The organism is Halomonas sp. 5021 (assembly GCF_036663435.1).
GTDB classification, from domain to species: Bacteria; Pseudomonadota; Gammaproteobacteria; order Pseudomonadales; family Halomonadaceae; genus Vreelandella; species Vreelandella janggokensis.
Genome location: NZ_JAXOVU010000009.1, coordinates 1 through 57,671, shown reverse-complemented (window position 1 = coordinate 57,671; position 57,671 = coordinate 1). Strand labels below are relative to the sequence as shown.

Annotated in this window: 52 protein-coding genes and 2 riboswitches (1 of these 54 running past the window's edge); of the genes, 14 read left to right on the top strand and 38 right to left on the bottom strand. The window is 56.5% G+C overall.

All coding sequences use genetic code 11. The features are described 5' to 3' along the window. Both R3F64_RS14175 and R3F64_RS14170 read right to left on the bottom strand, forming a co-directional pair. Window positions 1-1,104: the 5' portion of an ABC transporter substrate-binding protein gene (locus tag R3F64_RS14175; protein WP_332612121.1), read on the bottom strand. The gene continues 51 nt to the left of window position 1, outside the view; the window shows 1,104 of its 1,155 coding nt (coding positions 1-1,104); the start codon lies at window positions 1,102-1,104; its stop codon lies beyond the left edge, outside the window. Window positions 1,105-1,415: 311 nt separating this feature from the next. Next, window positions 1,416-2,027, bottom strand: coding sequence for a flavin reductase family protein (locus R3F64_RS14170; RefSeq protein WP_309782014.1), 612 nt, complete (start codon window positions 2,025-2,027; stop codon window positions 1,416-1,418). A 128-nt stretch (window positions 2,028-2,155) separates the two neighbouring features. Between R3F64_RS14170 and R3F64_RS14165 the strand changes: the two genes are divergently transcribed. Continuing rightward, on the top strand, window positions 2,156-2,368 hold the full coding sequence (locus tag R3F64_RS14165) for a DUF1289 domain-containing protein (RefSeq protein WP_332612118.1): 213 nt from the start codon (window positions 2,156-2,158) through the stop codon (window positions 2,366-2,368). Here the strand turns inward: R3F64_RS14165 and R3F64_RS14160 are convergent. From R3F64_RS14160 to R3F64_RS14140, 5 genes are all read right to left on the bottom strand, one after another. Beyond that, window positions 2,329-3,402 (bottom strand): proline racemase family protein, encoded by a 1,074-nt coding sequence (locus R3F64_RS14160; RefSeq protein WP_332612116.1) that lies wholly within the window; start codon window positions 3,400-3,402, stop codon window positions 2,329-2,331. The two genes, R3F64_RS14165 and R3F64_RS14160, sit on opposite strands and share 40 nt — an antisense overlap. A gap of 18 nt (window positions 3,403-3,420) precedes the next feature. After that, complete coding sequence (locus tag R3F64_RS14155) at window positions 3,421-4,593, bottom strand: alcohol dehydrogenase catalytic domain-containing protein (RefSeq protein ID WP_332612115.1); 1,173 nt, start codon at window positions 4,591-4,593, stop codon at window positions 3,421-3,423. Between the two features lie 94 nt (window positions 4,594-4,687). After that, window positions 4,688-5,656, bottom strand: coding sequence for a magnesium transporter CorA family protein (locus R3F64_RS14150; RefSeq protein ID WP_085917843.1), 969 nt, complete (start codon window positions 5,654-5,656; stop codon window positions 4,688-4,690). A 43-nt stretch (window positions 5,657-5,699) separates the two neighbouring features. Then, complete coding sequence (locus tag R3F64_RS14145) at window positions 5,700-7,115, bottom strand: diguanylate cyclase domain-containing protein (protein WP_332612112.1); 1,416 nt, start codon at window positions 7,113-7,115, stop codon at window positions 5,700-5,702. A gap of 47 nt (window positions 7,116-7,162) precedes the next feature. After that, complete coding sequence (locus tag R3F64_RS14140) at window positions 7,163-8,557, bottom strand: sodium:solute symporter family transporter (protein WP_332612110.1); 1,395 nt, start codon at window positions 8,555-8,557, stop codon at window positions 7,163-7,165. Beyond that, window positions 8,547-8,649: riboswitch (TPP riboswitch) on the bottom strand. (Overlaps the previous gene by 11 nt.) Before the next feature lie 213 nt (window positions 8,650-8,862). Here R3F64_RS14140 and R3F64_RS14135 point away from each other — a divergent pair. Beyond that, window positions 8,863-9,555, top strand: coding sequence for a hypothetical protein (locus R3F64_RS14135; protein WP_085917846.1), 693 nt, complete (start codon window positions 8,863-8,865; stop codon window positions 9,553-9,555). 62 nt (window positions 9,556-9,617) lie between these two features. Here the strand turns inward: R3F64_RS14135 and R3F64_RS14130 are convergent, their stop codons facing one another. The 5 genes from R3F64_RS14130 to R3F64_RS14110 form a co-directional block, all read right to left on the bottom strand. Next, complete coding sequence (locus tag R3F64_RS14130) at window positions 9,618-11,117, bottom strand: CoA-acylating methylmalonate-semialdehyde dehydrogenase (protein ID WP_332612108.1); 1,500 nt, start codon at window positions 11,115-11,117, stop codon at window positions 9,618-9,620. Between the two features lie 183 nt (window positions 11,118-11,300). Continuing rightward, window positions 11,301-12,566, bottom strand: coding sequence for a TRAP transporter large permease (locus tag R3F64_RS14125; RefSeq protein ID WP_332612106.1), 1,266 nt, complete (start codon window positions 12,564-12,566; stop codon window positions 11,301-11,303). Window positions 12,567-12,582: 16 nt separating this feature from the next. Then, a complete protein-coding gene (locus R3F64_RS14120) occupies window positions 12,583-13,146 on the bottom strand; it encodes a TRAP transporter small permease (RefSeq protein WP_332612104.1) in 564 nt (187 codons plus the stop codon). A 49-nt stretch (window positions 13,147-13,195) separates the two neighbouring features. After that, window positions 13,196-14,179, bottom strand: coding sequence for a TRAP transporter substrate-binding protein (locus R3F64_RS14115; RefSeq protein ID WP_332612102.1), 984 nt, complete (start codon window positions 14,177-14,179; stop codon window positions 13,196-13,198). Window positions 14,180-14,346: 167 nt separating this feature from the next. After that, complete coding sequence (locus R3F64_RS14110) at window positions 14,347-15,060, bottom strand: DUF3581 family protein (RefSeq protein ID WP_085917904.1); 714 nt, start codon at window positions 15,058-15,060, stop codon at window positions 14,347-14,349. Window positions 15,061-15,167: 107 nt separating this feature from the next. On the opposite strand from R3F64_RS14110, the gene R3F64_RS14105 reads away from it, so the two are divergent. After that, window positions 15,168-18,134: a hypothetical protein gene (locus R3F64_RS14105; protein WP_332612100.1), complete on the top strand. Its 2,967-nt coding sequence runs from the start codon at window positions 15,168-15,170 to the stop codon at window positions 18,132-18,134. Here the strand turns inward: R3F64_RS14105 and R3F64_RS14100 are convergent. Next, on the bottom strand, window positions 18,131-18,847 hold the full coding sequence (locus R3F64_RS14100) for a trimeric intracellular cation channel family protein (protein WP_085917852.1): 717 nt from the start codon (window positions 18,845-18,847) through the stop codon (window positions 18,131-18,133). The genes R3F64_RS14105 and R3F64_RS14100 overlap by 4 nt on opposite strands. Window positions 18,848-19,187: 340 nt before the next feature. On the opposite strand from R3F64_RS14100, the gene R3F64_RS14095 reads away from it, so the two are divergent. Continuing rightward, window positions 19,188-20,987: a GGDEF domain-containing protein gene (locus R3F64_RS14095; protein ID WP_332612097.1), complete on the top strand. Its 1,800-nt coding sequence runs from the start codon at window positions 19,188-19,190 to the stop codon at window positions 20,985-20,987. 33 nt (window positions 20,988-21,020) lie between these two features. On the opposite strand, the gene R3F64_RS14090 is transcribed toward R3F64_RS14095, so the two are convergent. Further along, a complete protein-coding gene (locus R3F64_RS14090) occupies window positions 21,021-22,343 on the bottom strand; it encodes a DUF2252 domain-containing protein (protein WP_332612095.1) in 1,323 nt (440 codons plus the stop codon). A gap of 128 nt (window positions 22,344-22,471) precedes the next feature. Continuing rightward, window positions 22,472-22,948, bottom strand: a complete 477-nt coding sequence (locus tag R3F64_RS14085) for a GNAT family N-acetyltransferase (RefSeq protein ID WP_199284813.1) — start codon at window positions 22,946-22,948, stop codon at window positions 22,472-22,474. 282 nt (window positions 22,949-23,230) lie between these two features. Between R3F64_RS14085 and R3F64_RS14080 the strand changes: the two genes are divergently transcribed. Further along, window positions 23,231-24,751: a sensor domain-containing diguanylate cyclase gene (locus R3F64_RS14080; RefSeq protein WP_332612092.1), complete on the top strand. Its 1,521-nt coding sequence runs from the start codon at window positions 23,231-23,233 to the stop codon at window positions 24,749-24,751. An 11-nt stretch (window positions 24,752-24,762) separates the two neighbouring features. Here R3F64_RS14080 and bluB read toward each other — a convergent pair whose 3' ends face one another. After that, entirely contained in the window at window positions 24,763-25,437 is a 675-nt protein-coding gene (gene bluB / locus R3F64_RS14075; protein ID WP_085917857.1) for a 5,6-dimethylbenzimidazole synthase, read from the bottom strand. Window positions 25,438-25,543: 106 nt separating this feature from the next. After that, on the bottom strand, window positions 25,544-26,029 hold the full coding sequence (locus R3F64_RS14070) for a MarR family winged helix-turn-helix transcriptional regulator (RefSeq protein WP_085917858.1): 486 nt from the start codon (window positions 26,027-26,029) through the stop codon (window positions 25,544-25,546). 98 nt (window positions 26,030-26,127) lie between these two features. On the opposite strand from R3F64_RS14070, the gene R3F64_RS14065 reads away from it, so the two are divergent. Continuing rightward, a complete protein-coding gene (locus tag R3F64_RS14065) occupies window positions 26,128-27,057 on the top strand; it encodes a DMT family transporter (RefSeq protein WP_085917859.1) in 930 nt (309 codons plus the stop codon). Between the two features lie 99 nt (window positions 27,058-27,156). Here R3F64_RS14065 and R3F64_RS14060 read toward each other — a convergent pair whose 3' ends face one another. From R3F64_RS14060 to R3F64_RS14035, 6 genes are all read right to left on the bottom strand, one after another. Continuing rightward, window positions 27,157-27,582 (bottom strand): GNAT family N-acetyltransferase, encoded by a 426-nt coding sequence (locus R3F64_RS14060; RefSeq protein ID WP_085917860.1) that lies wholly within the window; start codon window positions 27,580-27,582, stop codon window positions 27,157-27,159. Window positions 27,583-27,686: 104 nt separating this feature from the next. Then, window positions 27,687-29,054, bottom strand: a complete 1,368-nt coding sequence (gene astB / locus R3F64_RS14055) for an N-succinylarginine dihydrolase (protein ID WP_332612089.1) — start codon at window positions 29,052-29,054, stop codon at window positions 27,687-27,689. Beyond that, the gene (gene astD / locus R3F64_RS14050; protein ID WP_085917862.1) at window positions 29,051-30,523 is read right to left on the bottom strand and encodes a succinylglutamate-semialdehyde dehydrogenase; all 1,473 of its coding nucleotides are present in this window, start codon (window positions 30,521-30,523) and stop codon (window positions 29,051-29,053) included. Before astD ends, astB begins: the two co-directional genes overlap by 4 nt. Before the next feature lie 24 nt (window positions 30,524-30,547). After that, a complete protein-coding gene (astA, locus tag R3F64_RS14045) occupies window positions 30,548-31,579 on the bottom strand; it encodes an arginine N-succinyltransferase (RefSeq protein WP_085917863.1) in 1,032 nt (343 codons plus the stop codon). Beyond that, on the bottom strand, window positions 31,579-32,643 hold the full coding sequence (locus R3F64_RS14040; protein WP_085917864.1) for an arginine N-succinyltransferase: 1,065 nt from the start codon (window positions 32,641-32,643) through the stop codon (window positions 31,579-31,581). The genes astA and R3F64_RS14040 overlap by 1 nt, the downstream gene beginning before the upstream one ends. Before the next feature lie 47 nt (window positions 32,644-32,690). Next, on the bottom strand, window positions 32,691-33,905 hold the full coding sequence (locus R3F64_RS14035; RefSeq protein ID WP_332612085.1) for an aspartate aminotransferase family protein: 1,215 nt from the start codon (window positions 33,903-33,905) through the stop codon (window positions 32,691-32,693). Between the two features lie 291 nt (window positions 33,906-34,196). Here R3F64_RS14035 and R3F64_RS14030 point away from each other — a divergent pair, with 291 nt between their 5' ends. From R3F64_RS14030 to R3F64_RS14020, 3 genes are all read left to right on the top strand, one after another. Then, window positions 34,197-35,321: a C45 family peptidase gene (locus tag R3F64_RS14030; protein WP_332612083.1), complete on the top strand. Its 1,125-nt coding sequence runs from the start codon at window positions 34,197-34,199 to the stop codon at window positions 35,319-35,321. Window positions 35,322-35,412: 91 nt separating this feature from the next. Further along, entirely contained in the window at window positions 35,413-35,733 is a 321-nt protein-coding gene (locus R3F64_RS14025; RefSeq protein WP_199284807.1) for an antibiotic biosynthesis monooxygenase family protein, read from the top strand. 176 nt (window positions 35,734-35,909) lie between these two features. Further along, window positions 35,910-36,704: an SDR family NAD(P)-dependent oxidoreductase gene (locus tag R3F64_RS14020; RefSeq protein ID WP_332612082.1), complete on the top strand. Its 795-nt coding sequence runs from the start codon at window positions 35,910-35,912 to the stop codon at window positions 36,702-36,704. 19 nt (window positions 36,705-36,723) lie between these two features. On the opposite strand, the gene R3F64_RS14015 is transcribed toward R3F64_RS14020, so the two are convergent. Together R3F64_RS14015 and fabV are read right to left on the bottom strand one after the other, a co-directional pair. Continuing rightward, window positions 36,724-37,701, bottom strand: a complete 978-nt coding sequence (locus R3F64_RS14015; protein ID WP_332612081.1) for a GlxA family transcriptional regulator — start codon at window positions 37,699-37,701, stop codon at window positions 36,724-36,726. A 171-nt stretch (window positions 37,702-37,872) separates the two neighbouring features. Beyond that, entirely contained in the window at window positions 37,873-39,078 is a 1,206-nt protein-coding gene (gene fabV, locus R3F64_RS14010; protein WP_085917869.1) for an enoyl-ACP reductase FabV, read from the bottom strand. A 144-nt stretch (window positions 39,079-39,222) separates the two neighbouring features. On the opposite strand from fabV, the gene R3F64_RS14005 reads away from it, so the two are divergent. Continuing rightward, the gene (locus R3F64_RS14005) at window positions 39,223-39,606 is read left to right on the top strand and encodes a DUF7079 family protein (protein ID WP_085917906.1); all 384 of its coding nucleotides are present in this window, start codon (window positions 39,223-39,225) and stop codon (window positions 39,604-39,606) included. On the opposite strand, the gene R3F64_RS14000 is transcribed toward R3F64_RS14005, so the two are convergent. Both R3F64_RS14000 and R3F64_RS13995 read right to left on the bottom strand, forming a co-directional pair. Continuing rightward, window positions 39,603-40,088, bottom strand: coding sequence for a glutathione peroxidase (locus R3F64_RS14000; RefSeq protein ID WP_332612080.1), 486 nt, complete (start codon window positions 40,086-40,088; stop codon window positions 39,603-39,605). The genes R3F64_RS14005 and R3F64_RS14000 overlap by 4 nt on opposite strands. A gap of 87 nt (window positions 40,089-40,175) precedes the next feature. Further along, on the bottom strand, window positions 40,176-40,793 hold the full coding sequence (locus R3F64_RS13995; RefSeq protein WP_264827186.1) for a LysE family translocator: 618 nt from the start codon (window positions 40,791-40,793) through the stop codon (window positions 40,176-40,178). A gap of 195 nt (window positions 40,794-40,988) precedes the next feature. Here R3F64_RS13995 and R3F64_RS13990 point away from each other — a divergent pair, with 195 nt between their 5' ends. Further along, window positions 40,989-41,720 (top strand): YebC/PmpR family DNA-binding transcriptional regulator, encoded by a 732-nt coding sequence (locus R3F64_RS13990; protein ID WP_085917872.1) that lies wholly within the window; start codon window positions 40,989-40,991, stop codon window positions 41,718-41,720. Between the two features lie 98 nt (window positions 41,721-41,818). Here R3F64_RS13990 and R3F64_RS13985 read toward each other — a convergent pair whose 3' ends face one another. Together R3F64_RS13985 and R3F64_RS13980 are read right to left on the bottom strand one after the other, a co-directional pair. After that, window positions 41,819-42,826: a zinc-dependent alcohol dehydrogenase family protein gene (locus tag R3F64_RS13985; RefSeq protein WP_085917873.1), complete on the bottom strand. Its 1,008-nt coding sequence runs from the start codon at window positions 42,824-42,826 to the stop codon at window positions 41,819-41,821. Between the two features lie 31 nt (window positions 42,827-42,857). Beyond that, window positions 42,858-44,747, bottom strand: coding sequence for an ABC transporter ATP-binding protein (locus R3F64_RS13980; protein WP_332612078.1), 1,890 nt, complete (start codon window positions 44,745-44,747; stop codon window positions 42,858-42,860). A gap of 399 nt (window positions 44,748-45,146) precedes the next feature. Next, window positions 45,147-45,317, top strand: a riboswitch (FMN riboswitch). Window positions 45,318-45,414: 97 nt separating this feature from the next. Between R3F64_RS13980 and R3F64_RS13975 the strand changes: the two genes are divergently transcribed. Beyond that, entirely contained in the window at window positions 45,415-45,891 is a 477-nt protein-coding gene (locus tag R3F64_RS13975; protein WP_268901038.1) for a 6,7-dimethyl-8-ribityllumazine synthase, read from the top strand. A gap of 95 nt (window positions 45,892-45,986) precedes the next feature. On the opposite strand, the gene R3F64_RS13970 is transcribed toward R3F64_RS13975, so the two are convergent. From R3F64_RS13970 to R3F64_RS13930, 9 genes are all read right to left on the bottom strand, one after another. Beyond that, complete coding sequence (locus tag R3F64_RS13970) at window positions 45,987-46,886, bottom strand: ribokinase (protein WP_332612075.1); 900 nt, start codon at window positions 46,884-46,886, stop codon at window positions 45,987-45,989. A 73-nt stretch (window positions 46,887-46,959) separates the two neighbouring features. Beyond that, window positions 46,960-47,916: a D-ribose ABC transporter substrate-binding protein gene (locus R3F64_RS13965; protein ID WP_085917882.1), complete on the bottom strand. Its 957-nt coding sequence runs from the start codon at window positions 47,914-47,916 to the stop codon at window positions 46,960-46,962. 78 nt (window positions 47,917-47,994) lie between these two features. After that, the gene (locus tag R3F64_RS13960; protein ID WP_332612072.1) at window positions 47,995-49,095 is read right to left on the bottom strand and encodes an ABC transporter permease; all 1,101 of its coding nucleotides are present in this window, start codon (window positions 49,093-49,095) and stop codon (window positions 47,995-47,997) included. 23 nt (window positions 49,096-49,118) lie between these two features. Beyond that, window positions 49,119-50,660 carry a sugar ABC transporter ATP-binding protein gene (locus R3F64_RS13955; RefSeq protein ID WP_332612071.1) on the bottom strand — a complete coding sequence of 514 codons (1,542 nt, stop codon included), beginning with the start codon at window positions 50,658-50,660 and terminating at the stop codon, window positions 49,119-49,121. A gap of 9 nt (window positions 50,661-50,669) precedes the next feature. Continuing rightward, the gene (locus R3F64_RS13950; RefSeq protein ID WP_233337363.1) at window positions 50,670-51,314 is read right to left on the bottom strand and encodes a DUF2291 family protein; all 645 of its coding nucleotides are present in this window, start codon (window positions 51,312-51,314) and stop codon (window positions 50,670-50,672) included. A gap of 47 nt (window positions 51,315-51,361) precedes the next feature. Beyond that, on the bottom strand, window positions 51,362-52,468 hold the full coding sequence (locus R3F64_RS13945) for an MDR/zinc-dependent alcohol dehydrogenase-like family protein (RefSeq protein ID WP_085917886.1): 1,107 nt from the start codon (window positions 52,466-52,468) through the stop codon (window positions 51,362-51,364). A gap of 428 nt (window positions 52,469-52,896) precedes the next feature. Next, window positions 52,897-53,877 (bottom strand): sugar-binding transcriptional regulator, encoded by a 981-nt coding sequence (locus R3F64_RS13940; RefSeq protein WP_332612070.1) that lies wholly within the window; start codon window positions 53,875-53,877, stop codon window positions 52,897-52,899. 38 nt (window positions 53,878-53,915) lie between these two features. Beyond that, window positions 53,916-55,646, bottom strand: a complete 1,731-nt coding sequence (locus R3F64_RS13935; protein WP_332612069.1) for a dihydroxyacetone kinase family protein — start codon at window positions 55,644-55,646, stop codon at window positions 53,916-53,918. Between the two features lie 106 nt (window positions 55,647-55,752). Further along, window positions 55,753-56,226, bottom strand: a complete 474-nt coding sequence (locus R3F64_RS13930; protein ID WP_085917889.1) for an RpiB/LacA/LacB family sugar-phosphate isomerase — start codon at window positions 56,224-56,226, stop codon at window positions 55,753-55,755. A gap of 356 nt (window positions 56,227-56,582) precedes the next feature. On the opposite strand from R3F64_RS13930, the gene tal reads away from it, so the two are divergent. Both tal and R3F64_RS19415 read left to right on the top strand, forming a co-directional pair. Next, window positions 56,583-57,530 carry a transaldolase gene (tal, locus tag R3F64_RS13925; RefSeq protein WP_332612068.1) on the top strand — a complete coding sequence of 316 codons (948 nt, stop codon included), beginning with the start codon at window positions 56,583-56,585 and terminating at the stop codon, window positions 57,528-57,530. Between the two features lie 56 nt (window positions 57,531-57,586). Then, window positions 57,587-57,671 (top strand): hypothetical protein (locus R3F64_RS19415; RefSeq protein WP_422823330.1); only part of this gene is annotated, 85 nt, incomplete at its 3' end.

Here is a 57,671-nt window from a genome sequence, read left to right as displayed (position 1 = left end):
AATTGTCGGCCAGACACTGTCACTGGCCTGGTGATCGTCAGGCCCCAGATGCAGCGGCTCCTCAAGGCCGATATCGATCTCGCCAAGACCAAGCAGGCCGTCAACAATGGCTTCTCGATCCGGCGAATCACCTGCCGCCTTAACCCCTTCCACAAACAGTTTTGCCGCCAGATAACCTTCCAGGGAAACAAAGTCGGGTTCACTGCCATCGGCATACGCATCAAGCGCCTGGCGATATTCGTCGACCGCCGGCAGATCAGAATCCAGTGGCGGTACAACCTGAGTCACGATCACGCCGTCTGCCTGGTCACCCAGCTCGTTCAACAGCGCCTGGCTGCCGACGAAGGACACATTGAGGAATACGGCGTCGGGCATATCCTGGCGGGCTTCGCGAATAAAGTCGGCGGCAGGGCCATAGGTACCCACGATAATCACCGCCTTGGGCGTTTCAGCAGCTTGCAGAATGGTGGCCAGCCCCTGATGGACATTGCGGGTACCGCGAGAAAAGCGGCCATGGGCCAGGTTATCGGTGCCGGTAAAGCCCTGCGCCTCAAGCGCTTGCTTGGCTCCGTTATAGCCCGCGTCGCCAAAGCTGTCGTTTTGGGTAAAAAAGGCAATCTCTTGCGGCTCGATGCCTGCCTCTATCAGGCCATCCACCATGGCGGCGGTTTCCTGCACATAGCTTGCGCGGTAGTTGATGACATAACGGTCGGGAGGCGATTTGCGTAGCACTCCCGCGCCGGTGAAAGCGCCGAACAGCAGCGTTTCGGCTTCGTTGTAAATCGGTATGGTGACGGTCGCGGTGGGGGTACCCACATTGCCGATCGCTGCCAGGACATCCTCGTCCTGGACCACGTCGCGGGTATGGCGAGCAGCGGTGAGCGGGTCATACCTGTCGTCAAAGGCGGAAAGTGTCAGCGTTTCGCCATTGACGCCTCCGGACGCGTTGACTTCAGCGAAGTAGGTGTCGATACCTTTTTTCATGCCCTGCCCAAGCGATGCGGCCGGCCCGCTGTCGGGTGCTACAATGGCAAACTTGAGTTCCGCGTGGGCTGTCGAAATCGACACCACACTCGCCAGTAACGCTATCCAAAATCGTCGCATTGCCCCCCTCCTTTATCTGCTTGCCCGCTTTATTGCCGAGTACAGCTTGATTGCCAGGCACGGCTGTCTCAGCACTTTTTTTAAGAACACTTTTAAGAACACTTTTAAAAACATTTCTAAAAACATTTTTAAAACAGTGTTATAGCGCTGTAGAGGTCACCACGCATAACCACTGCGTGATCCCCCCAACAGTTCTATCGGCCGCAGAATATAGGACTAAAGGACAATTATCCTTAATTTCTAAGTAAACATTGTAGCGAAGTATGTAAACAAACGTTTGTTAAGCAGGGTCTGATTCATTCGTTGCCAGCTTAGCGGGGGCGTTGCAGCGCGAAACGGTCGGTGGTGCGAACATAGTCACTACCTGCCAGTCGACCCACAGGGTTGAGTATTTCCAGGCTGACGTGTCGACCGTCCCAGACATCGTCGTCAAGATGCAGGGAGATCACGTTGGCAAGCACCAGATTGCCTGACATGGGCTGGTCACCAAAGCGAATGATGTCGCGCAGTCGGCAACCGAACGCAACCGGCGCGTTGGCAATGCGGGGGACCGACACACCGGGCATGGCGGCTTTTTCAAGTCCTGCCAGGGTGAATTCATCCTCGCCGGGTGGCAGGCTTGCGCTGGTGGTATTGAGCGCGTCGACCAATGCTTCGCTACCGACATGCACCACACACTCGGGATTCTCTTCCAGGTTACGCACGGTATCCTTGCTGCGGCCCTGGCCGTTCTGTAACGGCGAGAACCCCAGTACGGGCGGATCGACGCTGACGACATTGAAGAACGAAAAAGGGGCAAGATTGGCATTGCCCTGGCGGTCCTGGGTCGCTACCCAGGCAATCGGGCGAGGGCAAACCGAGCCGGATAGCAGCCGATACAGAGTGCCCACTTCAAGCGGCGTTTCGTCGAGCAAATAATGCATGGCGTTTCCTCATTGCAGACAAAAGGAGTTATCACGCTACCACACCCAGCCAATACGCAAAGACATGGTACCCTTGGCATTCCAGTTTTAGCCGCCGTTTTGCTACATCCAAGAGGTTAACGATACCTGTGACTTCATCCCTCCCTGACCGTCCGCTCTCCCCCTGTCGTCAGATCTGCCGCATAGAACCGACCCAATCACTTTGTGAAGGTTGCGGGCGACGTCTGGATGAAATCGCTTGCTGGGGGCAGATGACCGAGGCCGACAAGGCCCCGGTATGGGAACGTATTGAGGCCGAAGGCTATGTCGTCTCTGAAGGTAATTCAGCGCGTGGCGGGTGATGGCGGTCGCTCAGGATGTGGTGAAGCTCACCACAGTTAACCAATGGATCATCGCAGTTGATCACGATATCCGAGTGCGCCAGCACGTAACTGCGCCCAGTGATGGTGTTCTCCACCACGTGATAAGCGCCTTCCTGGTGGGTATCGATGAAGGTGCCGATAAAACCTGTATCGCGCAGTGACACGGTTTCCAGCTTGTCGCCTTGCCTGAGTCGTCCTTCGTAATGCATCAACGCCAGCCGCGCGGACGTCCCCGTACCGGTGGTACTGCGGCAAATAACGCCGGGATGTACGTAGGTCGTTGAGCGAGAACGCACATAACCTTCAGCGACCTTTTCTTCAGGCCCCATGAAGTGCAGGAACGGCAGCGGCCCGACATCCCCCAGGGTGTAGTGGGAAAAACCGCGCTCAGCCTTGATGGCTTCGACGATTTTATGCGCACACAGCGCCAGCGCCGACTCTTCTTCCAGGGTCAGCTTGAAGCCTAATTCAGCCGCATCCACCAGCGCATAAAAGCCGCCACTGTAAGCGACCGAATAGGTCACCGGGCCGATGCCGGGCACGTCGATCGTCTCACGGTAGGTGTCGATATAGCTCGGTAGACCGCCACAGGTGACCGACTCTACGACCCCGTCATGTACCTTGGCCTCTACCTGCACCAGGCCGGCGGGGGCTTCGAGCTTGAAGCGCTGGATGCCTTCCTGCTTGGGTACGATACCGCTTTCCAGCACTGCCGTGGCGGTGCACAAGGTGTTGGACCCCGAATAGATCGGATAGCCCATGACTTCCATGATGATATAACCGGCGACGGCTTCCGGGTCGCTGGGTGGCACTAGCAGGTCTACGGACATCTCGGGAATGCCGTAGGGCTCTTCAAGCAACAGCCGACGCAGGCCGTCGGCATCATCGCGCAGATACTCCATCTGCTCGCGGACGCTATTGCCCGGAAGGTGATCAATACCCCCCGTTACAATACGGCTGACATCGCCTCCCGCGTGGGTGTCCATTAACTGGATGGTATGTTGAGTATTCATTCGCCGGACTCTTTGCAGTTAGGAAGCGTTAAGGGCAAACGGAGCGCCATGGGACTCCCATTGGCTATCCGGGACAATCACGATCTTGCCGAGATAGTTACTGCCACGATTGACGAAATAGCGCTCGGCGTCATGGAGTTCGGACAGTTTGAAGGCCGCATGCAACACCGGCTTCAACTCGCCGCTACGAATCCAGGCAATGAGCTGTTCGGCCTCTTCCCGCGTGCCGTGAGAGACCCCAAAGATCTGCACCTGGTAGAGGTAGATGCGCGTCCACATGACCTCGCTGAGATTGCCGCCGCTGGCCCCGGCGATGGAAAGCCGCGGGTAACGTTTACGGTGCTGCATGTCGACAATCATGGTATCGATGAACAGGTTGGTCATCTCACCGCCAACCAGGTCCATCACCGCGTCGATGGGCTGGCCGCCGGTGGTAGCCAGCACGCGATCGACAAAGGTGGGTAAATCGCCGCGGTCGATCACCGCCTCGGCCCCCAGGGCGAGAAGTGCATCGGCTTTATCGGGTTGACTGACGGCGTAGGGAATCGCGCCGACTACCCGGCAAAGCTGAATCAGCGCCGTGCCTACCCCGCCGCTGGCACCGGTGACCAGCACACGCTCTCCGGCGCCGATCCCGGCGGATGTCATCATGTGGTAGGCCGTCTGGTAGGAACACATCCCCATGGCGGCAAGCTCGGCATCGTGCAGCGCCGGGTTGGGCACGTGGTGAAACTGGTCAGACGGTACGGCGATGTACTCGGCATAGCCACCATCGGCCCCGTGGCCATAGTAATCCGGGGTCAGGTTGATATCACGGCGATCATCGGCATACAGATTGAAATCCAGAAGCCCCCGCTCACCGATCCGCGAAGCATCAACGCCCTCGCCCACCGCCACGACACGGCCCGCCACATCGGCGCCCTGAATGCGTGGGAACGTCAGCGTGGGCTCACCGCCCATGGCAAACGAGGTCACGTCGCCCTTGTCCTTGGTAGGGTACAGTCCCTCGCGGGCCTTACGATCGGTATTGTTCTTAGCCGTCGCCGTGACCTGCACCAGGACCTGGCCTGCCTGGGGTTTGGGGGTCGCCACATCCTGACGGTACTCAAGCTTCTCGATACCGCCATGCCCGGTTAGCAGCATGGCCGCCATGGTTGTCGGCGGCGTTGAACTAGCATTTGCGTCTGCCATTCGCTGGGCTCCTCTCGACTAAGAGATAAAGATGTTGTGCCTGATAATGACCATAACAAACTTTTGTGTCGTCTCCATCAGGTCACCCTGGGTGTCAAAACCAGTGCTTGCGCTTGAATAGCCAGATCAGCATCCCACCGATACCCAGCATTACCCCCCAGACAAAGAAATAGCCGTAGCGATAGCCAAGCTCGGGCATATACTCGAAATTCATGCCGTAGATACCGGCAATAAAGGTGAGTGGTACAAAGATAGCGGTAATCACCGTCAGCACGCGCATGGTGATGTTGAGCTGGTGCGATGAAATCGAAATGTAGCCATCGACCAGATCGCCGCAGATGTCGTAATACATTTGCGTGAGCGTATAGAGCCGCTCAAAGCGCTCTTCCACGTCAGTAATCGCGTGGAGGGTGTCGCTTTTATCACGCGGCAGGTGGGCATAGTCGTAGGCGGTCAGTTCCTGGGTAATCCCCTTGTGGTAGCTGAAGATTCGACGCATTTTCACCAGCCGCGAGCGGTAGGCGGTTATACGCCGCATCAATACGTCATTGCCGTTATCCAGCAGTTCATCTTCCAGATCGCTGAGCGCCACTTCGAATTCCAGCAGGCTATCGATGTAATACCCGGCCGACAGGTACATCACCCGCAGTGCCACATGCTCTGGGGAGTGAGCCAGTAGTGCACTGCCCTGCTCATTGAACAGACGCTTGATGCTTAACGCTTCGCCCGGGTGAAGGGTGACCAGGAAGCGCTCACCGACAAAAAAGCTCACTTGCTGGGGCACGAAGTTCAACTGGGCATCAAACGAGGAGATACCGCGGTAAATGATCAGTGTGTGGTGATCGAACTCTTCGATTTTGGGTGGATGGCGCTCTTTATGCGCATCCTGAATGGCCATCGGGTGGCATTCAAAGTCTTCCAAAAAGCGCTGCTCGACGGCTTGGCTTTCGCCTTGCATATCCACCCAGATATGACTGCCCGGGGTTTGTCGCCACAGGTCGATGAGCTTTGCGTCGCCTTCGTGTACTTCACCTTCGGGGGTCGTTAACAGCGTCCGAATCATGATCGTCCCTGATGGTTAACTGATGACGTTTTGGCAGACACCTTCATGCGGGCGCGTCAGCCATACAGGCCTGTGCTTTACCGGCATGTTTGGCGTTATACATGGCAACGTCGGCGCGTTTGAGCAGTTCCAGTGCCGTTTCACTTACGTCTGGCTTATAGAGCGCCACGCCAATGCTGGCGCTGACATGCACCTCCGCCTCCTGCAGCTGTACGGGCTGCTCGAGGGTATCAATCAACTGCCGGGCAAGCCGCTCGGCGGCATCGAGGGCGATGTTTTCCAGCAGCACGACAAACTCATCTCCGGCCCAGCGGGCTACGTAGTCGGTTTCACGCACGGCGGCGCTTAGACGTTTGGCGATTTCACGCAGCAGTTCGTCACCGGCTGCATGGCCATGCAGATCATTGACGGCCTTGAACCCATCGAGATCCATGAACAGCACCGCAAGAGCCGTTTGCTGGCGCCGGGTGCGCGCCATCGCCTCTGGCAACCGCTCATCCAGGGCCCGCCTGTTGGGCAGTTGGGTAAGTGCGTCTTCACGGGCTTCAAGATCGCGCAGGCGCTCGAGCTGTATGCGCTCGGTAACATCGTGGAGAAACAGGCTGCGCTGCCTGCGTCCCTCTATATCGAGCGACTTGATGCGCATTTCCACCGGCAATGAGCTGCCGTCACGACGTGCCGCGTAGTAGGTGACGGGCGTCTGCTGGTCGCCTTCCGGCATGCCATCAGGAAAGATCAAATGCTCAATGGAGCGCGCCAGTGCTTCCCTGCGCGTCCAGCCAAACATCGTCGTCGCGGCTCGATTCCAGTCCAGCACAACGGCGTTATCGTCAATGCTGATATAGGCATCATAGGCCGACTCGATCACCAGGTTCAGCTCTCGGGTGCGCCGCTCAATCTGGTTTTCAAGATCCAGGTGCAGCGCTTCGAGAGATGACTGGGATGCTTCCCGGCGCTGCTTTTCAAACAGGAACCGCTCACGCAGGTGAATTTCATCAGTAACAATCGATCCAAGGTCTTTAAGCGCGTTGATCTCGGCGTCGCTAAGCCGACGTGGCCTAGTGTCCACGGCACACAGCGACCCCAACGCCAACCCCTTTGATGTGCGCAGCGGAATACCCGCGTAAAAACGCACTCCGCCTGGCACGGTCACCAGCGGATTATCGGCAAAACGCGGATCTTCTCGGGTATCTTCAACAATCAGCGGCGCAGATTCCGCAATGGTATGGGCGCAGAAAGCCACGCTACGTGATGTTTCACGAAGCTCAGTTCCCACACGAGATTTTATCCATTGCCGCTTGGCGTCAATCAGCGTGACGGTCGAGGTCGGTACATTCAGTAATTGGGTGACCAGACGCGTCACCCGGTCGAATGCGGGTTCTTCCGGCGTGTCCAGCAGCGCCAATTCGTAAAGCGCCGCCAGCCGAGCCTCTTCGTCGGGAAGAATAGGGTAGTTCATTGACTGTGGCCCATGACGGTAGACGATAACCAACCATCATAACGTGATCAGCCATGCTTTGCCCAAGATGCCCGATGACCAACCACTTTCGCCCAGCTAACACTTACCAGTGTAGAAGCACATAACGCACCGAGGAAAGGACCCAGCGTGGGAATACCAGCAGGGAAAGTCGCCGCCATGAGACCCGCTACAAGGCTACCACTGGCCAGCCAGCCGGGTAACACGGCGCCTAAAAGCCCTGCAATACCGCCGCCAATCGCAGCCGCGGTGGACATCCGCTTCCATAGCCCCAGCAATACCGGTACGACAATCGCGGCACACAGCAAGTCGGCGATCAGGAATAGCCGCAATACGGAAAGCCCCTGAAGGGCGATGATCACCACCGGCACCATCAGCACAACGGTCCACCAGCGCGCCGTGGTCAGCGACCTGCCCTGCTGCTCATGCTGGGAGACTATCAGCGAGGCAATCGCGTTCTGTAGCGTATCGACACTGGACGCCACCAGTGTCACCGCCAGCACCAGGGCCAGCATGGCGAGCCACGACGGCGCATTTCCCAGCAGAGCAAAAAACGGGATGGGCGGCTCACCCAGCGCAACGCCACTCATCGCGGCAAGCATCCCCAGGCCGCCGATGACCATCACCACAGCGACGGTCATGCCACCCCCCAGCCAGGCCCCCTGGCCCAGACTGCGTGAATCCTGCGCGGCCCACACTCGCTGCCAGTAACCCTGGTGGAAAAGGTTAGCCGCGGTGACAGCAATGACCAGTGTCACCGCTACACTCAGCGCGTCGCCCAATGGGGCACTCGGCATCGACGATACGTCTGGCATGGCGGGTAAATAGGTGAAGGCAACACTGCTGACGATAAGCAGCAGAGCGATCAACAGCCAGGCCTGCCAACGGTCGGTGGCAAGGCTCGCCCTCAGCCCGCCAAGCACGGTATAGGCAAGCGTGCTCAAAGCGACACCGAGGACAACCAAAGCGGGCGGCACATCGGAAAGTAATGCGGTAATCGCACCAATCGCCGTCAGCTCTGCAGCGAGAAAGCAGGCCATATAGGCCACTGACACCAGTGACACCCAGCGCCGCACGCTGGTGCCATAGCATGCCTGGGCAAACTCGGCGATGCTTCTGCCTTCGGGCAGTGCGCGGCGGATGGCCGGCCCATAAAGGCCCAATACGATAAATGGCAATGCCGAACCGATGGCATAACCCGCAAGCGCCACGGGGCCAACAAAGGCGCCGATTTCCGGCGGGGCAAACAGAATCCATGCCCCCATCCCGGAGGCAAGAAACGATAGTCCGAGGGTCGCTCCGGACTGGGAATTGCGGGCCGTAATGTAATCATCGACCGTGCCACCGGCCCAGCGAGCCCGCAGGCCAAGGATGATGAAAACGCCAAGTGCCGCGGCAAGCGCAGCTGATGTCAGGTAGGGCATGTCGCACTTCCTCCGCCGGTATCATCCGGATCAGGTTCCAGGGTCAGCGCAAGCGCACTCTCAGCCTCTTCGAGGCCCCCCTGGCGACAGTGTGTGAAAGATCGTTATGAACAGGTATTATTCTCAACGAGAATCGCACCAACGTAAAGTGGCGCGCGCATGCCATAACGCGCAAGCACTCGGTGCTTCACACGACCGAGGGCTTTCAATCCGCGTCATCGCTCGCCATACTCCGTAGGTGCTCTAATAACGTTATAGAAACCGTGCGCCCAGAGCGACACGGTTCGCTCAACGGGAAATCTCTAATGCGCTATACAGAAGCCAAGGAACATACGCCGGGCAGGCTCCACGCCTTGTTTGCTGACCCTTACAATGCGTTTGAAAACGATACGGATGAGCGACAGTTACATCTGCATATTGCGCTTTACTTGCTGTTGGCACGCCCCATGGAGCGTGGCTTGATGACGTTGAGAGTCATCCATGGCTGGGAGAACGGCGGTTTCGAGCCGGATGACTTGCAGCATGCCGACTACGCCATTCACAACGTGGCTGATTTTAAACGCGCAGTCAGCACCTTTACTCAGGCTTCAAAAGACAACGTCGCCCTTCCGGCCGCACGTGATGACCTGCTGGCCAGCCCGCTAGACGATGCGATCGCCAATGCCGAGGCAGACGGGCAAACGCTGGATGAAGAAACGCGCACTATTCCGGCCCGCTGGCCTGCTTTTGAAGGCGGTTTGGCACTCTATACGCTGTTCAAGATGTACCACCGCCTGGTATACGGCGAGGACGAAGCGTACCGCTGCACCCAGTGCTATACCGCCCAAGGGCTGCGCGAGATTCACGAATTTCATCTTGAAGAAGGCGAGTTTGCACTGCTGGTGCCAACCGGCAAGCATTTTGCCAGCGAGCCTTCAATGCTGGTACTGCACGAGAGTCAGCTTGATCCGATTGAACGGCTGCTGGAGGAGAGTTTACCGCTGTTCCAGGATTTTTAGTCCTCGCATTGACGTTCCCTCGGCCCATTCAGGCCGAGGGAAATATCGTTTGGCGAGTGACATCAGCCAAGTGAGATGGTGCTATTGATACCGCTGGAGACGTTTTCCGGCTCAAACCAGCGTGCTGTCACGGTCTTGGTCTGGGTCCAGAAAGCAATCGCCTGCTTGCCGTTGGGACCCAGGTCACCAAGCTTCGAGCCTCGCGAACCGGTAAAGCTGAAATAGGCCACCGGCACCGGGATCGGTACGTTGATGCCGATCTGCCCCACATCGATATCGTTTTCAAAGCGCCGCGCCACCCAGCCGGAGTTGGTAAAGATCGAGGTGCCATTGCCGTTGGGGTTGGCATTGATGAACGCGATGGCATCATCCAGGGTTGCCACGCTGACCACGCAGAGTACCGGGCCAAAGATCTCTTCCCGGTAGATGGACATGTCTGCCGTCACGTCGGCAAATAACGTCGGCCCGACAAAATTACCTTCCGGATAGCCATCAACCGAGCAGCCTCGCCCGTCGACCATTAATCTGGCGCCCTCTTTTTCACCTGCGCCAATCAAACGCTCGACGCGCTCCTTGGCCTGAGGGGATACCAGCGGGCCCAGGTCAGCGTCACGCTGGGTGCCAGGCCCGACTTTCATGCCACGAGCGCCTTCCACAATATCGTCGAGCCATTCACGGGCTTCCCCCACCAGGACCACCACCGAGTTGGCCATGCAACGCTGCCCGGCCGCCCCAAAGGCAGAGCCCAGCAGGCTGTCGATCGCCTGACTGCGATTGGCATCGGGCATGACCACGCAATGGTTCTTGGCGCCCATCATCGCCTGCATGCGTTTACCCGCCGCGGCGGCGCGGTTATACAGCAGCGAGCCTACGTGGGATGAGCCAATGAACGACAGCGCCTTGATCGCCTGATGATCGGCAATCTGGTTCGCCACCTCGGGGCCACCGTGAACCACATTCAATACGCCCGCCGGAATGCCCGCTTCGTGGGCAAGCTCCACCAGGCGCATGGTCGAGCTGGGATCCTGCTCCGAGGGTTTCAGCACGAAGGTATTACCGGTCGCAATGGCCAGCGGGAACATGAAACAGGGCAGCATGATCGGGAAGTTGAAAGCAGTAATGCCCGCCCCGACACCCAGCGGATGGTGCATGGTGTAGACATCGACCTCGTTGGCGGCATTATTGGCCAGTTCCCCCAACTGGAGTGAGGTAATGGAGCAGGCATGCTCGACCACCTCCAGTCCGCGCCCAACCTCGCCTTCAGCATCCGGCAGGGTTTTGCCGTGCTCTTCTGTAATCAACGCCGCCAACTCTGGGGTGTGCTCGCGAATCAGCGCCTGTAGCTTGAGCATGATGCGCATCCGTTTACCCAGCGGTACCTTGCGCCACTCCTTGAAGGCCATTTCAGCGCTGGCAATGGCGCGCTCGACTTCGTCGGCGGTGCAGAAAGGCACGCGAGCGACGACTTCCTGGGTAGCGGGATTCACCACATCACGCCATTCCTGGCTCTGGGACATGACGGGCTGACCATCGATAAACATGGGGATATCGCGAGTGGGCATGGCGTTGCTCCTGTTGTCATTGTGTTAGAAAGTTGACGTAAACGTAAACGCACTATTGCACGAGTAAACAGAATCTCGCGCGCGGCGTCAATTAGCCTTTCCATCACGACGTGCTGCTGGCAATGCGCCAGCAGAACACGTACCAGCGAAACAGCACCAGGAACATCGTTTTGCAGCGGTTTGTTATCGCTGGATCAGCCCGTTGGTCAGCCACGGCAGCCATGCGAGCAGCACCAGCGTGACCAGGGTTGCCAGCAAAAACGGCAGCAGTGCACGGAAGATTTTCAGCGGTGGTGCGCCGGTCATCGAAGAAGCGATAAACAGCCCGGCACCAACAGGGGGCGTTAACAGCCCCAATACCAAGGTCAGACATACCACGACGCCAAATTGATAAGGGCTGATGGCAAATTGCGTCTCGGCAATCGGCATCAGGATCGGCACCACAAGAATCAGCGCGGCGATACCGTCGATGACCATGCCCACCAGCAACAGTGCGCCAATCACCATGAGCAGGAAAATGAAGGGATTGGCAGTAAGGGCTGCGATCCACTCGGCCGCCATCTGTGGCAACTGCTCGTAGATCACCACCCAGCCAAATACGCCAGCGGCGGCAATCAGCATGATGACCAAACCGGCATTGACCGCCGTGCGTTTGAGCACTTGGGGCATTTGAACCAGACGTAGTTCGCCATACACAAAACGCCCCATGATCAAGGCCGCAAGCGAGGCCAACGCCGCCGACTCGGTGGGTGTGGCAATGCCCCACAGAATGCCGCCGATAATAATCACCGGAATCAGCATTGCTGGCAGCCCCCAAAGCGCATCGTGCACCGCCTGACGGCGACTGGGCCACTGGCCTTTGGGGTATTGCTGCACCAAGCCGACCAGCGCGATCACGATAAAGAAACTTGCCCCCAGCAGTAACCCCGGCAACAACCCGGCAATAAACATCTCGGCGATAGGTACCTGGGCCATCACCCCGAACAGCACAAACAGCATCGAGGGCGGGATGATCGGCGACAGCAGGCCACCTGCCGCGGTAATCGCCGCGCTGTACGGCGTATCGTAGCCTTCCTCTTCCATGGCGGGCACCATGGCGCGGGACATGATAGCGATTTGCGACGCCGCCGAGCCGATAATGGCCGCCATCATCATGTTGGCGACCAGGTTGATATATGCCAGGCCTCCACGGAAACCGCCCACCAGAATTCGTGCCAGGGCGATCAAACGTCGGGTGAGACCGCCTTCGTTCATCAGCTCTCCAGCCAGCATGAATAGCGGGATCGCCAGCAGCCCATAGCTCTCGATGGCGCTGAATAATTGCTGCGGGTAAGACTCGAACAGCACGCTATTGCCCGACACATAGATATACACCATCGCCGTCAGTGCGAGCACCAGGGCAATCGGCACGGCACTGATCAGTAGCAGTACAAACACGGCAATCGTCATAAGCGCTCCACCCGCATCATCGTAAGGTCTCGACCGTCGGTTCGTCGTCAGGGCGGCGCCACTGGGTGACGGACTGCCAGACGTTGGCCAGCCCATGCAGGGAGAGCGATAGCGCAAACCACGGCACGATCAACCAAACCCAGAACTTCTTCACGCCCAGCGTTGAGGTGTTCTCGGCGTATATGAAGTTGAAGGTCTGCCCCTGAAACGCGCCGGTGTCGAAGCCTAGTTGGGCGAGCATGAAGGGCTGATACCAGCGCCAGCAAAGCCAAACGAGCAGCAGGGCAAACACCAGCACCATGGCATCCACCCAGAGGACGATCAGTTTTCGCCCGGCGCGGGGCAGCACATCGCTCAGCAGAGTCACCGCCACTCCCTGGCGACGCTTGAATACTGCGCCAGCAATCAGGAACGTCATCCAGATCATCGCGTAAATGGATAACTCACTTATCCAATAAAGCGGGTTACCCAGTACACGAAAGGCAATATTGATCAGGATCAAACACGTCACCGCCGCGGCCAGAGCGGCAGCGGCGGTTTCTTCAAAGCGGGCAAGCCCCGAGGAAAGGCGTTGCAACATGATCGTGGATGGTCCTCGTCAGTGGTCGAGTGGTTGGCTTGTCGGCGGTTTACTCGCGCAGGCGATCGGCTTCCTCGCGCAGGGTTTCCAGCATCGGCGCCTTGGGTGCCCAGATATCTTCCCACTCGGCAATCGCATCGGCGAAAAACTCAGCATCCGCTTCGACGATATTGATATCCAGCGCACGGATCTCTTCTTCCTGAGCGGCGTCTTTTTCCTCAAAGCCTACCAGTACATTCTCCAGATGCTCGGCCATGGTCGTGTCGATCAGTTCACGGTCTTCTTCGGATAGCTCCCGCCATACACGCCCGGACACCACCCCCACCATGGGGAACATCATGTGATTGGAGATCAGCAGGTTATCGGCCTGCTCGTAGAATTTTAGAATCAGAATAGAGTCGAAATCCATATCGATGGCATCTACCTGACCGTTGGCCAGGGCATCGTACACTTCCAACAGCGGCATGGGCGCTGGGGCCGCACCGGTTGCCGTATAGAAATCACGGATTGGCTCAAATGGGGTAATCCGCAGGCGCAGGCCTTCCAGGTCATCAGCACTCTCGATAGGGTCACGGCTGAGCACCTGACGCATGCCCACCATACCGTAACCAACGCCAACCAGACCGACACCTTCCGGCATCAGGTCCAGCAGCTCGCCAGCAGCGTCTGAACGCAGCAAGCGAGCAGCGTGGTTGACGTCATCAACCAGATAAGGCGCATAAAGCGCGCCAAAGTCGGGAATCCGATTGGAGATTTCGGCAATGGTCAGGAAAGCCATGTCCAGCGCACCGCTTTGCAACTGCTGCACCATCTGCGCTTCGTTACCCAGTTGCTGGGCAGGGAAAACCGATACGCTATGCTCGCCATCAGAGCGCTCATGCAAGGTGTCGGCAAAGGCTTCCGCTTCGGTCGACCAGAGATGCTGGGCGGGGGTAATCAGTCCTAAACGAAAGTCGCGTGCCTGAGTGCTGAGTGACGCTGCCGCCAGCGTAGTCGCGGTAATGGCAAGGGTCAGCAGTTTACGATGGTTCATGTAGCGCCTCTTGTAATTTGCGTCGTGCCTGTTGCCCAGTACTTGTTGCGCAGTACTTGTTGCATGGAACCTGCGCGTGGCACGGCATTATGATGAGAAGCCAAGAATACCCTACCCCAAGCGTTGAGGGCAGCCATCGCCACTAACGTCGTACCCGGCTTGCCTGCTTACTCGACTGATGCGAGATAGGCAGCCTTGAGCCGATAGAACTCTTCCACAATCGCCGCCATTTCATCGGCGTCATAGGGGCATAGCCCGCTGACGACCAACTTCTTGGAGCCTACCCCAACCGGCTCGCCCGCTGATTGAATGGCAAATTCGAGTAACGCATCGGCACGCTTGCCCTGCACATCCAGCGACGAGTCGCTGAGCGTCAATCCCGGCGATACCGCGTTCAGACGCTCCAGCGAAAACCCCATGCTGTCGTAGATCACCAATGGACGCTTGGGGTTGAACATGACCCCGTGCTGTTCCATGAGCGGCTTGAGGTAGTGGGGAAAATTCTTGCCCGAAAACGCTACGTAGCAGCGGGCAAACGCTTCTACTACCGAGGCATCGTTGGTCCACTCCCCCCGTCGGGTAACCTGTAAATAATGTTTACCGTCTTCACCGCATACGTGAAGCTCGCCATTTTCAGCTTCGCTGAACAACAGTGGTGTATCCGCGCCCACCATGCTGGTAAAACGAAACGTCATGTGCCGTGACAAACCAAATTTTGCCAACACCAGCGCAAAAAGAAGGTCCCCTGGCACACAGAAACGCCGCGCATCCGGATTATGGATCGGGTTGTAGTCCCCCGCGACGCCCTTGGCGAAGTGGCTGGCCTGCTCAGCGGAGATCACCACATACTCTCCGCGCTGCGTGTAAAATTCCTTGAACATGGCGTTGGCTGTCTGCTTAGCGTTGAAATCAAAAGTCGATGGCGGGCTTACGACGCGCATAATGCCATAAAACGTCGATCAGCAGGAGTCATCTGCAAGGAAGCCGTATGCCAAACCCGCGTCACCGCTCAAAACGTCTATCCCGCATCTTGGTTGTCACACTCTTGAGTGCTTTGACGGTAGTGCTTGTCTGGCTCATCGGCAGTACCTGGTTGCTCAACAGCCAGTGGCTGCCGCAGCAGATTTCCAGAATCGAAGGCGTCGAGGTGCGCTGGTCAACTGCCCAGAGCCTGCACCCTGGGCGCTGGGAGGTCGAGAATCTCTACCTCGCGCTTGAAGATGATCGAATGCCCGTCACCGTTGACGCCCGGCAAGCCACCCTTTCGTTGTCCTTGCTCGGTTTGCTGCGCGGCGAACTGCATATCAAAGCGCTGGAGGCAAGCGGGCTTCGCCGCCTGACCGTTGGCGATATGGCGCTGGAAGCCGAGGGCCAGCTCAAGATCAAGGACACTCAGTTCAGTCGTGACGCCTTGGCCGTGCCCCATCTGTCGTTGGATATCCACCATGGGCGCTTGATGCGACCAAGCGACCAGGCCATCCTGGCCCGAGATATCCAGTTAGACGCCAATGCCACTCTGGAAAGCGTATCCACCGCAAACATCCCACCCCATGAGCTTATTGCCAGTTTGCTTGGCGCCCTTTCAGCGCAGTTGACAATCGATGCTCAAGCCGATGCCTGGGACGTTTTCATGCCTTACCTGCAAGCGCTGCCCTGGCTGACGCTTGACGGTAACGGTGCGTTGAAAGGCGAGCTTGCGCTTGACGCTGGCACGTTACAGCCCGGCAGCCTGCTCACATTGACAGCCTCTGTCCTGCGTCTGTCAATGGATGAGCAACGCCTGACGCCCCATTCAAGCGACTCACCGCGCTGGATAACCCCTGATTCATCACCGTCGCTGCATACCGCTGTCGGCGAAGGGCACGTGCGCCTGGCAGCAGAAGGCGATGCGCTCACCTTTTCCACTCAGTTAAACGATGTGGTCCTGGCTGACAGCCAGCCCTATGCCGACGATACCCAGCTCCGCCTTGCTGCCCGCATTCCCAACCAGCGCCTGGACCGGCTGGATCTGCCGACGGGCGCCACGCTTGAACTACAAGGCCAGGTCAACCGGCTGGACATGCTTGACCGATACCTGGCAGGCACCTTTGACGGCCAGGGTATTCGCCTTGACGGAAACGGGCAAATCGAAGCCAGTGTAACGCTTCGTGACGCCCGACCTCACCGTGCCTCGTTGTCGATTCAGGCGCCAGAACTATCGGCTCAACTGCTGGATATCAATGCTCAGGGAAGCGGCTCGCTGACGGCCCAGCTAACCCCCGAAGAGGCTATCGAGGCGACGCTTACGTTCATCGGCGCAACCCTGCGCCACCATGAGCGAACGCTGCTGACGGACGCCACCATCACCCTGAACACGCGCAGCCCGATTGATCCTGTGCAAGCGCGAGAAGACGCTACCGCCCGGCTTACCTGGCAATCCGCACGCCTGCCAGACATCAGCGTTCTGCAACCCTACCTGAGCGCGGTCTTGCCCGATCCTGCCCCGCTACAGCTGCTCAATGGCCAGGCCACCAGCCTCGGCCAGCTTGATATCACCACCCAGCAGATGCATGGCGATATCCATTTAGCCGGTGAGCAACTCACCACCCGATGGCAGCACGGCGAACAGAAAGGCACGCTGGAAAGCAATGCCCAGCTCACCCTGGTGATTCGTCAGGCAGCGCTCGACGGCACCGCACTGGATATCAGCGGATCACGTTTGCGTTGGCAAGTCGCGGATACGGACGCTTCCACAGAGCAGCTACAGAGCACCCTGTTACTCAGAGAAGGCCGCTTCCAGCGCGCCGAAACTAATGACGCAAATCGGGTCAGCGGGGAATTTGCTCTGGAGGGCAGTGTGCAGCGGCTAGGTTTTTTGAATGCCTTCCTGCCCAGTGCTCACGGGTTAAGGCTTGCGGGCAACGGCCAGCTATTCGCTGAGGGCGCTTTCCGTGATGACCGCCTGCTGGCCCCAACTCGCCTCAGGGTCAACGCCAACCAGCTTGAGGTGGGCTTTTTAGACTACCTCGCCACCGGGCGCGGCGAGTTGACGGCTCAGTTGGATAGCGCCGAGCACGCCCAGCTTTCGCTGGGCATACCGCACTTTACACTCACGCGCCAGGATGACGACCAACCTCACCTTGAAGGGCGCCACTTCGCTCTCACGACGCAGACCGACCGTTTTAGTGAGGTGCTGGCATCGCCAGAGCCTGCCTACTTCACCACGCGTATCGCGCTGCCCATTACTCAGGTACCCGACTTCACCCGCTATAACCGCTATCTACCCGAAGAGGCGGGTATCCGTCTATTAGGCGGTCAGGCGAGCCTGACCAGCGAATGGCTGCTGGAAGGACTGACCGCCGAGGGCGAGATCAACCTGCGCGCCTTTGGCGCCGACCTGGCGCTGCTTGACCAGCGTCTCAAGGGCGATGTTGAGCTGCATCTGCAACTTGACGAAGGTGACCTGGACGCACGGCGTTTTAACGCCGATGACTCGTTTCTGCGTCTGGAAAACGTGTTTCGTCACAGCGCAGATGGAACTCAGGATGCCGGGTGGTGGGTGCAACTGAGCCTGGATAACGCACTGCTCGAGTGGCGCGACCCAATCAATCTCACCAGTGACCTCCGCCTTGGCATGCGTGATACCGGCTTACTCGCCCGACTCTTCTTGGCGCGCGCCCGTGAAAGCGGTTGGCTGGGCCGACTCTTGAACGTGCGTGATATCAACGGTGATGCGAAGCTACACATCGACGGCGAGCGTATTCGCCTTTACGACCTGACGCTTACCGGCGGGCCTCTTCTACTGCTGGCCGACGTCACCCTGGCTGAGAAACAGGCCAATGGCGCGCTATATGCCCGCATTGGTGCCCTGGGAACAGGCGTCGAGCTGATCGACAGCGAGCCTGACCTGAAAGTATTTCAACCCAGGCGCTGGTTTGAGCGCTGGCGGGAGGCAACGCGTTTTCCCAAACCTTAACGACGGTTGCGCTCACGGCGAATCATCCTGACCCGCTCTTTGGCTTTTTGCGACGTGGAAAGTGGTGCCGTCGCGTCATCGTCGGTTTTGGGCGCTACGCTTACCCAGGCAAATACCGGCAGCGCCAGATGCCAGTGAATCGCCGCGATTCGCAACCCAAGGGTCACGCTTAGCGAGGCGGCGATGGTCAGGATAAGCGGCGCTTGAAGGGCGTCCAGTAGTACGTAAACCGTGCCTCCCGCCATCGCCGCCGTGGCGTAGATTTCTTCGCGTAGCACCATCGGCACCCGCTGGGCCAGCACATCGCGGATCATGCCGCCGGCCACCCCCGTCATCATTCCCATCAACACGGCGACAACACCGGATGTCCCCAGCAACAGCGCTTTGTGGGCGCCAATCACCGTAAACAAGGCCAGACCAAAGGCGTCCGCAATCGGTAAAAAGCCGCGTGAAAGGCGGTGGATATAGTGAAACCCCACCAGCGAGATGCCCACGGTGGCAAAAATGACCCACAGGTACGTTGGATCGGCCACCCAAAAAACCGGCCTGACGCCCAGCACCAGGTCGCGCAGCGTGCCGCCGCCAATCCCCGTGACGGCGGCCAGCACCAGCATGCCAAACGGGTCCATGCGCGAACGACATGCCAGGACGACGCCAGACAAGGCAAAAACGATCACCCCCACCATATCCAGCCAGACAACAATACCCGACACGTGGCTCTCCTTTATTTCCGCCACTTTAAAGCAGGCAGAATAGCACTTACCTTGCTGACTCGAACACGGGCATAAAATCCCGGCGGGGCAACATCCTGTAAATTAAAGAGTTTTCGCAACCACTTTAAGAAAGATCCTTGACTGGCATCTGCGTTTGTATTTTTTGACATCACCCCACCGGGGGATCGTTGAAGAAACAGCATCGCCTTGGCGTCCTTTTTGGTTAAAATGGGCTAAAGCGCTTAAGCTCTCGTATCACGCTGCATCAACCATAGGTCGTGAGTATTGTTGTTGCCTTGAATCAGCAGAATGACCGCTATAAAAAACGAGGACGTTCGCCATGCTGCCCCGTGGGTTCGCCATACGCCATTTTATTCTGCTGATCGTCTCACTCATTGTGCTGGCGACACTCTCTAATGGCGTCAAAGCGGCAGCTCCACCTCAGCCGCTAATGGACTGGGAATACCGCTGGGGCGACTCGCCCCGGGATGCTAATGGCGAGCCCGAGTGGCTAGATGATGAATCCGCCGACTGGCTATCAACGATGTCTCCCTCTAACCCACCGGGTCGCGAGGGCCATCAGCACCTTTGGTTACGCACGACATTGCCTGAGGGCGATTGGAACGACCCCGTCCTTTATATCACCAGTATCAATCTCATTGGCCAGGCCTACCTCGGTGATGAGCTGATTTATCAGTACGGGGAATTTGACGACCAGGGGCGAGGGGATTTTGCCGGCTGGCCTTGGCACATGATCGACCTGCCTGAAGACACTGAAGGCGAGCCACTGGCCTTCCGCCTATATTCCTACTACACCAGTATTGGCCTTTGGGGCGAAGTACAGGTAATGGAGCGTATTGATGTACTCAAACACGTCATCCATGAGTCGGCCCAGGACCTTGGTGTCAGTGCGCTGGTATTGGTACTTGCCATTCTGGCCACTATTTTCGCCCTTATTGGGCCTGAAAGACGTGGTTTCCTGGCCACCGCACTGTTCGCCTACGCCTCTGGGCTGATGCTGCTTGCCGAGGCACCCGCCCGCCAGTTGATCGCCGACGGTCCCCTGGCTTGGGATATGCTTAGAGCAGGCAGCTACTACACCCTCCCGATCGCACTGGGGATGCTACTCAGCCATTGGCTTGAGGGAACGGCCAAACGCTGGATCAAACGACTCTGGGCCTTACACCTGGCTTACTTGGTGATGGCCATGGGCCTGGTGCAGTTAGGCATTATCAGCCTCTCGATCACCTTCCCGGTGTTTGATGTTCTGCTGGCCATCACCTTGCCTATTATGCTGTTGCTCGCCCTCTTTCGCTTTCGCCGACTCAATCTTGAACAGCGCTTGCTGGTACTGAGCTTCACCTTTTTTGCTCCGTTGCTACTTGCTGATATGGCCGTCGCTCATGGCTTTGTGGCCTGGCGAACGGTGCCGTTGAGCTATGGCAGTCTGGTTTTTTCCTTGGCTATTGCGGCCATCTTTTTGTGGCACTACCGACGCACCCAGCAACAACTGGCAATGGCCAACGAAACCCTTGAGCAGCAGGTGGCTGCACGGACAGAAGAACTTGGGCAGTTGGTTCGCGAGTTAGAGGGACTCTCGTTTGAAGACCCCCTGACCGGCCTTCACAACCGGCGCCATTTCAATACGGTATTCGATCACGAATGCCGGCGTGCTCAACAACATGGCACAAAAGTCTCGCTGTTAATGCTGGATATTGATCATTTCAAGGACATCAACGATTACTTTGGCCACGATGCAGGCGATGCGGTTCTGGTCAAAATGGCCTCTCTACTCACTCAACACTTCGTGGATCTGGGCATAGTCTGCCGAATTGGGGGCGAAGAATTTGTCGCGCTCCTCCCGGATACCTCTGCCAAAACAGCCGAGTCCAGCGCCAATACGCTGTTAGCCTCAATTGCCCAATGCGCTTGCGACCACCAGGGAACCACACTCAGACGGATCACACTGTCTTGCGGCATCGCCACCTACCCCGACCACACTCATGACCCGCATAAGCTACTTCGACTCGCTGATGAAGCGCTTTATCATGCCAAACGCAGCGGCCGTAACCGCTGCGTGGTATGGTCCGAGTCATTCGAGGAACATGGCTTTATAATCGGCAGACGGCAAACACAGTAATCATCGTCACCGCCATCCAGGCGGCTGCCCAATCTAAGGGGAATCGGTCGCCAGGAAGTGATCAATAAACACGCTGTAGTCCTGCTCGACGCAGTCAGCGTAAGCCATCGCCAGGGTCGACACGACATCCACAAACTTTTCTTCACGCCCTTTAAGCCGCTGACAAACCGCCATGGCAAACGGCCGGTGATCCCCGTTATTCAGCGCTTGCGCACCGCGCAGGTGTTCCCGGGCGAGGATCTGCCCCCACTGCTGCGCGAGCTTGCGATATGGCTTGCCACCGGACAGCTTGTGGGTGGGGAAGTCCTTCTTGAAGGGAGAGCGCTCACGGACCGAAAATACCTTTTCATTCATGGTGAGCCAACCCAGATAGGCATCCGGGTGTTCCGCAATGGCATGAAATGCTGCCGCATGGCGAATACCTTCATTGGGGAATAGCCTCCGCCATACTTGCTTTTGGGGCTTGTCCATAAAGCGATACGCTTCCGGGGTCACCTGCTCTTTAACATCCAGAATGATGTCGTCGTGTTCATGATCAGCGCCCCCTTCAATCAACACATAGTAGCGCTCCACCCCGAGCGAACCGGTGCCCGCATCTAACCGGCGAGCCGTGTCTTTTACGCGGAAATGACGGGGATCGCTCTCTTTTACCGGATCCTGAAGCGTTTGCTGGTATTCCTGCTCGATCAGCCGACGCAACTGGCTGGCCATGTCTGCTGGCAAGTTGGCTAGTTTTCCGGGACGTTCCGCAAACCGACGGCCATGCTGGTCGTCGAGGGTGGTCCACTTTTCCAGCATCCGCGCACGGCTTTGCTTATCCGCCACCTTGCTCATGAAAGGTTTCAACTGCCCTTTTGCGCTATCCAGCGTCACCGCCTCTATGCACACATCATCGGTGTGATCTGCCAAGGTGTGATAGTAACTTTCCAATAGCTTGTTTAGCGCTTTATCAATGGCCTTGGGGCTAAGTTCAACATTTTCACGGCCATCCAATACCACGCTGATGGCCAGCCGCCACAAGTCATACTGGTAGTCGCCGATCAGCGCATCGTCAAAATCGTCCATACCGTAGCGCACTTGGTCATCATGATGACCGTAGGCACCAAAGTTGTAGACATGGGCGTCACCTTGCAGCCAGGTCTGGGTATTGGGCCAACCTCCAAATAACGCAAAGCGCCAGTCGTGCCATACGTCTTGCCAATACAAATGATTGGTACCCCGAAAGAAACGATACGGCGACGCCGCCATCTTGGCGTATTTGGCTTGGCGGGTCGCCGCGGCCAGCGGCGCGTTGACCTGCTGGATGGCTTCAATCACTTGCTGAGGGCGATTGTGTCCCGTTAGTGCATGACTCATCGCGATGCCTTTGTCGGTGCGTAAATGCTATTCACCCTAAGCATAGGCGACAAACGTTAAGAGATTAAGTCACCGTCCTTAATACCTTGCCTATTCAGGTGGGGGCAGCCACGGGCGGCAATACGCCCCTAACGCCTCAACTGCCGTGACATCACCGTGACGGTTTCGCCCCGGTACTCAAGGCTTTCTACATCTTGCCACCCCAAATGCCGATAGAGCGACTGCTGATCAGGGGTGTAGAGATAGAAGTGCTCGATGCCGTTCTCAACGGCCTCTGCTTCTACCCGGCGCACCAATGCAGACGCAATACCCCGCCCCCGCCACTCGGGCACGACAAATACTGAGGCCAGCCAGGGGGCAAGTTCACGGCGGATGCTCATGTCATCGGCAATCAGGCTGGCGGTTCCCACCGGGGTTTCGCCTTGCATGGCGACAAAGATGGAAGGCACCCCAGCCTGACCACATTCGGCTTTTAAACGTTCAATAGCCTGTTCTGGGGTGAGGCCAGGGTGTAAATGCCCCCAGGTTGCAAATGTCCAGCCCGCGACGATTTCAGCATTTGGATCGTCAGCACTCAGTCGCTGAAGGGCGATATCGCTTTGCATAAATGGCGCTCTACCTTGTTTAGCACAAACGAATACATTAGCGATTTATGGGAAGGCTGACCAGCGCCGACACTTCTCAACCCGCCGCTGGTCAGAGATTTTGACGGCAAGATCATCAGATGAAGTCAGGCTTCATCACATCCAATCGATACGCTCTGACACGGCCTAAAACCCATGATCAAAAGGTAGGCTCACCACGCTATTGGCCTAACGCTAGATTAGGGCTGATCAATCTCTTAGGTGCTAGTCTGTTAATCAAATGACGTTGGATACAGCTCACGAATGCAACCTTTATTAAGACGTACGCATCGTCTTGCATTGGCAACAATTGCCCCACGAGTTTTTGCCTTTTGCCATACCTTCGGGCTAACCGTATGGATCGCTGTCGTAGAAGGCAGCGGCTGGACGCTTATTCTGCCAGGGATGTTGCTGCTGCTGTGGCCCGGCGTCGCCTACGCGCTTGCGGCAAACGCTCAGAATTCGAAGCGTGCCGAGTTCAGGAATCTCCTCTTCGACAGCCTGCTGTTTGGTTTTTGGTGCAGCGTGCTGGATTTTTATGCGTTAGCCACCATTACCATCGGGCTTGCCTGCCTGATGAACAATTTAGTGGTCGGCGGACTTAGGAAGATGATGGTTTCAGCCCTACTTTTTATCGTCGCGGCCCTGATTGGAAGTGCCTTGACAGGGTTTACTTTTCGACCTTATGTGAGTAACAACTTAGACATCTACCAGTGGGCGGGAGCAGTGGTCTATTTTCTAACCATTGGTCGCGTCACGTACAGTCAGAATCGTCAGATTGGCCGTAGCATTGGCGAGATTAAGTTTCAGAACCGGGTTTTTCACGCCCTGTTGGATCTCGGAGCGGTCGCCAATCGCGCGATCAATATCCACTCCCTGCTGAATGACTCTTTAAACCACCTACATACTCACTTTCCCGGCTACGGCTTTGCCGTTTTTCTCCAGGAACCGCAACGCTCTGAAATAACACGCTACGCGGCTGTTGCGGGGCTAAGCCCAAAAGATGAACAACGCCTGAAGCGCTTATTGGCCAGCGTTCATGAGCAAAGAGAACATCCGGTCAAACTGCCACAAACAGAAGAAGGTGAGAATCTCTATATAATGCCCATGGGAGCCCGTTTAAGCATGTACGAAGGTTGGCTGTTCGTGAAAGCTCCCAACCGGGACGATGGTTTGGAGCAAATACTCTCCCTCTTTGCCGACCAGTTGGCGGCCGCTACCGAAAATAAATTGCTGCATTTGGAACTGAAGAAAACCGCTGAGCGTGACGGGCTCACCGGCCTTTATAACCGAGGATTTCTGGAATCGGCGCTGCAGATGAGCATCCAGAGCAAGGCCCAGACGCCAAACCTGGATTTTGCTGTGCTGATGTTGGATGTCGATAGACTCAAGGAAGTGAACGACCATCATGGCCATGTCGCAGGCGACCAACTGATTGCCAGCGTTGCCAGGTATCTGCAACGTCACTGCCGGGACAGTGACGTACTGGCACGCTACGGTGGCGATGAGTTCGTCATTCTGTTTCCCTCTGCCGACCTGGCAGCAGCCAAGCGTATGGCCAGTCTGATCCGGGAACACCTTCCCGACCAGCGCTGTACCATCGACACTGCCAACGGCGAACGCGAAGAACTGGCGCTTCATGTAAGCTTGGGATGCGCAAGCTCCAGCGAAGCGCCTGCCCAGCAGGTATTTGCTCTGGCAGATGAGCGCATGTACGAAGACAAAAGCCTGCGCCGCAAACCCAATACAGGTGGGCCTGGAACAACGAGGAGGCCCTCCTTATAGAGGTTTTCTCATTAACCACTGTTCAGCGGCTGCCCCCACTTATCTCCATGCACAAGTTCACTTAATGGTAGGCGAGAGCGCCAGCCTTTGGCTTCAAGCTCAGGCTGGTCTAAAAACTCGCTCACGTAGCCAAGACAGAGATACGCCAACGGGTAAACATGCTCAGGCAGGCTTAACGCAGTGCTCAGCTGTTCCTGGTCAAGAATACTCACCCAACCAACGCCAATCCCTTCCGCCCGCGCTGCCAGCCAGAGGTTTTGCACCGCCAAACAAGTGCTAAACAGGTCGGTTTCCACAATGCTATTGCGCCCTAGTACATGGGGGCCGCCCCGGCTTCGGTCACAGGTGATACAGAGATTAATTGGACTTTCCATAATCCCTTGCAGCTTAAGGCTTCGATAATGCGCTTTACGCTCGCCTTCAAAGCGCTCGGCGGCCTTCTGGTTCTCCTGTTCGAACATTGCCAGCACCGTTTCCCTGACGTCGCGACTTTCAATCACGATGAAATCCCATGGCTGCATAAAGCCCACGGAAGGCGCATGGTGCGCGGCCTCCAACAGGCGGGTCAGCACGTCAGGGGGGATCCGGTCAGGCAGAAACTGAGAGCGCACATCGCGCCGTTCAAAGATGGCGCGGTAGAGCCCGCGCCGCTCAGCATCGGAAAAAGCGTTATTCGAGGTGGTCATTAAGCTGCTCGGGTCTTTGGCTGGTCGGTTTTAAAGACAGTTAAGAGTCTACACGAGGTCAAGCCAGCCGCCATCGCAGTGGGTTTGTTTGACGTAAAACGCCTCTCTATGACTCAAACACCGCCAGGAACTGCCTGAGCAGGTCATCAAGTTGCTCTCGTTGCTCTTTACTCAGGCCACTCACCAGCTGCGCCTGGGTTTCCACATGGGCGGCCACGGCTTCGTCGATCAAATCAAACCCACGCTGGGAAAGAGAAATGAGAAAACCACGGCCATCGTCGGGGTTTTTAACCCGCTCAATCAAACCCGCCTTTTCCAGCTGGTTGATACGGTGGGTCATGGTGCCCGACGTCACCATCGTGGATGCCATCAAATCACCCGGCGATAGCGCGTAGGGTTCCCCCTCTCTGCGAAGGGTCGCCAGAACGTCAAAACTGGCATCCGTCAGGCCGTATTCCGCCCAGGTCTTCTCCATTGCACGCATGAAAGTGTGGTTCAGCCGCTTGACCCGCCCGATGGTACCCATCGGCACAACGTCGAGGTCGGGCCTCTCCTGCCGCCACTGTTTGAGAATGTTGTCTACATGATCCATAAGAGTATTTTGCGCCTGACTAGCTTGACGTCAAGATTAATCGCACATATCTTGATATCAAGATACTTTCAAAAACGGTACGAATGAGAACTTCGCCAATGACGCTATCAAGCACTGCCCGCACAACTCCCCCATGCAAAAGCGCTTGGCTTGCCCCACTGGTATACCTTTTAGCCGGTGGCGCTTTGCTGGGTCTGTCGACCAATTTGGCGAAACTAGCCGGTGATATTCAGCTATCAGCGCTCGCGTTTCTGTTCTGGTCGATTTCAGGGGCGGCACTCATTTTGTTGGTTCTTGCCGCCTTCCGCCGTAATCTACCGCCCGTTAACCGTCGCACCGTCAAGTATTACGCCATGTCAGGACTGCTCGGCGTAGCGGGTGCCAACCTACTCTTCTTCACTGCCATCCCCCATGTGGGTGCCGGTTTCGTGGCATTGATCATCACCCTGCCACCGCTACTCACCTACCTCGGCGCACTAGCGTTAAACATGGAACGGTTCCAGGTGTTGCGTGCGGCCGGGGTCGTATCAGCCCTGGCAGGGGCCATCACCCTGGCCTTTCATAAGCTTTCTGCGCCTGATGCCGATTACCTCTGGATTCTCCTCGCTTTAATCGGCCCGGTGCTGCTGGCCATCGGTAATCTTTACAGAACCTTGCGCTGGCCAGAAGGTGTATCCAGCGATGCGCTGGCGCCGGGGATGCTCATCGCCGCCGCCATCATTCTACTCAGCGTGGGTTTTCTGCCGGACTTCTCGCTGCAAGTTCCGACAGGCCGCTCCCTGCCGATCATACTGATTGCCGTTCAAGCGGTCGTCTTCGCAGGCCAGTTCTTGCTGCTTTTCCTGCTACAGAAAAGTGGCGGGCCAGTGTTTCTAAGCCTACTGGGTTCCGTCGGCGCCGTGGTGGGTGTACCCGTCGCCATTCTGCTGCAGGGAGAAACCACCCCCGAGGGCCTGCTACCAGGCGCCCTGCTGATTGGTGGAGGGATTGCCCTGCTCAACATTGGCAAAGCCAAGCAACTTAACTAAGTTATCCAAGAGAGACATATCATGAAGGTTGCAATATTGAGCGCTGCTGGCGATGCCGGCACGCGCCTTTAATCGTCAAACCCGAGCTACTTGATTGGGTTAGAAAATGCTCCGCTCCATATAGTGAGTTCCGCCTTCGGTTTTGAGAATGCGAAACCCCATACGCTCGTATAAAGCAGTTGCCGGGTTGATAGAAAATACGCGTAGTCTAAGTAAGTCAACGTTCGCTTGTTGGGCGATTGCCATTGCGTATCGGATTGCTGCGGTACCCAGGCCCTGTCGCTGCCATTTCTGATCAATTTGCAGTTCTCGAATATAGTAAGCACCTGCCTCACGATTTAAGCATAACAAACCAACTGGGCAAGCATTTACGACTAACGCATAGCTATCAAACTCGTCCCAGTTTTTATCGAACAAGTCAGGATCCCAGTGCATATCCAGGTGCTTATAGTAGGCAGACATGTTCTGACGAATGATGTTTTCCGCGAACGCTTTGTCGTCGGTTCGACGAATAATGGCTTCCATATGCGAATCTCTAGGCGTCAGTTACCTGAGATATCTTGGACTTATCGTATGCAAAACGCCAAGGCATGGCCTTGGCGTTTTGGTTGCTAGCTTAGCTTAAGCCCTTACCCCAACTGAAACGGGTAAACAGGCCCGATCTTGAGCAATTGGGTAAGCTCATCCAGCGCGACCAGAGATTCTTCCGCGAGCTGCGGGTCGGCCAAATCATCCGGGGCGAGGCGGTCGCGGTAGTGGCGATTTACCCAAGCGGTCAGATCATCGTAAAGCGCATCGGTGAGCAGTACGCGGCCGGTAAGCGCAGCTCGTTCTGCCTCGGAAAGAGCCACACGCAGGCGCAGGCAGGCAGGGCCGCCGCCGTTGCGCATGCTCTGCTTGACGTCCTTGACCATCACCTCACTGATCGGATTATTCCCCGCCAACAGGTAGTCCTGGATGGTACGCCATACCGCCTCGCGCTCCTGGCATTCGCCGGGCACCACCAGGGTCATGGTGCCATCCGGATTGGAGAGGAGTTGTGAGTTGAACAGATAAGACGCGACCGCATCTTCCATACTCACCGCCTCTACGGGTACCCGCACGGGAATTAATGGCGTGGCCATTTTGTAGCGAAGTTCATCGAGTGTGCCCTCTTCATCCAGGAAGGCCATTTCGTGATAGAGCAGCACGGGGCCGTTGCCCACGGCGATGACATCGTTATGGAACACACCTGCGTCGATGGCGTTCGGATGCTGTTGGGCAAATACGGTTTGCGACGCCGTCAATCCGTGCTGACGGGCCACCGCCTGGCTGGCTTCCAGGGTTTGCCGGGCAGGATAACGCTTGGGTTCGCGCTCGCCGCTTCGCACGTCACCAAACGCCTGGCGGCCATACACAAACAGGTGCACGCCGGGTTCGCCGTACTCACCGCATAGGCGGGTGTGATTGGCCGCGCCCTCATCGGAAAAGGCCGGGGTGGCGGGCAGCACCGGGTGGTGCGCGAAATGCCGTTCGTCGCGGAAGATCGCTTGCAGCACACGCCCCGTCGTTTGCGGCTCCAGGTAGCGGTGGAAGCTAGACTGCAGGTTGGCCGGCGTAAAATGTACCCGAGTGTCCGGTGAATCCATGCTGGGCGTGATGGTACCCGCGTTGGCGGTCCACATACTGGACGCGGAGCAGACCGCGCGGAGCAGCTGCGGCGCCTCTTTGGCAGCACAGGCCAATACCTCACGGTTGCTGCCGCTAAAGCCCAGATCGCGCAGCGCACCGATATCCGGCCGCTGCTGGGGTGGCAGAACGCCCTGGGCATAGCCCGCGTCCATCAGCGACTTCATCTTCAAGAGCCCCTGCAGCGCGCCCTCTTGGGGGCTGGACACCAGGCCGCCGTGGCTCATCGAGGCCACGTTACCCACGGCCAGGCCCGAATAGTTATGGGTCGGGCCGACCAGGCCATCGAAATTGACTTCCTGGACGTTGTTGATGGTCGCCGTGTTCATAAGCTGACCCCCGGCGGCAAGGTGTCGGGCATTTCCAGGCTGTCGGCTTCCATGGAAGCCACCGGGTAGGCGCAGTAATCCGCCGCATAGTAGGCACTGGGGCGGTGGTTGCCACTATCCCCTACGCCACCGAAGGGCGCGTCACCGGACGCACCGGTCGTCTGGCGGTTCCAGTTGACGATCCCGGCGCGAATGCGCAGCAGGAAGTCGTCCCAGTCGGCTTGATCGCCGCCAATTAACCCGGCGGAAAGCCCGTAACGGGTGTTGTTGGCAAGTTGTACCGCTTCATCCCAGTCGTCATAGCGGTGGATTTTCAGCAGCGGGCCGAAGTGCTCCTCGTCGGGCACGTCCAAGCCGGTCACGTCGATCAGCGCGGGGCTGAGCAGGCTGGTGTTGTCCTGTAGACGCTGCATACGATTGATCACCGTGCCGCCCATGGACTCCAGCTCATCCTGGGCCTTGAGCAGGCCATCCGCGGCAGCCACGCTGACCAAGCCCCCGAAAAACGGCGCAGGTTCTTCCTCGAACTGGCCCGCCACGTGCAGCTTGGCGATAGCGTCTGACAGCGCGTCGATCAGCCTGTCACCGACCTCGCCCTTAGGCACCATCAAGCGCCGCGCGCAGGTACAGCGCTGGCCGCCGGAGAGAAACGCCGACTGCAGAATGCTCAGCACCGCGGCGCGCTCATCTTCCACGTCTTTCACCACCAGCGGATTGTTACCGCCAAGCTCCAGCGCGAGGATTTTATCCAGTTGACCGGCAAACTGCTGGTGGAGCATGCCGCCCACCTTGGCGCTACCGGTAAACAGCAGGCCATCAATATCAGGGTTAGCTGCCAACGCCTGACCAACCGGCACACCGCCCTGCACCAGGTTGATGACGCCTGCGGGCAGACCGGCTTCCAGCCAGCACTGCAGGGTCAAATCGGCGGTCAGCGGCGTCTGGTCGCTGGGCTTGAAGACGACACAGTTTCCCGCCAACAGCGCGGGCACCATATGGCCGTTGGGCAGATGACCCGGGAAATTGTAGGGACCGAACACCGCCATCACGCCGTGGGGGCGATGGCGCAGCACGGCTTTGGCGCTACCGACGTCTTTTTCCCGTTCGCCGGTGCGCTCATGGTAAGCCTTGAGTGAAAGCGCCACTTTACCGATCATCGCGCCCGCTTCGGTGCGCGCTTCCCAGAGCGGCTTGCCGGTCTCGGAGGCAATGGCGACAGCCAGCGCTTCGCGGCGGGCGGTCAGCACCTCGACAAAACGCTCGACCAGCGCCTGGCGGTCGGCAAACGGCGTGCGCGCCCAGTCGGGAAAGGCGCTACGTGCGGCGCTGACGGCTGAGGCGACCTGCTCACCGGAGGCTTCCGCCCCTTGCCAAAGCAGTGCCCCGGAAACCGGGTCAACCTTCGTCAAAGTCGCTGCTTCGCCAGCTACCCAGGCGCCGTTGATCAGTTGCTGCTGTTGGGCGTGCATATAAAACTCTCCTGTAAACGTCGCCTAGGTCTCGAGTAGCCGTAAATGATCACCGGTAGTGACACTCAAACGCTGTGCTTCGGCTTCACTCAGCACGATAGTATTGTCTTCAGTGGGGGCACGGCCTATCCAGCTCGCGGTAAAGCTGAGCATATCGGTGGTCGCGGCAAGCCAGCGGCTGAGGCTCTCCTGCGGCGCGCTGTTGGCCACCTCCACTTGGCAGAGCCGTGAGTTGCGGATGGCGCGTACATCGTCAATGTAGGCTTCCACCGTTGGGCCACCGTCGAAAATATCGATATACCCCTCCCAACGAAGCCCCTCTTTTCTAAGCATTTCCATGGCCGGGCGGGTATGCCGATGCACCTGCCCAATGCAGGCACGCGCGTCTTCTGACATAAAGGTGGTATAGATCGGGAACTTGGGCATCAGCTCGCCGATAAAACTCTTTTGCCCAAGACCGGTCAGGCGATCGGCCTCATTGAAATCCATTGGAAAAAAGTGTTTGCCCAGACTTTCCCAGAAGGGGCTGGTGTTGTGCTCATCAAAAACGCCGCGCATTTCCGCCAGCACTTTATCGGGGAAACGGTCGCGGAACTGGGCGATAAACAGCCAGCGCGCCTTGGAGAGCAACGCGCCGTTGCGCAAATGCTTGTTGGCTTCGCCGCGGTATTCCGGGCGCAGAAAAAGCGAGCACACTTCGGCATCGCCGGTATGGTCGGAGCTTAAAAACAGCGTGTCGATGGTGCGGTGCAAATCCAGCTGTACAGAGGAATGCGCCAGCGTGCCCAGCCGGTAATTGTAGAACGGCACTTCGCGACCGACCTGGCCCTCAATCGCGCAACAACCCGCGAGTTCGCCGTTGTCTTCGTCTTCCAGAACGAAGAAATAAAGCCGGTCATCCACTGGGGTGCGCTCTTCAAAAGCGCGGGCAGCAGCTTCAATCTTGCCAGCCAGAAACTCGCGATTATCCGGCAACGAGGTAAACCCCACACCGGCCTGCTGCGCAAGCGCCTGGAGCCCATCAAGATCATCCCGGGCAATGGGTCGAATGCGCATTACATTTCTCCTTCATCAAGCGCATCTACCGCGCTGGGCAAGGTTAACGGCGCGGCGAGCACCGCGCGGCCCTCTTCCACGCCCAAGCGTTCGGCATGCTCGGGCGACAGCATCAACTGACCGGTGGGCGACAGCGCATAGCGTGCCACAATGCAGCGGAAGCCCCCCAGTTTCTGGTTGGCAATCATCGCCGGTTCCGCGTCAGGAAGCGCGTGTTCAGGACGAACCCGGACCGGATGCCACGCTGCCGAGCGGAAGGTTTCCAGGCGCTCACGTTCGGTTTTGACAATCGGCCCGGCGTCGAAAATATCCACATGGCGCGAGCGCACAAAGCCCTCCGCCAGCATTTCTTCCAGGGCCTCTTCATGGGCCGGGTGTTCACGGCCAATCGCTGCCCGCGCCTGGGGCGTTAGCAGGGGCAGATAGAGGGGAAACTGGGGCATGACTTCGGCGATAAAGCTTTTCGAGCGCACCCCGGCAATATGATTCATCTCCTGGAAGCTGCGGGCGAAAAAGTGCCGCCCCACGCTCTCCCAGAATGGCGACTCGCTGCGCGTATCCAGATAGCCTGGGAATGCCACCGCCAGAATGCGCGAAAAGCGCTCAGGGTACTGGGCGATAAACATCAGCCGTGCACGGCGAAGCAAGCTTTCGGCACTGGTGCCCTTGTAGCGCGGATTAAGCGAAAAGGCACACAGCAGGGTGGCATCCGAGACTTCATGGGAAAGCGCCAGGGTTTGCACTTCCCGGCGAACGTTGAGCTGCTGGGAGGCGTGAATCAGCGTTTCCTGGCGATAGGTGTAATAGGCCTCATTAGCGCCTGCCTGAGCGCGAATGGTCGCCGTGCCCAGCACTTCGCCACTGGCGTCGTCCGCCAGCACGAACGTATAGTGCTCGTTGCCGGGGAACTCCACCTCGCCGCTGAAGGCCGCCTCGGAGCGCACAATCCGCTCTTCAAGACGCTCGCGGTTGGCGGGTAGATTGGTGAGCCTGGGTACTGCGTGCTCGGCTAGCTGTTCCAGCGCCGCCAGGTCGGCCATTTTCACCGGTCGAATTACCAGCATCCTCAACGCTCCCTCAGCATTTGAGACGGGGGTTGCTACGGCTTCACTCATGTGGCGGCAACTAACCGTTCAATCGCACGTTCCAGGCGGGCCATGCCCTCGGCGATGTCCGCTTCCGGAATGACCAGGGAAGGCGCCATGCGCAGCACATTGGGCCCGGCAATCAGCGCCATCAAGCCCTCTTCAATCGCCAGTGGAAGGATATCTTTGGCACGTCCTTCATAGGCATCGGACATTTGGGCGCCCATCAGCAGGCCCATACCGCGAATCTCTTTAAACACGCCGTACTTGCGATTGATGGTTTCAAGGTGCTCGCGAAACAGGTCATGACGCTTTTTGACACCTTCAAGTACCTCGGGAGTATCGATAAACTCGACCGCCGCCAGGGCAACGGCAGATGCCAGCGCGTTGCCGCCGTAGGTGGAGCCGTGGGTACCGATGACCAATGATTTTGCCACCGCATCAGTCGCCAGCATTGCCCCCACAGGGAAACCGCCGCCCAGGGATTTGGCGCTGGTGAGAATATCCGGGGTAATACCGTAATTTTTATACGCGTAGAGTTCGCCGCTGCGGCCCACGCCGGTTTGCACTTCATCAAAGATCAACAGCGCATTGTGCTCGTCGCACAGATCGCGCAGCCCCTGGAGGAAGTCCTGCGTGCCGGGCACGATGCCGCCCTCGCCCTGCATGGGCTCGACCATGATCGCGCAGGTGTCGTCGCCTACCAGCTTGCGCACACTTTCCAGATCATTGTAGTTGGCATGCAGGATACCACCGGGCACCGGACCAAACCCCTGTGAATACTTGGGCTGCCCCCCCACGCTCACGGTGAAAAAAGTGCGCCCATGGAACGACTGATAAAACGAGATGATTTTATCTTTATGCTCACCGTGGTTATCCACAGCCCAGCGGCGAGCCAGCTTCAACGCGGCCTCATTGGCTTCACCGCCGGAGGAGCACAGGAAGACCTTATCGGCGAAGGTCCGATCGACCAGCGCCTTGGCCAGGTTCAGCGCTGGCTCGTTGGTAAACACATTGGAAAGGTGCCACAGCTTTTCACCCTGATCCTTTAGCGCATCGACCAGTACCGGATGGCAGTGCCCCAGGGAATTGACCGCGATGCCCCCGGCAAAATCGATATATTCACGCCCCTGCTGGTCCCACAAGCGGCTGCCTTCTCCTCGCACCGGGATGACCTGCTGCGGGGCGTAATTGGGCGCCATATAGTGATCGAAATCCTGACGGTTTGGGGTGTGGCTCATGGGACGCTACCTCCAGTGGGGTAAGGGAATGAAAACAGTATAAGGGGCCGAATAGGGTAACTGCTTTCAGCAATGGGACGGCAAATTATGAAAAGCAGCATTTAACGCGCCCCCTTTTTTAACACTCTATATCCATCCTTCTCACCTCACGGTATCAGTGACGTATTTAGTCGTTTGGGGACGCCTGATGCCCTTCGGTAGCTGTCAGCCGCGCCCTTTCCTCAAACATTGAATAAGGCGCGGAATCCAGGCATCGGTGCGCAGTGTCGGCCATCAAGGGCGAGCAAATCCGTGAGCCTGCGTATCCAAGCACCCACCTGCACTTCAACGCTGTTCGCGGTAGGCTTGAGTAAATCCGCCCGAGGAGCACGCCGCATGCTCAACGTAACCCAACTGCGTGGTAGCCGCCATGCCATTGGCGTGGTCCATGGCCAGCGCCACGCCGCACAGATTCAGCGCAGCATTGAGGTCTATGACCGGCTGTTTCAAGACTTTGCAGGCCTCGACTGGGCTGCAGCCCGACAGGCGGCGCGACGCTTTATACCGGCTATCGAACGCGGCTTTCCGGCGATCCTGGATGAGCTCGAGGGCATTGCCGAGGGCGCCGACCTGCAGCGCGACGACATCCTCACCCTCAACTGCCGCAGTGAGATCTCGCTAACCCAAGCCAGCGGCGGCTGTTCCGCCTTCTCGCTCTACCAGCAGGGTCGGCAGTGGCTGGCCCAGAACTGGGACTGGCGCCTCGACCAGCTCGATAACGTGGTGGTACTGCACATAGAGGGCGACGACGCTCCGTCGCTGGTCAGCGTCGGCGAGGCGGGGATGCTGGCCAAGATAGGCCTCAACGCCCACGGCCTCGGCGTGTGTCTCAACGCCATCCGCTCGCAGACCTGCGGCGACGGCCTGCCGATCCACGTCGCCCTGCGCAAGCTTCTCGAAAGCGACGGTTTCGCCAGCGCCCAGCGCATCGTCGCGGAAGACCGCGTCGCCTCACCGGCACACTTTCTGGTCGCCAGCGCTGCAGGCCAGGCCGCCGGTTTCGAGGTACAGCCCGGGCCACCGGGGGTACTCGAGGCCCGCGACGGGCGGGTGACCCACACCAACCACCTCTACGCCGCGGCCACCACCGCCTGTGTCGCCGACTTCCCCAAGCCCGACTCCCATGTGCGCCTGCGCCGCCTCGATGAGTTGCTCGACCCACCGCCCGAGGCCAGCGTCAGCGCGCTGTTCGACGTACTGAGCGACCACCACAATGCGCCCATGTCGATCTGCAAGCACACTGACATCGACCTGCCCGAGGCCGAGCGCATGGAGACTCTGTTCGCGGTGGTGATGAACCTCGACGAGCGCACCCTGCACCTGCGCCACGGCTACCCCTGCAAGGCCCGGCAGACGCTGAGCATTGCGCTCGACTAGCGGCGCAGGAAAAGAAGCAGTTGGGGACGGGTGGGCGGGATACACTGGCCCAGGATCGAAAGTTTCAGCAGCAGCAACAGGGAGAAGCGCCATGAAATATATCTTTGAAGTGCATATCCGCGACGGCTACCGCGCCGAGGACTACGCCGACGCCTGGGTCCGCGCCAGCCAGCTCATCCAGCAGGCGCCAGGGGCACGCGGCACCGAGCTGCATCGCAAGATTGGCGACCCCAGCACCCTGATCGCCATTGCCCACTGGGACAGCAAGGCCAGCCGCGACGCCATGGAAACCCAGCCCAACCCGGAGATCAAGGAGATCATCCGCCGTGCGGCCCCCTGCTGCGAGATCCGCCTGATCGGCGAATTCGAGGAACCGGAGTGGGTGGTGATGCCGCCGAATGCCAAGTCATAAAGGAGGGTCGCAAGGCCCCTTTTACTGGCTCAGTGCTCAGCATGCGACTGAAAGCCTGATCAATTGAAGACCTCCCCCTTGAAGAAACCTAAAAGAGCACCACACTCATTAGCAAGCTATAAAGTTACCCGTTGTGTAGCGAGGTACTGATACTCAGTAAGAGAGGAGCACACCCCATGCAGATTGATCTTAACGGCAAGCACGCCATTATTACCGGCTCGACCGCAGGTATCGGCTTTGCGATTGCCCAGGGTTTGGCCAATGCAGGTGCCGATGTCGTCATCACCGGGCGCACCCAGGCACGTATTGACGAGGCCATCGCGGCCATCAAGAAAGACGTTCCCAACGCCAAGGCGACGGGCGTGGCCGCCGACCTGGGCACCGCTGAAGGCTGCCAGACGCTGATCGAACAACAGCCCAGCACCGACATCCTGATCAACAACGTCGGCATCTTCGGCCCACAGGACTTTTTTGAGGTCGACGACGCCACTTGGCAGCAGTTCTTCGACGTTAATATCATGAGCGCCGTGCGCCTTTCACGCCATTACGCCCAGGGAATGCGTGAGCGCAACTGGGGCCGCATCCAGTTCCTGTCCAGTGAATCGGGCATCAACATCCCCAGCGAAATGGTCCATTACGGCATGACCAAATCAGCATTGCTGTCGGTATCGCGGGGGCTTGCCAAGGTATTGAGCGGCACACAGGTGACCGTCAATGCCATTCTGCCGGGGCCAACCCGCTCAGAAGGGGTGCTCAACATGATTGGCGAAATCGCGGAGAAAGAAGGTATTTCTCAGCAGGAGGTGGAAGCGCGCTTTGTGCAGGAGAACCGTCCCTCTTCCATCATTCAGCGCCTGGCGACACCCGAAGAGGTCGCCAGCATGAGTGTTTATGCAGCCTCCACCCAAGCCAGCGCCACCACCGGCGCCGCCCTGCGCGTGGAAGGTGGCATCGTGGATACATTAACCTGATCCATCTAACCTAATCCCTTTAATTCAGGCGCTCTTCCCTCGGTGTCATGCCGAAATGGTGTCGGTAGGCGGTAGAAAAATGTGCCCCGGAAGAAAAGCCGGTGGCAAAGGCAATATCGCCTACCGCCAGGTCGCTTTCCCGTAGCTGTTTGCGGGCTTCCTGAAGACGCAGGTCCAGGTAGTAGCGGCTGGGCACCGCCTGCAGGTATTTTTTGAACAACCGCTCCAACTGGCGCCGGGATATTCCCAGATGCTCGGCAAGTTCCAGGGTAGAGAGCGGTTCCTCGATATTGGCTTCCATCAGCGTCACGGCATCCACCAGGCTTTGCGGCGCGTGACCCAGACGGCTACGCAGCGGCACATGCTGGCGCTCGTCCGCCAGGCGAATCCGGTCGCAAACGAACTGTTCCGAAACCTGCTCGGCCAGGCGAGCGCCGTGATGCTGACCGATAAGCGTCAGTATCATGTCCATCGCCGCGGTGCCACCTGCACAGGAAAGCCGGTCGCGGTCAATCTCAAACAGCTGCTGGGAAAGCGTGACTTGCGGATAGGCCTGGGAAAAGGCGTCGAACCGCTGCCAGGGCAGCGTGGCGCGGTAACCTTCCAGCAGCCCGCAGCGCGCCAGCACCTCGGTGCCACCCGCCAGCCCTCCCAACATCACGCCGCGCCCCACGTATCCCCGCAGCCATTCATTGAGCTTGGCGGGCAGTGCATAAGGCAGCGGCGTAGGGGCGCAGACCAGCAATAAATCAAGCGGCCCAGGCGTGCTTGCCAAGGTATGCTGCGCCAGCACGGAAAGCTGCGCACCGCTGCGGACGGATTCGTCATCCATACTCAGCGTGACGGTTTGATAAAGCATCTGCCCGCTGAGCTGGTTGGCCATTTGCAAAGGTTCCAGCGCGGCAGCATGCGCCAGCATCGAAAACCCCGGCAGCAGCACAAACGCTACCCGCCGTCGTGACGCGGCATTGGGGGAGTTGACTGGGTTATGCTGCATGGAAAACCGCCGTGACGAAAACAAACCGACATCTTAACCAATTGCCTGGGTAAAGGCAGTGGCTACGTCGTGGTAAACAAAACATGACGTATAAATGCAAAAACGCCGAGCTCCCAGGCCCGACGTTTCTGTAACACTTAGCGGTCGCAACACCAATTAGCGCTGACCGGTTTATAGATTGACAACATCAAAGTCGACCATCGGGTCAACATCGGCGTCGTAATCTACATCATCACGCTCGAAGCCAAACAGTTTCAGGAAGTCGTGCTTGTAGCCCGCGTAGTCGGTGATCTCGAACAGGTTCTCGGTGGTGACCTCCGACCACAGGTCCTGGCAGGCCTTCTGGATATCGTCACGCAACTCCCAGTCATCCAGGCGCAGACGGCCGACGTCATCAGTGGCCATCTCACCGTCTTGCGGGGCGTAGAGCCGCTCGCCGAACAAGCGGTTAAGCTGATCGATCGTGCCCTCGTGGACGCCCTGCTCTTTCATGATGCGATACACCATGGCGATATACAGCGGCATCACCGGGATCGCCGCGCTGGCCTGGGTGACCACCGACTTGAGTACCGCCACATTGGCACCCCCACCGGTCTCTTTCAGCCTGGTATCGATTGCCGCGGCGGCACGGTCCAGGTCTTCCTTGGCCTTGCCCAGCGCGCCGTGCCAGTAGATCGGCCAGGTGATCTCAGTGCCGATATAGCTGAACGCCACACTGCGCGCGCCCTTGGCGAGCACACCGGCCTGGTCCAGCGCATCCATCCACAGTTCCCAATCTTCGCCGCCCATCACAGTGATGGTATCGTCGATCTCCTGCTGGGTCGCGGGCTCCACCTCGGCTTCGATGATGGCGTCCTTGTTGGTGTCGATCGCGGTGGCGCGGTAGGTTTCGCCAATCGGCTTGAGGCTTGAGCGCTTGAGTTCACCGCTATCCGGCAGTTTGCGCACCGGCGATGCCAGCGAATAGACCACAAGGTCGACTTCGCCCATGTCCTGCTTGATCAGTTCAATGGCTTTCTGGCGCGCTTCGTGGGAGAACGCATCGCCGTTGATCGACTTGCTGTAAAGGCCTTCCTGCTTGGCAAATTTGTCAAACGCTGCGCTGTTGTACCAACCCGCTGTGCCAGGCTTTTTCTCTGTCGCCGGCTTTTCAAAGAACACGCCCAGGGTATCCGCCCCGTAGCCAAACGCCGCGGTAATGCGCGCCGCCAGGCCGTAGCCGCTGGAAGCCCCGATCACCAGCACTTTTTTAGGGCCGGCGCTCTTGTCCAAACCGCGTGCGCGGGTCGCTTCAATCTGCTCGCGAACGTTTTGCTCGCAGCCAACCGGGTGGGTGGTCGTGCAAATAAAGCCGCGTACTTTGGGTTTAATAATCAAAGGGAACCTCGCTTTCAAAATAACGTGTTTAGCTCATCAGTGGCACTATTCTAGCGGTCTCGGGCGGCGCTGTCCGCTATTGAGCTTATGGACCTTTCACGTCAGGATATTGTTTTATCCCTGACCGCCCGTGAGGCTTTGTTAATGAACGCACAGCAGCTAGTCGATGAACGTGGCGATTTGTGGTTGGCACTGGCCCCGTTATGGCTGGACCGCGAGCCAAGTGAACGCGATTACGCCCAGATGGTTGAGGTCGTTCAGCGCTTTGAGATGACCTTCAAAGAGCTTGAATGGATGTTCCGCTTGGAGATGGCGCCGGTGATGGCCCGCCACCAACTGTCCATTGCCAGCGAATGGCGTGAGTTCAATGATCGCAAGCTGATGCAGCAACTGGTCAGCCACAACCTGCGTTTAACAGGCTGGCGGCGCAAGAGTTGGGCGCTTTTTTCAGGCCTGACGACCATGATGGTTCGCCACCGTTGGAACGAGCTGATGAACCGGGTGATGGTCGCCCGCGGCGAGACTTAAATCTCGTCGAGCGCGCGTTCCAGGCGTAGCCGTAACGAGCGGCCATGATCCCGGGGACCAAAGCGCGCAATGACCTTGCCATCACGCCCGACCAGGAATTTTGTAAAATTCCATTTGATCATTGTTGTGCCCAACATGCCGGGCGCCTCACGCTTTAACAGGACGAACAGCGGGTGAGCGTCCCCGCCGTTAACCCGCACTTTTTCCATGAGCGGAAATGTGACGCCGTATTGCTGCTCGCCAAAAGTACAAAAGGCCTCAGCGCTTTCCGGGGACTGTTTGCCAAACTGGTCGCAGGGAAACCCCAGTACCGTGAAGCCGCAATCTCGATAGCGTTGGTAAAGCGTTTCCAGCTCTTTGAGTTGCGGGGTATAGCCACAGCGGCTGGCAACGTTGACGATCAGCAACACCTGCCCCTGCAACGCCCGCAGATTAAACGGCTGCCCCATGTGGTTATAACAATCCTGATCGTAAAGTGTCATCTGCCGCTTTCCCCCTGGAACGCCTCGCCACTTACCATGCCATTTCTATGCCCAACGCACCAGTTCCTCGAGCCAGCCAATGCCGATCTAGACCAGCGGACCGGCCACCACGCGAAGCGCCAATGCCAGCAGCAATACCCCGGTCACCCGGTTGATCCAATGGGCACGGCGCTGAAGCCAGGGCAGCACGCTTGAATGCGACAGGGCAACGGCCACCAGCACGTACCACCCCCCGTCAATGACCATCGCCGTCACCACGATGAGCGCTTTAGCGACCAGGCTCATATCGGGCGTGACAAACTGGCTGAGCAGCGCAACGAAGAAAAGAATCAGCTTGGGATTGCCAAGCGCCACCAAGACGCCCTCTCTGGCGGCCCTAGCGCCGGACGTGACCATTGCCTGTTGCTGCATCGCCCCGGCGCTACCGGCACGCAGCGCTTTAATGCCCAGCCAGGCAAGATATGCAGCCCCTACCCAGGTAATCAACTGGAAGAGGGCCGGCCACTGCACAATCAGCGCGCCCAGACCCAGCACGGTAAGCAGTGCATAAAGCCCAACGCCACCGGCATGGCATAACGCCGCTGTCACACCCACCAGTCTTCCCCCACCCAAGGTATGGCGCAGCACCAGCGCCAGACTGGGTCCCGGTGACATGGCGCCCATGGCGCATACCGCCGCCAGCGACAACCATAGCGAGAATGGCATGTGATTCTCCTTGATCGTTGATTATCCTTTTGCCGCCAGCCAATGGCGACCCGCACAGTGTACGTCAAAACCATCCAGACGACGTCTGCGCTTGAGCAAATAAGGCTGTTAGCATGATATTCTGTTGGGTAAACTTTGGCTTTTTTGATGACACCCCTGATCAGCAGGGAGAATCACTAATTACAGGACGTCAACATGGGTAGGGCTTTTCAGAACCGTAAAGAATCCATGGCCAAAACGGCCGATGCCAAGACGAAGGTCTACAGTAAGTACGGTCGCGAGATTTACGTTTGCGCCAAGTCGGGCGGCACCGATCCCCATAGCAACCTGGCGCTACGCGGGCTGATGGAGCGTGCCAAGAAGGACCAGGTACCTTCTCACGTGATTGACAAGGCGCTGGATAAAGCCAGCGGGGCGGGCGGCGAAGACTTTTCAGCGGCGCGCTACGAGGGCTTCGGCCCAGGAAATGCCATGGTGATTGTCGAGTGCTTGACCGACAACCCCAACCGCACCTTCGGCGACGTTCGCGGTTGCTTTACCAAGACCAAGAGCAAAATCGGCACCCCCGGCAGCGTCAGCCATATGTTCGACCACTGCGCGATTTTCGCTTTTGCCGGTAGCGACGAGGAAGCCGTGCTGGAAACACTGATGGAGGCAGATGTCGACGTCACCGACATCGAACATGAAGACGGCCGCATCACCGTGTTTGCACCGCATACCGACTACGCCAAGGCCAAGCAGGCGCTGCTGGACACCTTCGGCGACATCGAGTTTGAGGCCGATGAAATTCAGTTTCTGCCGCAAACCACCACGCCGGTCGAAGGCGACGATGTGGCCATGTTCGAAAAACTGCTCGGCATGCTGAACGATCTGGACGACGTACAAAACGTCTACCATAGCGCTGAGCTGCCCTCAGACGACGAGTAAACGCTTAACGCACCAGCGCCGCCCGTGAGGGCGGCGCTGGTGCAAGGCAAGACCAGGCACTAAGGCCTGATCGCAAGGTCTTGGGGGTTATCGCTCGACTAGAATGTCAGGCAGATCTTGCCGAAGTGTTCGCCGGATTCTTGATGACGGAAGGCATCGGCGATTTTGGTCAGCGGGAATTCACGGTCGATAATCGGCCGCATGCCATTGGCTTCGATGGCACGAATCATTTCTATCTGGTCGCGGCGGCTGCCCACGATCAACCCTTTCAGGGTGGCCTGCTTGGCCATCAGCTTGGCGGTGGGGATTTCCCCTTCACGGCCGGTCAATATGCCGATCAGTGCGATATGACCGCCGATCTTGACCGCATCGATCGACTGCGGCAACGTGCCTGAGCCACCTACTTCCACCACATGATCAACGCCTTCGCCTTCGGTCAGCGCCTTGACGGCTTTCCCCCACTCGGGCGTCTCTTTGTAGTTGATGGTGTGCTCCGCCCCCATCTCACGCAGGCGCGCGAGCTTTTCGTTGGAGGACGATGTGGCGATGACCCGTGCCCCCATCATCTTGGCAAATTGCAGCGCAAAGATGGAAACGCCACCGGTACCCAGCACCAGCACCGTATCGCCAGCTTTCAGGCCACCGTCGACGACTAATGCGCGCCAGGCGGTGAGGCCAGCGGTGGTCAGGGTAGCTGATTCGGCGTGACTGTATTCAGCCGGCTGATAGGTGAACGAGGTGGCAGGCGCGATAACCTGCTCGCGCGCATAGCCATCGATGCCATCGCCGGGAGTGGTACGGAAGTCGCCGACCCGCGCCGGGCCCTCCAACCAGCCGGGGAAGAACGTCGACACCACCGGGTCGCCCACGGAAAACTCGCTCACGCCTTCACCGACGGCGTCGACAACCCCGGCGCCATCCGACATGGGGATACGCCCCTCCTCGGTGGGGATCATCCCGGCTACCACGGCGTAGTCGTGAAAGTTCAGCGAACTGGCGTGCAAGCGCACACGAATTTCACCTTTCCCCGGCTCGCCGGGCTCGGCTTGATCCACTACCGTTAGCTTGTCGAGACCGCCGGGCTGATTGAGTTGAATCGCTTGCATGAACACCTCTTTGGACAGAATGGTCGGTACATTAATCATTGGGGCTAACAGCATCGACATCAAGGCCGATGAACCCACCCGATTGCCGACGCCAGAGACGCGCATAAATGCCATTCTTTTCCAATAATTGGGCATGAGTGCCACTTTCGACAATCCGCCCCTCATCGACCACGATAAGTCGGTCGAGCATCGCAATGGTGGACAGCCGATGAGCAATCGCAATCACCGTTTTACCTTCCATGAGGGTATCAAGCTGCTCCTGAATGGCGGCTTCCACCTCGGAGTCCAGCGCCGAGGTGGCCTCATCGAGCACCAGAATCGGGGCATTCTTGAGCAGCACCCGGGCAATCGCAATGCGCTGTCGCTGGCCGCCGGACAGCTTGACGCCCCGCTCGCCTACATGGGCGTCCAGCCCACGCCGCCCTTTCGGGTCGACCAGATCATTGATAAAGGTATCCGCATGGGCACGGCATACCGCCTCCCAGACGTCGTCATCATTGGCATGGGGGCTGCCGTAGCGGATGTTATCGCGCAGCGAACGGTGCAGTAACGACGTGTCCTGGGTCACCATGCCGATCTGGTGGCGCAGCGAGGTTTGCGTAACCCCGGCGATGTCTTGCCCATCGATAACAATGCGCCCGCCCTGAAGGTCGTAAAAACGCAGCAGCAGGTTGGCAAGGGTCGACTTACCCGCCCCGGAGCGGCCGATCAGGCCAATCTTCTCACCCGGGGCAATATTCAGACTCAAGCCGTCGAACACGGTTCTGTTCTCGCCCTTGGCTTGTTCATAGCCGAAGCGCAGCGACTCGAAAGCAATCGCTCCATGGGGAACGCTTAGCGCCTGGGCGTTGGGTGTATCACGAACGGTAGGCTCCTGGGCGATGGTGTTCATGCCGTCCTGCACCGTACCGATGTTTTCAAATAGGCCGGCGACTTCCCATAAAATCCAGTCCGACATGAAACGAATCCGCATGACCAGCGCGATGGCAATGGCAAGCACGCCCAATGAGATGGCGTCCAGGTACCAGGCACTGATCGCCATCCCCGCTGTGCCCACCAGCAGTGCCGTATTCAGCAGTGTCAGGCACACGCTCATGATGGTGACGAGGCGCATTTGACGGTGCACGGTGCCCATGAAACCTTCCATGGCATCCTTGGCGTAGTCCTGTTCACGCTGGGTGTCGGCAAACAGCTTGATGGTCTGAATATTGCTATAGCTATCCACCACGCGCCCGGTCATCTGGGCACGGGCATCCGCCTGGGCCATGGAAACATCCCTCAGGCGCGGCACGAAAAACCACATGATTGCCAGATAGCCTGCCAGCCAGAGCCCCAGCGGCAGCAGCAGCCAAGGATCAGCACGGCCCAGTAAAATCGCCGCACCGGTGAAGTACACAATGGCATAGACCAGCAGGTCCATTACCTTGGTGACGGTTTCGCGAATCGCCAGCGCCGTCTGCATGACTTTCTGCGACACCCGCCCGGCAAACTCGTCCTGATAAAACGCCAGGCTCTGGCTGAGCATGTGCCGATGCGATAGCCAGCGGCCAATCATCGGGTAGTTGCCGAAGATACTCTGGTGCGTCACCAATGACTGCGCCAAGACCAACAGCGGCAGGCCAATCAGCACAAGAATCCCTACTCCGGAAAGCCACAGGCCATGCTCGGCCCAGAAGTTCTCCCGATCCACGTTGCCGAGCCAATCCACCAGCTCGCCCATGTAGCTAAAAAACACCACCTCGGCGGCAGAGACCAGGCCGGTGAACAGCGACATCAGTAGCAACAGCGGCCAAACCGGGCGGGAAAAATGCCATATGAACGCCGCCAGTCCCTTGGGAGGCGTCGTCACGTTGCCTTCGGGATAGGGATCAACGCGCGTTTCAAAGTAACGAAACAATGGCGCGAGCATACGCGAGAGCATGGCGAGTCCTTATGTTACTTGTCAGTCGATGAATTAGTTCGGCAAACATTGCCAGAACAGCCAGCACCAAAATAACCGCTTAAAAATTACGCAGAGTTTCAGGTACTGCCACATGAGTCCCTCTGGAGGAGGCCAGCAGATTGGCCATCATGGAGCCAAGCCTTCTGGCACGTTTTAAGCCGCTTAGCTCAAAAAAAGTTGCCACCGTCTCAATCATTAACCTGCTAAGCGTCCGCCAGCTTACCACTGATGGCATCGGCTTGGGATGTCGGGAAGCGTCCAGGGCCTGTCGATCTCCATAAACGTCCAATGGGTCTGCCCTCAGCCTTAAATTAATTTTTAAGGCTGCCTCTACACACTCCAGGCAGTCAGCGTATAATGCTTTCCGCCGTTAATGGCGAACTTTCTCAGGGCGGGGTGCAAGTCCCCACCGGTGGTGATGCCGTATCATATCTTGATGCGGACAAGCCCACGAGCGCTCCGCCAAAGGGGGTAACCTAACGGCTGAGGACAGCAGATTCGGTGAGACTCCGGAGCCGACGGTCATAGTCCGGATAAAAGAGAAGGTTTCCTAGTGATATTACCCGTTGCGTTTCAACGCATACGGGTACTGTGCTATTGGATGCCTCATGCCCTGGTTCTGGTAAACAATCCCCATAGGATGACCATGAATCAGACCCAACACTCCTCATCAGTTCGCGTTGCCTTTATCGAAGCGTCTTGGCATCACGATATAGTCACTCAAGCCAGAGAGGCATTCATTGCTCAACTTGCCAGCGAGCATGGCTTTTCCGCTGACCAAGTAGAGATATTCCAAGTTGCAGGGGCTTACGAAATCCCGCTTCAGGCTAAACTACTCGCCAAAACTGGCCGTTATAGCGCCATTGTGGGGGCAGGCTTTGTCATTGATGGCGGCATCTATCGACACGAATTCGTTGCTCAAGCGGTCATCGAAGGCATGATGCAAGCGCAACTGGAAACCGAAATTCCGATCCTTTCCGTTGTCCTGACACCCCACCATTTCCATGAGCACAGCACACACCATGATTTTTTCCATGGCCATTTCCGAGCCAAAGGCAAGGAAGCGGCAGAAGCTTTAGCGATGACTCTGAGCAATCACCGCAGAATTCATGAGCTAAGCTAGCTTCAATGGGGCACGGTTGAGATGTCGAGCGGTCTCATGATCGCTCGATATTCAATGCCGACGATGCATATTGCGTTTACTTACTCGGATTGCGCCTAGGCCGTTTCATATATCAATCTATCAACCTCTTCTTCCATCGGGATACTACTGGCAGCACCGTGTTTTTGAACTGACAGGGCAGCCGCTGCTGTTGCCCTTTGTAGGCACTGCGGTGGCTCAAGACCCGCCTGTCGGGCCGCCAGGAAGTAGCCGACAAAGGTATCACCCGCTGCCGTTGTATCGATGGCCTGTACCTTTAAGGCCGGTTGAAAATAAGCCTCACTGTTGTACTGATACCAGGCCCCCTCACCGCCAAGCGTAAGAACCACCTCGACACTTCCCAGCGTTTCATTAAAACGTCTTAGCAAATCGGAAGCACTCGACTCTAATGGCATTTCCAATAAAGTGGCGGCCTCTGTACGGTTAAAGAATAGTAACTTACATTGGTCCAGAGGCAGCGACGATACCCCCGAGGTCATTGGCGCAGGATTAAATACCACTTTGCAACCATGGCTCACTGCCAATGGAATCAGCTGATCAAGCCCATTGCACTCGTTCTGGATAAGCATTGTGTCACCAGGCGTTGTTTGCGCAACAAGCGCCTTCATGCGTTCCGGTGTAAAGCCATGGTTAGCGCCTGAAAATAAAAGAATAGCGTTTTCACCACGTGCATCAATTTGAATAATCGCATGCCCACTCGGCTCAGCGGTCAATTCGACATCTTGCACACCGACACCCGCAGACTCCAACTCAGGCACCACCCAGGCGTCTACTGATGAAACGCGCCCCCAGTGACTGACCGCTCCCTTGGCACGCGCTATCGCCAATGATTGATTGACGCCTTTCCCCCCCAAACCAACACTGTATTCATTACTTTCCAACGTTTCACCAGGGCGAACAAAATAGGCAACACGATATGTATGATCAATATTTATGGAACCAAAGTTAAATATCATTGACTCTTCCTCTCAACAAAAAAGCCAGCCAGCATCAACGCTGACTGGCCTCGAAGAAAGACTATCTTTCGATTTATCCCTCTAATACAAAAGGGGATGTGTAATTATCAACGCTATCCGGCGTGATGAGGACACAGTCGTACAGTTGCTTTTCACTATCCAGACCGGTTTCTCCGGTATTGATATAGCGATCGGCAATTCTCACTGACTCTTCAGCAAAAACAGCTACCGGCTGTAGGACAGTATAGGCCAATTCACCCGCACGAACCGCATCAACCGCATCAGGCGAACCATCAAATCCACCAACCAATACATCATCAAGCAAACCCTCTTGCTTCAGGGCGACAATAGCACCTAAGGCCATTTCGTCGTTACCACTGATCACGCCCTTAATATCAGGATGGGAGCGCAACATGCTCTGCATTTTATTGCGACCTTCCGTACGATCCCAATTAGCGATATCAGAGGCCACAAGGTTAAGGTCTGGGTACTGGCTTAGCACTGTCTCGTAGCCATTGGATCTTGTCGCGGCATTATTATCAGAAGGCGGGCCCTGTAACTCGATATAAGAGCCTTCACCACCCAATTGCATTGCCCACTGTTGCGCCCCTAACGCAGCCCCTTGTGCATTATTGGATACAAGTTGTGCCTTGGCCAATCCTTGCTGATTAATCTCGGCATTAATAATAAACACGGGGATTCCTGCATCAACAGCTCTTCGCACAGCGCCAATAGAACCATCCGCATTTGCAGGGTCTAGAATAATCGCTTTAGCGCCATTGGTAATCGCCGTATCGACTTGATTACTTTCAGTGTTGGTATCACCGACATGAGAGCTTACATTTGCTTCATAGCCCAACTCCTCTGCCGTTTGTTCAGCAATCGTTCCTTCCGTTTGCCAATAAGGGTTTGACATATCATTGACAATGATAGATATGAGCCCCTTTTCCTGAGCTGCTATAGCACCGCTAAAGAGCATAGAGGCACTGGCCAGTGCTGTAAAAATTACTTTCTTGCTTTTGGGAAGCATGTTCATCACCTCGTCGTTATGATTGTTAGCTCTTGGTTATACAGACCCAATCAGGTCACACTTCTAAACAAGGCTACGTCAAGTAGCGCTTGCACTAGAACTTTCTTTTTTAGTTTCTATCTTTTCTTTATCAGCTTTTTTCGAGGGCTTTTTGTTAGCACTGTACTGCACATTATTCAGCATGACAGCGAAGACAATAACGCTGCCCGTGAAGACCATCTGCCAATAAGCAGACACGCCGATGATGACCAGCCCATCGGCGAGAAAACCAATGACAAAGGCGCCCAATAAAGTATTACGAATCGTGCCACGCCCACCCATAAGCGAGGCGCCGCCAATCACAACGGCCGCAATCGCGGTCAGCTCGTAGGTTGTGCCTGCTGTAGGCCCAGCAGAGGTCAACTGCGAGGCAAGCACAATACCAGCGATGGCGGCACATACCCCGGAAATAATATAGACAGATAGCTTCACTCTATTTACCGGCACCCCGGATAGCTCTGCAGCTCGTGCGTTTCCGCCCGTAGAGTAGACCCACCGACCAAAAGGAGTGCGGCTAAGCGCCAACATGCAAATCATGGCAACGCTGAAAAGGATCAAGATGCCCACGGGAATACCGAGCAGTTTATTAAAACCAAGCCACTCAAACCCTGTATTACCCAGCGCAGGATCACCATTTAAACTATTGAAAGTTAAACCATCCGTCAGCAACAGGGCGGCCCCGCGTGCAACATACAACATACCCAGCGTGGCCACGAAAGCTGGCACCTTGAAATAGGCAACGAGCACACCGTTGATAGCCCCGACTACCCCGCCTAGTAAGCAAGTAAGCACCACAACGACCCACACTGAAGGGAAGAAAGCCAAGTCAAGCGCTTCAATTTCAACCCCTTCAAGTAGCATTCCCGCGAACACGCCGCTAAGAGCCAGTGTAGAGCCAACCGATAAATCGATACCACCGGTCAGAATGACAAATAGCATGCCTACACCTAGTAGCCCAAAAACAGCCACGTGTGAGGACATGGTTAAAAAGTTACCCGTCGAGAAGTAAACCGGCGAAAGGATGGAGAAGACGATGATGATCGCAAGTAAAGCAAAAAAAGCTCTTCCTTCGAGCAAAATCTTAACGAAGTCAATGCGCTTTTTTTCTGCTTGTACGCCATTGTTATTATGATGAGACATGGTTAAACACCTATTTTTAATAATTACGCAGCAACTGATTCACCGGAAGCAGCCATAATTTCATCTTTCGATACGCCAGGACCGAATTCAGCAGTGATTCGCCCCTTGCTCATCACCAGCACCCTATGCGGTATACTCAAGCATTCACTGACTTCAGACGTTGTGAAAACCACCGCCAAACCTTGTCGCGCTCCCTGGCTCAATAATTTGAACACTTCAGCCTTGGCGCCTACATCAATGCCACGGCTTGGTTCATCTAGCATGATGACGTCAGGATCAGTCGCCAACATTTTGCCGATCACCACCTTTTGCTGATTGCCGCCGGACAATGAACCGATGCCAGCTTCGCCACCGTCTGTCTTGATGCGCACCTTATCAATTGCTGAACCGATCATTCCTGCCTCCAGGCTGGATGACGTCAGCCCTTTGTGAGTAAATGCACGGATACTGGCTAGCGACAGATTCCTGCCAACTGACAGGGTGGGAACCAATCCATCACGCTGACGATCCTCAGGCACCAGTACCAGCCCTCTCTCTATTCGTTGTGCAATGTTGTAATGCGAGACATCATGTGAGTTGAGCAAAACATCTCCCTGGGACTGTCGGGTTCGCCCTGCCACACACTCCAGTAACTCCGTTCTGCCAGCACCCATCAGCCCGTAAATGCAGACAATCTCGCCTGCCTTTACGTCCAGCGAAAAGTCCTCGACCACATAACGACCTGCGACTTTATCGTCGCTTACATACAGATTCTGAATAGATAGCGCGCTGGCACCCAGCTCGTACCCTGTTGGCGGTGAACCAAGATCAAAACTCTCTCCCACCATATGCCTCACAATCCACTGCAGGTCGATGTCACAGCGCGGAGCATAAGCCGTCATCACACCATCGCGCAGCACAACGGCATGATCGGTAATCTGTAATGCTTCTTCCAAATGGTGGGAAATATAAACAATCGACACGCCCTTGCTCTTGAGGTCCTTGACGACTTTGAAAAGCGTTTCTACTTCCGTCGCACTCAAGGCAGAGGTCGGCTCATCCATAATCAAAATCCGTGAGTTCTTGGACAGTGCTCTAGCGATTTCAACGATTTGCTGCTGCCCCACGCGCAGGTCTTCGACCAGAGTGAGCGGGTGGATGGGTTCATCAAGCTCCGCCATTAGCAGCTCAGCCTGGCGCGCTTCTTCTTTATAGTCGACACTACCCCCTCCTTTAGTCAGCTCGCGACCCATAAAAATGTTGTCACGCACATTAAGGTTAGGGGCCAGGCTCAACTCCTGATGAATAATGGCAATCCCCAAGGCTTCTGCATCTGATGGAGAAGAAAAGCTGACACTTTCTTCTTCCAAAACAATTTCGCCCCCCGTCTGAGTCATGACGCCAGACAAGATTTTCATCAGCGTCGACTTACCCGCTCCATTTTCGCCAAAAAGCGTTGTCACCTGCCCCCGATATATATCGAAGTTCACGTCCTTGAGGGCTTGCACGGCACCGAAACGCTTTTCAATATTGCGTGCAGAAAGAATTACCGGAGCTACTTCCACTGTTGATGTATCGATACTCATAGACGATCCTCACTCAATGATCGCTATACTCACGGGAGTAATTAGCCAGTTTTTGGGATTTATCATGGTGAAGGAGCCGACGACCTCTAACGTTTTTCCAGTTAAATCTTGCCCGGAAATATCCGCAAGCGCTTGGCGCTTCATTTCATCATTGAGTGCTGCACCGACATCCTGGTATTCGATCTGATTGGTGAAGTCACCAAATTGAATATTGCCGGTTGTATCTCTCAGCGTTGTGCCATTAATAGCTGGGCCAGTTTGTACACGAATGGCGATATCTGAAGGCACATCGGCAACATCAAGGGTGTAAGTGCCCCCCTGTCCCTCTACAGCAACGCCTGATAAAGAGACCGGTACAATATGACCGATGCTTGCGGCCACGCCGTATTTACCACCTGCCGCGCCAGCATCCTGGAGCACTTCCGGCGCCAATACCGATGCATCTACGGCATTATTCTCGACATACGCCTGAATCTCAGGAAAGGTTTCCTTAGCAAATTGCTGTGGTGAAAAACCCGCCTCGCTCTCAAGCTCCGTAAGACTAATGACTTTGGTATCAAACGCCATGAGTGCGAATAGCACTAAAATTAAAGCAGCTGTCACATAGACGCTTATACGCTTACCACCGGGCACCGAATTTAATGTCGCCGACATAACCACTCCGGTTATCATTGTATTTATAAATAAAAAGCTTTCGTAACCTACTGATCGCCAGGTATAAGCACAACCTTTAACGCGTCAGGATCATTGCGCATCATATCCAACCCTTGGTGGAATTTATTCAACGGAAGTTTATGTGTAACAACATGATTCGTTGGAAAATCACCATTCCCGATACCTTCAATCACAAGCGGATAGCAATAAGGGCCTAGATGCGCACCTAATATATCCAGTTCTTTACGATCACTGATAATGCTCCAATCGACAGTCACAGGCTCTTTGAATACGCTGAATTCGACGAAACGACCAAGTTTACGAATCATATAGAGACCTTGCTCTACTGACTTAACGGCACCAGTAGCCTCAATATAGATATCGCAGCCGTAGCCTTCTGTTATGCTTTTCACGTAGTCAACAACATCGACGTCAGCAGGATTCAAAACGATGTCGGCACCAAATTGTTTGGCAAGTTCTAAACGCTTATTATTGAGATCCAGAACGACCAGTTTCGAAGGCCCGGATTTTTTGATCGCGCCGATCATTCCTAGCCCTAGCGTTCCCGCTCCGGAGAGGACAACCACGTCACCCAGTTCAACCTGCGCACGCTTTACCGCGTGTAACGAACACGCATAGGGTTCAATAAGAACCGCTTTTTCCATCGGAATCTCATCGGGCAGCTTGTGATTAATCGCCTCTTTGGGGAAGACCATATAATCGGCCATCCCCCCGTTCACGTTATGCTGAAACCCATAGACATCGTGCTTTTCGCACATCCAGTACTGCCCACGGTTACAGAAACGACACTCCCAACAAGGCACAATTTGCTCAGAAATAACGCGGTCGCCGATCTCCAGGTTCTTAACCCCCTCACCCAAAGCCATCACGTGACCAATAAACTCATGACCTGGAATCATCGGTGCCTTGATGTAGGCGGGCTGAGTCTCATCGCCCCAAAAGCTGGGGGCGCCTTCGTAGGCCTTGAGGTCGCCTGCGCAGATCCCGCATGCTTCGACCTTAATCAGCACTTCACCTTCTCCCACCTCGGGCACGTCCACCTCTTCAAGGCGATAATCACCAGGCGCGTAGGCGACCACGGCTTGCATGGTCAGTGGTAGTTCAGCGTGATTGTTGTTATCAGCGTTATGCATTGCTCACTCCTAATGCTTCTCGTGTTGTCTTTCTGCACTGGCGTTACAAAAGTTCCTAACGTGTACATATGAATTAACTACCTTAAGCGTAGCCGAGTCAATTCATAATGATGTCTTTTATTATTATACTTTAGGATCATCTCGCAAGCCGCTGATAATAATAATTAATTTATATTTTTGGAATTATTTGCCATAAAAAAGAAGTGAAGGTAAGTGGTAGACGACATTCTATATGATCGATGATTGTTCAAATGTTCACATAGAGATTGCTATCGACAAGCACCACTTACAAGCATCTCTCCGCGAAGGGCCGGTATACTTCACGGCGAACAAATGAATGCGGGAAAGAATCTAGAAGGAAAACAAGCAGGCTTCCGAGCTCGGCCGGTCATATTTAAGCCTGCAAGCTGTCGGGCAATGGCCATACATCACGCGCGCACTTCGCTCTGAGTCGCCTCATCAAGCCGCAGTATAGTGTGCGCATTGGTGACACTAGTCGCCAAAGTATCGATAACCCCGGTACGTAGCGCACCCAGAATACCAACCGCTTTGGTATTCTCGCTGGCGATAGCGATAACATCTGGAATGCGCGTGAGATCCTGGATATTGAGGCCTACCACACGCCCCTGCATCTGCGTCGCCGAAGGCTGCCCATGGATATCGATAAAGTCATAACCCATCATATCGCCCACTGTCCCGGAGAGCCGTGCTTCAGCAATTTCCTGGGCGGAAAACCACCCCATACGCACCATATTACTGTCTTCACTCACGTCGCCGACACCAATCAACGCCGTATCCGCGCGCCGGGCGCGATCCAATGTCTGACGCACGGTGGAATTTTCATACAGCGCATCCCTTACCTCACCGCTCTGCACCAGCGCTGGGGCATAAAGGGTCTCACTATCCCCGCCAAATCGACTCGCCAAACGCCGACAAATATGATCGGGGTTCATATGCTCCCCCGCACGCAACGAGCCACCAATCGCGCATACAAAAGAAACATTTAACGACTCTGCCAGGAAAACATTATCGGCCACGGCGGCGACGTTACGCCCCATACCCACGGCGACGATCTGGCCGTCAGTCAAACTACGTGAAAGATGATCGGCCACCAGACTCGCTACACCTGAGCGCTGCACATCAGGATCAGCGTTATCCAACGCAATCAGCGCTCGCTTCAGACCAAAGCGTCGCTTTAGTTCCTGCTCAATCTCTATGCTAACGGAACGATGTAAGCGCACCCGAACATCCACAATCCCCTCTGCCTGTGCGCGCTTGAGCAGCCGGCCTATTCGCACTCGCGAATGCCCAAGTCGGTTAGCAATAGCTTCTTGCGTCTCCCCTTGCACATAGTAGAGCGTTGCAATCTCTGTCATTAAGTCAATGTCAGCAGCGTCTTGACCATTCATCCTCGGCATCCAGGGGTTGTTGAAAGGCATGTATCATGTCAGCTTGCCTGACACTTTTTCAATACAGGAATCAGCGCCTGAATAATCAGCGCCAATGAAACCGAACCGGCATCAGGCGTACCCAAGCTTTTTTCAGCCAATGGACGCGCGCGCCCAACCCGGGGGGTAAGTTTCGCGGTGGCCTCAGCCGCTTCACTCGCCACACGTGCAGCGTATTCCCAGCAAGCTAATGCTCCCCGACCATTCTCAGCCTCCTGCGATAGCGCATCGGCAAAAGGTACCAACACATCGACCAGGGTCTTATCGCCCACCGCTGCCTTGCCGAATGCCATTACCTGCTGACGGGCCCCAAAAACGCCAGCAGCGAGACGCTGACTTGAAAGGGGCTTCTCATTACCAAGCGACTCCCCTATCGCTTTTAAGATAACCCGCCAGATAGCACCAGAGGTGCCACCCGCCTTATCCGACCAGCGCTGACCAGCCCAGTGGAGCACTGTCTCCGCACCGGCTCCTCCATCCAAAGCTTCTCTGGCCGCTTCAAGCGCAGACTGACTGCCGCGCTGCATACCAATACCGTGATCGCCATCGCCCGCCACCGCATCAATCTGACCCAACATTTCGCAATTTTCATCGACGGTACTGGCGAGCACTCCAAGTGCTTCCACAACACCGGTGGCTAATTGTCGCGAAGCATCGCTAGCCTCGGGAATTTCATCTTGAGTAACCACCTCAACTTCTGCCGGATCCAGCGCCTGCGCTGGCGTCACACTGCCTTTTCGATAGCCCGGCGCATCCGCCGCAGCGGTCCATAACGGCTCCATATTCTTATCAAGCCAGAACAGCGTCAGCGAAACCCCGGCCATATCAAGACTGGTCACCAGCTCGCCCACATCCGGCTCTACGATGATAAGACCGGCCTCCTGCAGCAATTCGTCGACTTTACGATAAATAACGAACAGCTCTTCATACTTGACGGTGCCCAAACCATTGAGTATTGGCGCCACCCTCGCCCCTTTGATGCTGATACCTTCTGGGACTTCTTCCAACAACCGGTCGACAAGAACCCTGGCCAACCCGTCCGCGGAAGGGATATCGGTCTCACTAATGCCCGGCTCACCGTGAATTCCCAGCCCGATCGCCATTCTTCCTTTGGGGACATGAAAGAGCGAATCAGCTGCCCCAGGTAACGTGCACCCCTCAAATGCCACACCAAAAGAACGTGTACAGCGATTTGCCTCCTTCGCCACTCGAACCACTTCTTCCAGTGATGATCCATTTTCTGCGGCAGCGGAGGCAGCTTTAAAGACGGTTAAATCCCCTGCGATACCTCGGCGCTTATCGAATTCGTCCAAGGGTGCGCTCGCCACATCATCCGTCACTAATACGATTTCACAGGCAATACCTTCAGCGATTAAACGCTCACGCGCCTCACCAAAATGCAGTACATCGCCCGCATAATTACCAAAGGAAAGCAGTACACCACCGCCGTTGTTAGCGGCTTTGGCGACAGAATAAACTTGTTGTGCAGAAGGCGAGCAAAACAGGTTACCCATGACGGCGCCGTGTGCTAATCCTTGCCCGACCAATCCCGCGAAGGTTGGGTAGTGGCCACTGCCACCTCCGATGACAACCGCGACAGTATCCGGCTGACTACGCGTACTGCGCACAACACCTCCCGGCACCGCCATCAGCTTGTCACGATTGGCAGCTACCAAGCCTAACCGGGCTTCTTCAGGGAAATCATTCGGGTCGTTAAATAGGCGTGTCATTGTTATATCCTCCGAAGCGAGCACAGACCGTGTTATCACAGCTTGCTTGGCGTTGTTGTTACTATGTGGTTATAAATCAGTGTCGGCGAATGCCAGCGACTTATGCTTACCGGGCACTCATCCGAGACTCATACTCTGCAATCCTGGCTATTTTTAATTCAGATGGCCCACCTGAAAACGTACTGCCCAAAAAGGTCGATACAATCGACTTAGCGAGTTCGTGCCCGACCACCCTCCCCCCTAATGTGACGATCTGTGCATCATTGCTGGTTCTGGCCTTACCAGCCGAATAGGTATCATGTGCCTGTGCAGCGCGGATGCCGGGTACCTTATTGGCAGAAATAGCCACCCCGATTCCCGTCCCACATACCAGCACGGCCCGATCGAAGCGACCCTCCTTAATCGCCGTGGCCACCTCAAAGGCAACATCGGGATACAGCACCGGTTCTGCATTAAAAGTACCAAAATCCTCGACTTCATAGCCTAGCTCACGGACATGGCCAATGAGAATTTCTTTCAGCTCGTAAGCCGCCTCATCACCGCCAATCGCGACTTTAAGAGAATGTGTCACATTGGGCATTCATGCTCTCCCTTCCAGAAAATAGAAACGTGAACGACTGACAGTGATAAGCACCACTTCACAGCTACCAATCGTCTACTGACGCTATTCAATTTATCACCTGCCTATCATTTGTAAACACATTGATCATAAGATCATGGCTTTCTAAGTACGGAAGGAAGGACGGTTAAATGGCAAAAAATACGCAAACAACTGTTTTTAAATGAAAACAAAACAAACACCGCTGACAAAACAAAGAGTTATACTTTTGTTTGATAGCTGTAACACGGGTGCTCCTAGCGACTGGATTTGACTAAATCGCCAAAAATGATCAATCATTTGATCGGATACCGTTCATTTTTTAAGGAGAGTCGACTATGTCGCTTCTGGATGGATTACGCGAACACTCACTGGTCGTGGCCGACACGGGCGACCTGGATGCCATAAAGCGCTATCAACCACAGGACGCCACCACTAACCCCTCTTTGATACTCAAGGCCTTCGAGCTGCCTCGTTATCAAGAGATGATCGATAGAGTGCTCGCTGAATCAAGTCGTGATGAGAACGACCCGAGCCGAATAGTTGACCAGCTTTCAGTGGCGATCGGCGGGCAAATTGCCAACGTGATACCTGGACGAATATCAACAGAGGTGTCCGCACACCTTTCTTTTGATTCCCAAGCCAGTATCCGCAAGGCCTACGAACTGATTGAGCGCTACGAGAAACTAGGGATTAACCGCAACCGCGTGCTGATCAAGCTTGCGTCTACCTGGGAAGGGATCCGTGCGGCTGAGCAACTCGAGCGCGAGGGGATCAACTGCAACTTGACACTCTTGTTCAGCGATGCTCAGGCGCAGGCCTGCTTTGATGCAGGGGTATATCTGATCTCGCCCTTCGTTGGCCGCGTTAGCGATTGGTACCAAAAGGCGACAGGTAAGCAGTTCACGCCAGAAGACGATCCTGGCGTGCTATTCGTAAAAGGGATTTGCGAGAGGGCTGACGCTGGTCGTTACGACACAGTCGTTATGGGGGCAAGTTTCCGTACCATCGATCAGGTCCTGACGTTGGCGGGCTGCCATCGCCTGACCATTTCTCCCGCACTGCTAGAGCAGCTTGATAGCATGGTGGGAGAAGTGGCCTCCAACATCCAATCACAATCTGTCACCCACGAACCATCCACACCGCTATCAGAAGCAGCGTTTCGTTGGCAGCATAACCAAGATGCCATGGCCAACGAGATGCTGGCTGACGGGATCCGCCGTTTCGCCTGCGACCAACAGACATTAGAGTCGCTGATCACGCAACGCTTGGCTGCTCGCGCCTAACGACAAGCTATCCAATATAACAAGCTACTCAATACAACAACCAAGGTACCACTGATATGAATAACCGTTTTGAGCTGGCCAATGCCATTCGCGCCCTTTCCATGGATGCCGTCCAGAAGGCCAAGTCCGGCCATCCGGGCG

Bases quoted from the DNA above. Each gene is read 5' to 3' on its own strand.
- R3F64_RS14170 (WP_309782014.1), bottom strand. From the start codon at position 2,027: ATGCATTATTTGCTCGACGAAACGCCGCTTGAAGTGGGCACTCTGTAT.
- R3F64_RS14160 (WP_332612116.1), bottom strand. From the start codon at position 3,402: ATGAATACTCAACATACCATCCAGTTAATGGACACCCACGCGGGAGGC.
- R3F64_RS14155 (WP_332612115.1), bottom strand. From the start codon at position 4,593: ATGGCAGACGCAAATGCTAGTTCAACGCCGCCGACAACCATGGCGGCC.
- R3F64_RS14150 (WP_085917843.1), bottom strand. From the start codon at position 5,656: ATGATTCGGACGCTGTTAACGACCCCCGAAGGTGAAGTACACGAAGGC.
- R3F64_RS14145 (WP_332612112.1), bottom strand. From the start codon at position 7,115: ATGAACTACCCTATTCTTCCCGACGAAGAGGCTCGGCTGGCGGCGCTT.
- R3F64_RS14140 (WP_332612110.1), bottom strand. From the start codon at position 8,557: ATGCCCTACCTGACATCAGCTGCGCTTGCCGCGGCACTTGGCGTTTTC.
- R3F64_RS14135 (WP_085917846.1), top strand. From the start codon at position 8,863: ATGCGCTATACAGAAGCCAAGGAACATACGCCGGGCAGGCTCCACGCC.
- R3F64_RS14130 (WP_332612108.1), bottom strand. From the start codon at position 11,117: ATGCCCACTCGCGATATCCCCATGTTTATCGATGGTCAGCCCGTCATG.
- R3F64_RS14125 (WP_332612106.1), bottom strand. From the start codon at position 12,566: ATGACGATTGCCGTGTTTGTACTGCTACTGATCAGTGCCGTGCCGATT.
- R3F64_RS14120 (WP_332612104.1), bottom strand. From the start codon at position 13,146: ATGTTGCAACGCCTTTCCTCGGGGCTTGCCCGCTTTGAAGAAACCGCC.
- R3F64_RS14115 (WP_332612102.1), bottom strand. From the start codon at position 14,179: ATGAACCATCGTAAACTGCTGACCCTTGCCATTACCGCGACTACGCTG.
- R3F64_RS14110 (WP_085917904.1), bottom strand. From the start codon at position 15,060: ATGTTCAAGGAATTTTACACGCAGCGCGGAGAGTATGTGGTGATCTCC.
- R3F64_RS14105 (WP_332612100.1), top strand. From the start codon at position 15,168: ATGCCAAACCCGCGTCACCGCTCAAAACGTCTATCCCGCATCTTGGTT.
- R3F64_RS14095 (WP_332612097.1), top strand. From the start codon at position 19,188: ATGCTGCCCCGTGGGTTCGCCATACGCCATTTTATTCTGCTGATCGTC.
- R3F64_RS14090 (WP_332612095.1), bottom strand. From the start codon at position 22,343: ATGAGTCATGCACTAACGGGACACAATCGCCCTCAGCAAGTGATTGAA.
- R3F64_RS14085 (WP_199284813.1), bottom strand. From the start codon at position 22,948: ATGCAAAGCGATATCGCCCTTCAGCGACTGAGTGCTGACGATCCAAAT.
- R3F64_RS14080 (WP_332612092.1), top strand. From the start codon at position 23,231: ATGCAACCTTTATTAAGACGTACGCATCGTCTTGCATTGGCAACAATT.
- bluB (WP_085917857.1), bottom strand. From the start codon at position 25,437: ATGACCACCTCGAATAACGCTTTTTCCGATGCTGAGCGGCGCGGGCTC.
- R3F64_RS14070 (WP_085917858.1), bottom strand. From the start codon at position 26,029: ATGGATCATGTAGACAACATTCTCAAACAGTGGCGGCAGGAGAGGCCC.
- R3F64_RS14065 (WP_085917859.1), top strand. From the start codon at position 26,128: ATGACGCTATCAAGCACTGCCCGCACAACTCCCCCATGCAAAAGCGCT.
- R3F64_RS14060 (WP_085917860.1), bottom strand. From the start codon at position 27,582: ATGGAAGCCATTATTCGTCGAACCGACGACAAAGCGTTCGCGGAAAAC.
- astB (WP_332612089.1), bottom strand. From the start codon at position 29,054: ATGAACACGGCGACCATCAACAACGTCCAGGAAGTCAATTTCGATGGC.
- astD (WP_085917862.1), bottom strand. From the start codon at position 30,523: ATGCACGCCCAACAGCAGCAACTGATCAACGGCGCCTGGGTAGCTGGC.
- astA (WP_085917863.1), bottom strand. From the start codon at position 31,579: ATGCGCATTCGACCCATTGCCCGGGATGATCTTGATGGGCTCCAGGCG.
- R3F64_RS14040 (WP_085917864.1), bottom strand. From the start codon at position 32,643: ATGCTGGTAATTCGACCGGTGAAAATGGCCGACCTGGCGGCGCTGGAA.
- R3F64_RS14035 (WP_332612085.1), bottom strand. From the start codon at position 33,905: ATGAGCCACACCCCAAACCGTCAGGATTTCGATCACTATATGGCGCCC.
- R3F64_RS14025 (WP_199284807.1), top strand. From the start codon at position 35,413: ATGAAATATATCTTTGAAGTGCATATCCGCGACGGCTACCGCGCCGAG.
- R3F64_RS14020 (WP_332612082.1), top strand. From the start codon at position 35,910: ATGCAGATTGATCTTAACGGCAAGCACGCCATTATTACCGGCTCGACC.
- R3F64_RS14015 (WP_332612081.1), bottom strand. From the start codon at position 37,701: ATGCAGCATAACCCAGTCAACTCCCCCAATGCCGCGTCACGACGGCGG.
- R3F64_RS14005 (WP_085917906.1), top strand. From the start codon at position 39,223: ATGAACGCACAGCAGCTAGTCGATGAACGTGGCGATTTGTGGTTGGCA.
- R3F64_RS14000 (WP_332612080.1), bottom strand. From the start codon at position 40,088: ATGACACTTTACGATCAGGATTGTTATAACCACATGGGGCAGCCGTTT.
- R3F64_RS13995 (WP_264827186.1), bottom strand. From the start codon at position 40,793: ATGCCATTCTCGCTATGGTTGTCGCTGGCGGCGGTATGCGCCATGGGC.
- R3F64_RS13990 (WP_085917872.1), top strand. From the start codon at position 40,989: ATGGGTAGGGCTTTTCAGAACCGTAAAGAATCCATGGCCAAAACGGCC.
- R3F64_RS13985 (WP_085917873.1), bottom strand. From the start codon at position 42,826: ATGCAAGCGATTCAACTCAATCAGCCCGGCGGTCTCGACAAGCTAACG.
- R3F64_RS13980 (WP_332612078.1), bottom strand. From the start codon at position 44,747: ATGCTCTCGCGTATGCTCGCGCCATTGTTTCGTTACTTTGAAACGCGC.
- R3F64_RS13975 (WP_268901038.1), top strand. From the start codon at position 45,415: ATGAATCAGACCCAACACTCCTCATCAGTTCGCGTTGCCTTTATCGAA.
- R3F64_RS13970 (WP_332612075.1), bottom strand. From the start codon at position 46,886: ATGATATTTAACTTTGGTTCCATAAATATTGATCATACATATCGTGTT.
- R3F64_RS13965 (WP_085917882.1), bottom strand. From the start codon at position 47,916: ATGCTTCCCAAAAGCAAGAAAGTAATTTTTACAGCACTGGCCAGTGCC.
- R3F64_RS13960 (WP_332612072.1), bottom strand. From the start codon at position 49,095: ATGTCTCATCATAATAACAATGGCGTACAAGCAGAAAAAAAGCGCATT.
- R3F64_RS13955 (WP_332612071.1), bottom strand. From the start codon at position 50,660: ATGAGTATCGATACATCAACAGTGGAAGTAGCTCCGGTAATTCTTTCT.
- R3F64_RS13950 (WP_233337363.1), bottom strand. From the start codon at position 51,314: ATGTCGGCGACATTAAATTCGGTGCCCGGTGGTAAGCGTATAAGCGTC.
- R3F64_RS13945 (WP_085917886.1), bottom strand. From the start codon at position 52,468: ATGCATAACGCTGATAACAACAATCACGCTGAACTACCACTGACCATG.
- R3F64_RS13940 (WP_332612070.1), bottom strand. From the start codon at position 53,877: ATGAATGGTCAAGACGCTGCTGACATTGACTTAATGACAGAGATTGCA.
- R3F64_RS13935 (WP_332612069.1), bottom strand. From the start codon at position 55,646: ATGACACGCCTATTTAACGACCCGAATGATTTCCCTGAAGAAGCCCGG.
- R3F64_RS13930 (WP_085917889.1), bottom strand. From the start codon at position 56,226: ATGCCCAATGTGACACATTCTCTTAAAGTCGCGATTGGCGGTGATGAG.
- tal (WP_332612068.1), top strand. From the start codon at position 56,583: ATGTCGCTTCTGGATGGATTACGCGAACACTCACTGGTCGTGGCCGAC.